The sequence below is a fragment of the Sphingobacterium spiritivorum genome, assembly GCF_016724845.1.
GTDB lineage: Bacteria > Bacteroidota > Bacteroidia > Sphingobacteriales > Sphingobacteriaceae > Sphingobacterium > Sphingobacterium spiritivorum_A.
This window is the reverse complement of sequence record NZ_CP068082.1, coordinates 1,038,086-1,095,756: the sequence shown is the minus strand read 5'-3', so window position 1 is coordinate 1,095,756 and position 57,671 is coordinate 1,038,086. Positions and strand designations below refer to the sequence as shown.

59 protein-coding genes (2 of these 59 running past the window's edge) are annotated in these 57,671 nt (G+C 39.3%); 29 read left to right on the top strand and 30 right to left on the bottom strand.

What is annotated here, in order from left to right:
• The 3 genes in view from I6J03_RS04610 to I6J03_RS04600 are tightly spaced (at most 11 nt apart) and all read right to left on the bottom strand, a layout consistent with a single transcriptional unit that may run on beyond the window.
• Positions 1-289, bottom strand: the 5' portion of a protein-coding gene (locus I6J03_RS04610) for an acyl-CoA thioesterase (protein WP_003012441.1). It extends 122 nt beyond the left edge of the window; the window shows 289 of its 411 coding nt (coding positions 1-289); it begins with the start codon at positions 287-289; its stop codon lies beyond the left edge, outside the window.
• 9 nt (positions 290-298) lie between these two features.
• Positions 299-1,342: an endolytic transglycosylase MltG gene (mltG, locus tag I6J03_RS04605; RefSeq protein WP_003012443.1), complete on the bottom strand. Its 1,044-nt coding sequence runs from the start codon at positions 1,340-1,342 to the stop codon at positions 299-301.
• 11 nt (positions 1,343-1,353) lie between these two features.
• A complete protein-coding gene (locus I6J03_RS04600) occupies positions 1,354-2,112 on the bottom strand; it encodes a PASTA domain-containing protein (protein WP_003012444.1) in 759 nt (252 codons plus the stop codon).
• Positions 2,113-2,274: 162 nt separating this feature from the next.
• Between I6J03_RS04600 and I6J03_RS04595 the strand changes: the two genes are divergently transcribed.
• Positions 2,275-3,279 carry a D-alanine--D-alanine ligase gene (locus tag I6J03_RS04595; protein WP_003012447.1) on the top strand — a complete coding sequence of 335 codons (1,005 nt, stop codon included), beginning with the start codon at positions 2,275-2,277 and terminating at the stop codon, positions 3,277-3,279.
• A 75-nt stretch (positions 3,280-3,354) separates the two neighbouring features.
• Here the strand turns inward: I6J03_RS04595 and I6J03_RS04590 are convergent, their stop codons facing one another.
• The 4 genes from I6J03_RS04590 to I6J03_RS04575 all read right to left on the bottom strand — a co-directional run bounded on the left by I6J03_RS04590 (position 3,355) and on the right by I6J03_RS04575 (position 7,392).
• Positions 3,355-4,605: a serine hydrolase gene (locus I6J03_RS04590; protein ID WP_003012451.1), complete on the bottom strand. Its 1,251-nt coding sequence runs from the start codon at positions 4,603-4,605 to the stop codon at positions 3,355-3,357.
• A gap of 63 nt (positions 4,606-4,668) precedes the next feature.
• A complete protein-coding gene (locus tag I6J03_RS04585) occupies positions 4,669-5,982 on the bottom strand; it encodes a cryptochrome/photolyase family protein (RefSeq protein ID WP_003012453.1) in 1,314 nt (437 codons plus the stop codon).
• A 5-nt stretch (positions 5,983-5,987) separates the two neighbouring features.
• On the bottom strand, positions 5,988-6,482 hold the full coding sequence (locus I6J03_RS04580; protein WP_003012456.1) for a dihydrofolate reductase: 495 nt from the start codon (positions 6,480-6,482) through the stop codon (positions 5,988-5,990).
• A gap of 88 nt (positions 6,483-6,570) precedes the next feature.
• On the bottom strand, positions 6,571-7,392 hold the full coding sequence (locus I6J03_RS04575) for a thymidylate synthase (RefSeq protein WP_003012459.1): 822 nt from the start codon (positions 7,390-7,392) through the stop codon (positions 6,571-6,573).
• Between the two features lie 110 nt (positions 7,393-7,502).
• On the opposite strand from I6J03_RS04575, the gene mtaB reads away from it, so the two are divergent.
• Positions 7,503-8,825 (top strand): tRNA (N(6)-L-threonylcarbamoyladenosine(37)-C(2))-methylthiotransferase MtaB, encoded by a 1,323-nt coding sequence (mtaB, locus tag I6J03_RS04570; RefSeq protein ID WP_198137148.1) that lies wholly within the window; start codon positions 7,503-7,505, stop codon positions 8,823-8,825.
• A 67-nt stretch (positions 8,826-8,892) separates the two neighbouring features.
• Here the strand turns inward: mtaB and I6J03_RS04565 are convergent, their stop codons facing one another.
• The gene (locus tag I6J03_RS04565; protein ID WP_003012465.1) at positions 8,893-9,798 is read right to left on the bottom strand and encodes an EamA family transporter; all 906 of its coding nucleotides are present in this window, start codon (positions 9,796-9,798) and stop codon (positions 8,893-8,895) included.
• Positions 9,799-9,903: 105 nt separating this feature from the next.
• On the opposite strand from I6J03_RS04565, the gene I6J03_RS04560 reads away from it, so the two are divergent.
• Positions 9,904-10,494: a C40 family peptidase gene (locus I6J03_RS04560; protein ID WP_003012468.1), complete on the top strand. Its 591-nt coding sequence runs from the start codon at positions 9,904-9,906 to the stop codon at positions 10,492-10,494.
• Positions 10,495-10,632: 138 nt separating this feature from the next.
• The gene (locus I6J03_RS04555; RefSeq protein ID WP_232279863.1) at positions 10,633-11,133 is read left to right on the top strand and encodes a hypothetical protein; all 501 of its coding nucleotides are present in this window, start codon (positions 10,633-10,635) and stop codon (positions 11,131-11,133) included.
• 259 nt (positions 11,134-11,392) lie between these two features.
• Here the strand turns inward: I6J03_RS04555 and I6J03_RS04550 are convergent, their stop codons facing one another.
• The 5 genes from I6J03_RS04550 to I6J03_RS04530 form a co-directional block, all read right to left on the bottom strand.
• Complete coding sequence (locus I6J03_RS04550; RefSeq protein WP_003012471.1) at positions 11,393-12,769, bottom strand: nucleoside permease; 1,377 nt, start codon at positions 12,767-12,769, stop codon at positions 11,393-11,395.
• 26 nt (positions 12,770-12,795) lie between these two features.
• Positions 12,796-13,425 (bottom strand): bifunctional nuclease family protein, encoded by a 630-nt coding sequence (locus I6J03_RS04545; RefSeq protein ID WP_003012474.1) that lies wholly within the window; start codon positions 13,423-13,425, stop codon positions 12,796-12,798.
• Between the two features lie 105 nt (positions 13,426-13,530).
• Entirely contained in the window at positions 13,531-14,505 is a 975-nt protein-coding gene (locus tag I6J03_RS04540) for an electron transfer flavoprotein subunit alpha/FixB family protein (protein ID WP_003012476.1), read from the bottom strand.
• Between the two features lie 24 nt (positions 14,506-14,529).
• Positions 14,530-15,267: an electron transfer flavoprotein subunit beta/FixA family protein gene (locus tag I6J03_RS04535; protein WP_003012478.1), complete on the bottom strand. Its 738-nt coding sequence runs from the start codon at positions 15,265-15,267 to the stop codon at positions 14,530-14,532.
• A gap of 313 nt (positions 15,268-15,580) precedes the next feature.
• On the bottom strand, positions 15,581-16,102 hold the full coding sequence (locus I6J03_RS04530) for a PEGA domain-containing protein (protein ID WP_003012480.1): 522 nt from the start codon (positions 16,100-16,102) through the stop codon (positions 15,581-15,583).
• A gap of 180 nt (positions 16,103-16,282) precedes the next feature.
• On the opposite strand from I6J03_RS04530, the gene I6J03_RS04525 reads away from it, so the two are divergent.
• Positions 16,283-16,618, top strand: a complete 336-nt coding sequence (locus I6J03_RS04525) for a hypothetical protein (protein WP_003012482.1) — start codon at positions 16,283-16,285, stop codon at positions 16,616-16,618.
• Between the two features lie 82 nt (positions 16,619-16,700).
• On the top strand, positions 16,701-17,144 hold the full coding sequence (locus I6J03_RS04520) for a copper resistance protein NlpE (protein WP_003012485.1): 444 nt from the start codon (positions 16,701-16,703) through the stop codon (positions 17,142-17,144).
• An 85-nt stretch (positions 17,145-17,229) separates the two neighbouring features.
• Here the strand turns inward: I6J03_RS04520 and I6J03_RS04515 are convergent, their stop codons facing one another.
• From I6J03_RS04515 to rsmI, 4 genes are read right to left on the bottom strand one after another with little or no spacing between them, the layout of a single operon-like run.
• Positions 17,230-18,372: a cysteine desulfurase family protein gene (locus I6J03_RS04515; protein ID WP_003012487.1), complete on the bottom strand. Its 1,143-nt coding sequence runs from the start codon at positions 18,370-18,372 to the stop codon at positions 17,230-17,232.
• 23 nt (positions 18,373-18,395) lie between these two features.
• Positions 18,396-20,018, bottom strand: coding sequence for an apolipoprotein N-acyltransferase (lnt, locus tag I6J03_RS04510; RefSeq protein WP_003012489.1), 1,623 nt, complete (start codon positions 20,016-20,018; stop codon positions 18,396-18,398).
• Between the two features lie 3 nt (positions 20,019-20,021).
• Complete coding sequence (locus I6J03_RS04505; protein WP_201694170.1) at positions 20,022-20,732, bottom strand: PH domain-containing protein; 711 nt, start codon at positions 20,730-20,732, stop codon at positions 20,022-20,024.
• Between the two features lie 37 nt (positions 20,733-20,769).
• The gene (gene rsmI / locus I6J03_RS04500; protein ID WP_232279864.1) at positions 20,770-21,435 is read right to left on the bottom strand and encodes a 16S rRNA (cytidine(1402)-2'-O)-methyltransferase; all 666 of its coding nucleotides are present in this window, start codon (positions 21,433-21,435) and stop codon (positions 20,770-20,772) included.
• A 177-nt stretch (positions 21,436-21,612) separates the two neighbouring features.
• On the opposite strand from rsmI, the gene serS reads away from it, so the two are divergent.
• Positions 21,613-22,884 (top strand): serine--tRNA ligase, encoded by a 1,272-nt coding sequence (serS, locus tag I6J03_RS04495; RefSeq protein WP_003012497.1) that lies wholly within the window; start codon positions 21,613-21,615, stop codon positions 22,882-22,884.
• Between the two features lie 55 nt (positions 22,885-22,939).
• Here the strand turns inward: serS and I6J03_RS04490 are convergent, their stop codons facing one another.
• The 3 genes from I6J03_RS04490 to I6J03_RS04480 all read right to left on the bottom strand — a co-directional run bounded on the left by I6J03_RS04490 (position 22,940) and on the right by I6J03_RS04480 (position 26,349).
• Entirely contained in the window at positions 22,940-23,644 is a 705-nt protein-coding gene (locus I6J03_RS04490; protein ID WP_003012500.1) for a class I SAM-dependent methyltransferase, read from the bottom strand.
• Positions 23,644-24,816 (bottom strand): nicotinate phosphoribosyltransferase, encoded by a 1,173-nt coding sequence (pncB, locus tag I6J03_RS04485; RefSeq protein ID WP_201694167.1) that lies wholly within the window; start codon positions 24,814-24,816, stop codon positions 23,644-23,646. Before pncB ends, I6J03_RS04490 begins: the two co-directional genes overlap by 1 nt.
• 159 nt (positions 24,817-24,975) lie before the next feature.
• Positions 24,976-26,349, bottom strand: a complete 1,374-nt coding sequence (locus I6J03_RS04480; protein WP_039990575.1) for a DUF6600 domain-containing protein — start codon at positions 26,347-26,349, stop codon at positions 24,976-24,978.
• Between the two features lie 263 nt (positions 26,350-26,612).
• Between I6J03_RS04480 and I6J03_RS04475 the strand changes: the two genes are divergently transcribed.
• The 6 genes from I6J03_RS04475 to I6J03_RS04450 all read left to right on the top strand — a co-directional run bounded on the left by I6J03_RS04475 (position 26,613) and on the right by I6J03_RS04450 (position 30,729).
• Positions 26,613-27,371 carry an MlaE family ABC transporter permease gene (locus I6J03_RS04475; protein ID WP_003002209.1) on the top strand — a complete coding sequence of 253 codons (759 nt, stop codon included), beginning with the start codon at positions 26,613-26,615 and terminating at the stop codon, positions 27,369-27,371.
• A 1-nt stretch (position 27,372) separates the two neighbouring features.
• The gene (locus I6J03_RS04470; RefSeq protein WP_003012505.1) at positions 27,373-28,149 is read left to right on the top strand and encodes an ABC transporter ATP-binding protein; all 777 of its coding nucleotides are present in this window, start codon (positions 27,373-27,375) and stop codon (positions 28,147-28,149) included.
• 5 nt (positions 28,150-28,154) lie between these two features.
• Positions 28,155-29,168: an MlaD family protein gene (locus I6J03_RS04465; protein WP_003012506.1), complete on the top strand. Its 1,014-nt coding sequence runs from the start codon at positions 28,155-28,157 to the stop codon at positions 29,166-29,168.
• Between the two features lie 177 nt (positions 29,169-29,345).
• Complete coding sequence (locus I6J03_RS04460; protein WP_039990582.1) at positions 29,346-30,032, top strand: RluA family pseudouridine synthase; 687 nt, start codon at positions 29,346-29,348, stop codon at positions 30,030-30,032.
• A 28-nt stretch (positions 30,033-30,060) separates the two neighbouring features.
• Positions 30,061-30,321: a hypothetical protein gene (locus tag I6J03_RS04455; protein ID WP_003012508.1), complete on the top strand. Its 261-nt coding sequence runs from the start codon at positions 30,061-30,063 to the stop codon at positions 30,319-30,321.
• 3 nt (positions 30,322-30,324) lie between these two features.
• Positions 30,325-30,729, top strand: coding sequence for a DUF983 domain-containing protein (locus tag I6J03_RS04450; RefSeq protein WP_039990577.1), 405 nt, complete (start codon positions 30,325-30,327; stop codon positions 30,727-30,729).
• 7 nt (positions 30,730-30,736) lie between these two features.
• Here the strand turns inward: I6J03_RS04450 and I6J03_RS04445 are convergent, their stop codons facing one another.
• Entirely contained in the window at positions 30,737-31,021 is a 285-nt protein-coding gene (locus I6J03_RS04445) for a DUF4286 family protein (protein WP_003012510.1), read from the bottom strand.
• A gap of 124 nt (positions 31,022-31,145) precedes the next feature.
• Here I6J03_RS04445 and I6J03_RS04440 point away from each other — a divergent pair, with 124 nt between their 5' ends.
• The 10 genes from I6J03_RS04440 to I6J03_RS04395 all read left to right on the top strand — a co-directional run bounded on the left by I6J03_RS04440 (position 31,146) and on the right by I6J03_RS04395 (position 40,465).
• The gene (locus I6J03_RS04440) at positions 31,146-33,035 is read left to right on the top strand and encodes a S9 family peptidase (RefSeq protein ID WP_003012511.1); all 1,890 of its coding nucleotides are present in this window, start codon (positions 31,146-31,148) and stop codon (positions 33,033-33,035) included.
• Positions 33,036-33,069: 34 nt separating this feature from the next.
• On the top strand, positions 33,070-34,731 hold the full coding sequence (locus I6J03_RS04435; protein ID WP_003012513.1) for a sensor histidine kinase: 1,662 nt from the start codon (positions 33,070-33,072) through the stop codon (positions 34,729-34,731).
• Between the two features lie 16 nt (positions 34,732-34,747).
• Complete coding sequence (locus I6J03_RS04430; RefSeq protein WP_039990583.1) at positions 34,748-35,452, top strand: response regulator transcription factor; 705 nt, start codon at positions 34,748-34,750, stop codon at positions 35,450-35,452.
• A gap of 126 nt (positions 35,453-35,578) precedes the next feature.
• Positions 35,579-36,052, top strand: coding sequence for a transcription elongation factor GreA (gene greA, locus I6J03_RS04425; RefSeq protein ID WP_003012515.1), 474 nt, complete (start codon positions 35,579-35,581; stop codon positions 36,050-36,052).
• A gap of 194 nt (positions 36,053-36,246) precedes the next feature.
• Complete coding sequence (locus I6J03_RS04420) at positions 36,247-36,429, top strand: winged helix-turn-helix transcriptional regulator (RefSeq protein WP_003012516.1); 183 nt, start codon at positions 36,247-36,249, stop codon at positions 36,427-36,429.
• Positions 36,430-36,656: 227 nt separating this feature from the next.
• Positions 36,657-37,070, top strand: coding sequence for an HIT family protein (locus tag I6J03_RS04415; RefSeq protein ID WP_003012517.1), 414 nt, complete (start codon positions 36,657-36,659; stop codon positions 37,068-37,070).
• 135 nt (positions 37,071-37,205) lie between these two features.
• Positions 37,206-37,859 (top strand): DedA family protein, encoded by a 654-nt coding sequence (locus I6J03_RS04410; protein WP_003012518.1) that lies wholly within the window; start codon positions 37,206-37,208, stop codon positions 37,857-37,859.
• Between the two features lie 7 nt (positions 37,860-37,866).
• Positions 37,867-38,409 carry an inorganic diphosphatase gene (locus I6J03_RS04405; RefSeq protein WP_003002176.1) on the top strand — a complete coding sequence of 181 codons (543 nt, stop codon included), beginning with the start codon at positions 37,867-37,869 and terminating at the stop codon, positions 38,407-38,409.
• Positions 38,410-38,417: 8 nt separating this feature from the next.
• Complete coding sequence (locus I6J03_RS04400; RefSeq protein ID WP_003012519.1) at positions 38,418-39,731, top strand: hemolysin family protein; 1,314 nt, start codon at positions 38,418-38,420, stop codon at positions 39,729-39,731.
• 20 nt (positions 39,732-39,751) lie between these two features.
• Positions 39,752-40,465 carry a 16S rRNA (uracil(1498)-N(3))-methyltransferase gene (locus I6J03_RS04395; RefSeq protein WP_003012521.1) on the top strand — a complete coding sequence of 238 codons (714 nt, stop codon included), beginning with the start codon at positions 39,752-39,754 and terminating at the stop codon, positions 40,463-40,465.
• 5 nt (positions 40,466-40,470) lie between these two features.
• Here I6J03_RS04395 and I6J03_RS04390 read toward each other — a convergent pair whose 3' ends face one another.
• The 3 genes from I6J03_RS04390 to I6J03_RS04380 are packed head-to-tail and all read right to left on the bottom strand — an operon-like array spanning position 40,471 to position 42,958.
• Complete coding sequence (locus I6J03_RS04390; protein ID WP_003002170.1) at positions 40,471-40,950, bottom strand: hypothetical protein; 480 nt, start codon at positions 40,948-40,950, stop codon at positions 40,471-40,473.
• A gap of 1 nt (position 40,951) precedes the next feature.
• Positions 40,952-42,271, bottom strand: coding sequence for an ABC transporter permease (locus tag I6J03_RS04385; protein ID WP_003012522.1), 1,320 nt, complete (start codon positions 42,269-42,271; stop codon positions 40,952-40,954).
• 48 nt (positions 42,272-42,319) lie between these two features.
• Positions 42,320-42,958, bottom strand: a complete 639-nt coding sequence (locus I6J03_RS04380) for an ABC transporter ATP-binding protein (RefSeq protein WP_232279865.1) — start codon at positions 42,956-42,958, stop codon at positions 42,320-42,322.
• Between the two features lie 324 nt (positions 42,959-43,282).
• On the opposite strand from I6J03_RS04380, the gene I6J03_RS04375 reads away from it, so the two are divergent.
• Together I6J03_RS04375 and I6J03_RS04370 are read left to right on the top strand one after the other, a co-directional pair.
• Entirely contained in the window at positions 43,283-46,024 is a 2,742-nt protein-coding gene (locus tag I6J03_RS04375; RefSeq protein ID WP_003012524.1) for a TonB-dependent receptor, read from the top strand.
• Between the two features lie 84 nt (positions 46,025-46,108).
• Positions 46,109-47,563, top strand: coding sequence for a hypothetical protein (locus tag I6J03_RS04370; protein WP_003012525.1), 1,455 nt, complete (start codon positions 46,109-46,111; stop codon positions 47,561-47,563).
• A gap of 66 nt (positions 47,564-47,629) precedes the next feature.
• Here I6J03_RS04370 and I6J03_RS04365 read toward each other — a convergent pair whose 3' ends face one another.
• The 3 genes from I6J03_RS04365 to I6J03_RS04355 form a co-directional block, all read right to left on the bottom strand.
• Positions 47,630-48,835, bottom strand: coding sequence for a hypothetical protein (locus tag I6J03_RS04365; RefSeq protein WP_157600613.1), 1,206 nt, complete (start codon positions 48,833-48,835; stop codon positions 47,630-47,632).
• A 157-nt stretch (positions 48,836-48,992) separates the two neighbouring features.
• Positions 48,993-49,496: a DinB family protein gene (locus tag I6J03_RS04360; protein ID WP_003012527.1), complete on the bottom strand. Its 504-nt coding sequence runs from the start codon at positions 49,494-49,496 to the stop codon at positions 48,993-48,995.
• Between the two features lie 159 nt (positions 49,497-49,655).
• Positions 49,656-50,084: a hypothetical protein gene (locus I6J03_RS04355; RefSeq protein ID WP_039990584.1), complete on the bottom strand. Its 429-nt coding sequence runs from the start codon at positions 50,082-50,084 to the stop codon at positions 49,656-49,658.
• Positions 50,085-50,356: 272 nt separating this feature from the next.
• Between I6J03_RS04355 and I6J03_RS04350 the strand changes: the two genes are divergently transcribed.
• From I6J03_RS04350 to rlmB, 4 genes are all read left to right on the top strand, one after another.
• Positions 50,357-51,076: an MIP family channel protein gene (locus tag I6J03_RS04350; protein ID WP_003012529.1), complete on the top strand. Its 720-nt coding sequence runs from the start codon at positions 50,357-50,359 to the stop codon at positions 51,074-51,076.
• Positions 51,077-51,189: 113 nt separating this feature from the next.
• Entirely contained in the window at positions 51,190-51,636 is a 447-nt protein-coding gene (locus I6J03_RS04345; protein WP_003012530.1) for a hypothetical protein, read from the top strand.
• 104 nt (positions 51,637-51,740) lie between these two features.
• Positions 51,741-53,531, top strand: coding sequence for a DNA polymerase III subunit gamma/tau (locus tag I6J03_RS04340; protein WP_201694165.1), 1,791 nt, complete (start codon positions 51,741-51,743; stop codon positions 53,529-53,531).
• 49 nt (positions 53,532-53,580) lie between these two features.
• Positions 53,581-54,360 (top strand): 23S rRNA (guanosine(2251)-2'-O)-methyltransferase RlmB, encoded by a 780-nt coding sequence (gene rlmB / locus I6J03_RS04335; RefSeq protein WP_003012533.1) that lies wholly within the window; start codon positions 53,581-53,583, stop codon positions 54,358-54,360.
• 39 nt (positions 54,361-54,399) lie between these two features.
• Here the strand turns inward: rlmB and I6J03_RS04330 are convergent, their stop codons facing one another.
• The 3 genes from I6J03_RS04330 to I6J03_RS04320 form a co-directional block, all read right to left on the bottom strand.
• On the bottom strand, positions 54,400-55,101 hold the full coding sequence (locus tag I6J03_RS04330; protein ID WP_003012534.1) for a class I SAM-dependent methyltransferase: 702 nt from the start codon (positions 55,099-55,101) through the stop codon (positions 54,400-54,402).
• Positions 55,102-55,266: 165 nt separating this feature from the next.
• A complete protein-coding gene (locus tag I6J03_RS04325; RefSeq protein WP_003012536.1) occupies positions 55,267-57,078 on the bottom strand; it encodes a DEAD/DEAH box helicase in 1,812 nt (603 codons plus the stop codon).
• 178 nt (positions 57,079-57,256) lie between these two features.
• Positions 57,257-57,671: the 3' end of an OmpA family protein gene (locus tag I6J03_RS04320; RefSeq protein WP_003012537.1), read on the bottom strand. 902 nt of this gene lie beyond the right edge of the window; 415 of the gene's 1,317 nt are visible here — the last part of the coding sequence; the start codon falls outside the window, past its right edge — the gene reads right to left on this strand; its stop codon occupies positions 57,257-57,259.

Here is a 57,671-nt window from a genome sequence, read left to right as displayed (position 1 = left end):
CGTTATACAATTCATGTTCAAATTTTAGACGAATACCGGGTTTGGTTCTTATTGTTGTCTTGATAGTGATCAATTCATCATAGCGTGCCGGTTTCATAAAGCGGCAGTTTAGTTCCAGCACAGGCAGCATGACGCCCATGTCTTCCAGCTCTTTGTAAGAGATGCCTGTGCTTCTCAGCATTTCTGTCCGTGCTACTTCATAGAATGCAGCATAATTACCGTAATACATGTATCCCATTTGATCTGTTTCTGCATATCGTACACGTAACTGGTTTTCAAATACAAACATTATTTCTGATTATTTCTTAATATTTCGGTCATTCAATGCCTGTTGATATTTACGGGCATATGCTAAGTGTTCTGTTTCAGTTTTGGAAAAATTGTGGTATCCTGAAAAATCCTCTTTTGCTACCATATAAATAAAATCATGATGCTCATAATTCAATACTGCATCAATAGAAGCAATGGTAGGCAGGCTGATTGGTCCCGGAGGCAATCCACGATTCAGATAAGTATTATATGGTGATACTACCCGAAGATGTTTGTTCAGTACCCTGCGGATAGTGAAGTCCTGATTCGCAAATATAACTGTAGGATCAGCCTGCAACAACATCCCTTTACGCAATCTGTTGATGTATAGTCCTGCGATTTTAGGCATTTCATTTCTGTGCAGTGCCTCACCTTTCACAATAGAAGCAAGTACGCTGACTTCCTGAGGAGTCAGTTCAAGGGCTTTAGCCTTTTCCAGGCGTTCTGCATTCCAGAATTTTTTATATTCATCATTGAAGCGGGCTATAATTTTTTCAGGAGCAGTATTCCAATAGATCTCGTATGTATTAGGAATAAACATCGTAAAAAAATTATCTTTCGTAAATCCATACTGTTCGGCTAATGTATCATTATTCAGCAACTGCATGAAAGTAGCCGAATCAGCTTCAAAATTTTTAGCTAATAAAGCCGCAAAGTTTTCTTTCAGGCGTACAGTTTCGAATCTGAATTTGACAGCATCCTGATAGCCACCACGCAGATTTCCGATCAGACGACGGTTATTCATGCCTGGTGTCAGTTTGTACCGGCCGGGTTTCACACTGTTTTTATAATCCATTTGTGCCGCCGCAAAATCAAAAAGCTCCGGATTATCAACGATTTTCTTCTCCTTAATTTCCTGTAAAACCTGCTCATACGTTGAATTGTCGCGGATATATAAATATTCCTGATTGGCAGTAACACTTGATCCAAAAAATGCACGGTAATATTTCCATCCGAAATAACCTCCTACTACTAAGATTAAGACAATTATAATTCCCAGCCATTTAGGCATTTTTCTGTTTTTCTTTTCCATGATTATATTTTCTATTGCTGAGAAAGTGAAAGGTTAATAGGAGTTCCTAAACTCACCAGACCTACAGTCGTGTCAGGAGTCTGACTGATAACACGTGCTGCTGTAGAATCACTTACTGTTCCCTGATATTGTACTACGCCGACATTCAGTCCTACACCTTGTAATGCAAATTTAGCCTCCGTTAAGGTCAGCCCTAACAGATTAGGAATATTTATCTCATCTTCTCCGCGACCGTCACCCAGTACAAGTTCGATACGTGAACCCTTAGGTACCATACGTCCGGGTTTTAACTTTTGCCCTGCAAATTTTACATCTAATACTACATCCTTCGCAATATCCGCGATATAAGTTGTATCCCCCAAACGGAACCCATGATTTTTCAGAATAGCAGAAGCTTCAATAAGCGTCTTGTCAATAATATTCGGGAAATCAACCTCTGGTGCGGTTTTAGAGATAATGGTCAGATAAATTGTACGCCCGCTTTTAACATGAAAATTGGGTTCAGGATCCTGCTCAATCACCAGACCCGGCTTGGCATCCATCTGATATACAGAATCAATCTGATAATCCAGTCCGGCATTGTCAAGGGCATCAATAGCCTGTTCGATTATCATTCCTTTGACTTTCGGCACCGGAATCGCTTCATTATGTTTTGTATAAATTCCTAATCCAAAGTAAATGCCCAGAAAAAGGACAACAAAAAAGGCAATTGCTAACAATAAATTCTTTCTGAAGGTATCAGTCCTTAAGTAGGTGAATATTTTTGACATTGTAATAATCTAAGACCCTATATTGAGTATAAACAAAAAAGTACATACAAACTTGAAGCCACGCTTTGGTTTTAAGTTAAGTATTATACCATAATTAAAACAAAATTATTCGTTTTTCCGTGCATAGCAAATTATATTTGCTAATAAGAATCACTAAATTTTATGAAAGCAAAAATAGCATTATTAACCGGAGGTTATACAGGAGAAGCAGAAGTTTCTTTTAAAAGTTCTGCATTTGTGTATAGTCAGCTGGATCACAATAAATATGATGTCTACCTGATTACAATTACAAAAGACCACTGGTTTCATGTCAATGAACAAGGCGTGAAATTTACGGTCAATCGTGAAAACTTTACACTTCCGCTTGACCATGAAACTATTCGGTTTGATCTTGCTTTTATTCTGATACATGGAACTCCTGGTGAAGACGGGCGTTTGCAGGGGTATTTTGATATGCTGGATATTCCTTATACTTCCTGTGATGCACTGACTTCTTCGCTGACAATGAATAAAGGATATACTAAAGCAGTACTTGCCGGTATTCCGGATTTGCATATGGCAAAATCTGTGCTGTTGTTTGAAGCACAGCGTGCTGAGGCTGTAGCAACTGTACAAGCTAATCTGTCCCTGCCGTATTTTGTAAAACCGAATGCCGGAGGAAGCAGTATAGGTATGACGAAGGTGAAAACCAATGAGGAATTGGCTGAAGCAATCGATAAAGCATTTGATGCAGAGAATACAGGCAAGCAGGTTATTGTGGAAGAATTTGTGACCGGACGGGAATTTTCACAAGGTATTTATAGAAATGTAGAAGGCTTATTGACTGTTCTCCCTGCAACCGAAGTGAAAACTACACGTGAGTTTTTCGACTATGAAGCAAAGTATACGCCCGGATTGACAGAGGAGATTACACCGGCAGATCTTACCGAAGAGCAACAGTCCAGAATAGCAGCCTTACTCAGAGAAGTGTACATCCGGTTAAATTGTAAAGGAATGGTTCGAATAGACTTTTTCCTGGAAAACGGAACAGATAAGTTCTATTTTATTGAAATTAATACCATCCCTGGGCAGACAGCTCAGAGTTTTATTCCACAACAGGTACGTGCTGCCGGAATGAAAGAAACCGATTTTTACGGGGAGCTGATAGAAGTTGCGTTAAAGAAATAGAGCTGTAATATTCAGGGCTATACCGCCATTTGGAAGACATACACGCTATGCATATTTTCCAAATGGCGGATTTTTTTAATGTTTTTTTCTGAAATCAAATTTTGTCAGATCAGGCTCTACTTTTTTAGGTCTTTTTAATTCTTCCTGATAAAGCAGTTGTCCCAGATTTTTTAAGAACGGATAAGTCAAGGTTTCATATTCATAAATCCCATCATTATAAATTCCGTCTTCATTAGACTGGACTACAGCTGCAAGCAGAAATTCGACCCCGTTTTTGAAATCTACGATATAAGCATTGTCAATATTGTATCCGTAGGAATCTCCGTATTTGTTAAAGATTCGTATGTCCGTATTTAAGACGGCTTGTTTGTCACGTCCATAGAATAAAAGTTTACTATATGTTGGCCAAAATTCATTTTCATCATACTTTGGATATTCAGATTCGAAAGGATAGCGGGACATATAATCATATACAAAATCATAGTCTGTCTTTGAGAGCTTAAATCTTTCTGAAGGTCCGTAAGCTTCGGGAAAAAGTAATTTTTTCATAATGAGCTGCTGATCTTCCAGTGCATATACATTCAGGCCCTCAAAGCTCCATGGCTGATACACAATTTCATCTTTATCATTCATATATCCTTTTCCCTGTATCGTGTTTTTCAGATTCATTGGATAATCATTGACATCATATCTTGCTTCCTGATGATATAATATCTTGTCCCCGTCATAGAATGTTACAGGGTTCGTATTTTTTGCCCAGATACCTTTATCGCCAATGGCAAGACGGTTGACTATCCGGCTATTTTGGGTTCCGTATTTCTTTAGTTTCTTATTTAATTCTTCGCGGCCAATAAACTCAAACAGTCTGTTTTGAGCATCGTTGTCACTGGTCAGCAGGATTTTGCGGACATACTGACCAACACTTGGCAGTCCGGTTTCCGAAGAAGAATCATGATCTACCCGGGTCTGCTTTTCAAATGCAGAATCTATTCTCAGAGGAGTGTCTTTTGTCAGTCCTTTAATGTTGAGTTCATTAATCTTTTCTAAAGCCAGGATTGCAGTCGGCAATTTAACAGTGCTCGCCGGATAGAAATACCAATGCGGATTGAGTCTGTAGCTGAACGATTTGAAGTGCGGAATATTATTTTTATCCCTGTCTATCTGTGTATAGATAATCTGTACTTCGTGATGTGTAGGATGGTTCAGAATCTCTCCGAATAAATCAGGATGGCTTCTGAGTAATTTTTCAAGATAAGTTGTATCTGTTTTTTGTGCAAAACTATGCATGGCAATTAGGTTCAGAACAATAAAAATGGTTTTTTTCATAATTTGCAGACAATTCTTAAGTGAAGTTAATTAAAAATTGCACAAAAACGCATATTTCTTTTGTTATGAATGCTCAAAACCGGCTTTGTATCGGGCTAATGCCCGATCTCTCGCCCATGCATGCTCTACAATGGGAGAAGGGTAACTGAAGTCCTGAAATTCAGGTACCCATTTTTTGATATAAACAAATTTAGGATCAAACTTTTTGGTTTGTATGGTCGGGTTAAAAATACGGAAGTAGGGTGCAGCATCCATGCCGCAACCAGCAGCCCATTGCCAGTTGCCGATATTTGCACTTTGATCATAGTCTAATAATTTCTGTGCAAAATAAGCCTCTCCCCATCTCCAATCAATCAGCAGATGCTTGCAGAGGAAACTGGCTGTCAGCATACGTACCCGATTGTGCATAAAACCAGTCGTGTTTAATTCACGCATTCCGGCATCCACCAGCGGATATCCGGTCTGTCCGTTACACCAGGCTTCAAAGTGAGCTAAATTATTTTCCCATCGGATGTGATCATACTTGCTGTAATACGCCTGGTTGACCGTATGTGGAAAATGCCATAGACACATCATGAAAAACTCCCGCCAGACAAGTTCATGTAGGTAGGTTTTATTCTGTGACGGGTAAGCCCGTTCTACTAATTTTCGTATACTGATCGTTCCGAAGCGCAGATGTACACCCAGATGAGAAGTTCCGTTTTCAAGGCTTGGTATATCTCTTGTGTCAGCATAATCAGCTATACCTGTAAAGAAAGTTTTTTCAGGAAATGGGATGGTAGACAGAGAAAAGCCAAGATCCTGTAAAGAAGGAAGCGTATAATCAGCCTGGCGAAGATTGTTAAGGAGATTTTCGGAATTGTAAGAAGGTAGAGGAAGTTTTTCCTCCAGCGTTGTAAGCCATTTGTTTTTATAAGGCGTATATACTGTATATGGCAATCCGTCGTTTTTGACGATTTCATCTTTTTCAAAGATAACCTGATCTTTGAACGTGAGAAAATCGACCTCATATTGCTGTAAAATTCCTTGGATAAGAAGATCTCTGGTAATCGCCGCCGGTTCGTAATCCGAATTTACATATACTGCTGCGGGTTTGTATTCTTCATATATCTCTTCCCATACTGTTGCCGGGTCACCATAGTACGTTTTGATACTACTGCCGTAAGGTTTCAGTTGTTCCTGTAGCAGTTGAAGTTGCTGGTAAATAAATGTTACTCTGGCATCGGCCGGATCATCCAGCCTGGTCAGTATCGTGGAATCAAATATAAAAACCGGCTGTACCGCTGCTTCTGAACTTAATGCACGGAATAAAGCGTGATTATCTTCCAGTCTCAGGTCACGTCGAAACCAAAATATGGATGTTGGTACCGCAGACATGGCTATTACTTACGGTTAAAGACCTGGAAGGTATAATCAAAGGCGTGTTTATCATCTGCAAAGTGCTTTTCTTCACTTTCCAGCATCCACTCTTCAGGATTTAACACAGGAAATACGGCATCACCTTCAATAGTTGTATGCACACGTGTCAACAATACTTTATGTGCAAATGGCAGAGTTTGTTCATAGATATTCGCTCCGCCGATCACAAATACTTCTCGCTCATCCCGGCAGTACAGGATCGCCTCCTGCAGACTATTAGCCGTATCTACATCCGGATGATGAAAATCCTGATTGCGAGAGATCACAATATTGCGACGGTCCGGAAGTGCTTTACCAATGGCTTCAAATGTTTTACGTCCCATAATGACACTGTGTTCGAGCGTATTTTTCTTGAAGTATTTAAAGTCATTCGGCAAATGCCATGGCATTTGATTGTCTTTACCAATGACATTGTTTTCGGCTGCGGCAACGATGAGTGTTATTTTCAAATGTGACATGTACGTATTGATGTAGTCGGTTGGAACTGTTTTTTCGTTTTGTATCTGACTGTTCTTAAATTCTTACTTCCAGTATTAGAGATTGTTACTAAACAGCTACTGGTGCCTTGATATGCGGGTGAGATTCGTAATCTACCAGCTCAAAATCTCCGAATTTGAAATCAAAAATATCACGAACATCCGGATTGATGATCATTTTCGGAAGTGGCTTCGGATCCCTGCTCAGTTGTAATTCAGTTTGCTCAAAGTGATTGCTGTAAATATGTGCATCGCCGAGTGTATGAATAAATTCTGCAGCTTCCATATCACAAACCTGCGCGACCATCATTGTCAACAAGGCATAAGATGCGATGTTAAAAGGTACACCCAGGAATATATCTGCACTCCGCTGGTAGAGCTGGCAGGACAACTGTGGTTTCATAATGCCGGCTTCAGGTTGGGCCGGAGCAACATAAAACTGAAAAAATGCATGACAAGGAGGCAAAGCCATATGTTCTATTTCAGCCACGTTCCATGCGGATACAATTATTCTGCGTGAGTCCGGAGTATTCTTTAGTTGCTTGATCACCTGAGCGATCTGATCAATGTGCTCTCCGGCCGGAGTCGGCCATGAACGCCATTGTGAACCATATACCGGGCCAAGATTGCCCTGCTCATCTGCCCATTCATCCCATATGCTCACACCATTTTCCTTTAAATACTGAATGTTGGTTTCTCCCTTCAAAAACCAGATCAGTTCGTGAATAATCGAACGCAGATGTAGTTTTTTTGTCGTAACCAAAGGGAATCCTTCTTTTAAATTGAATCGCATCTGATAGCCAAACACACTCTTGGTACCTGTACCCGTACGGTCAGTCTTGGTTACACCATTGGTATATACGTGCTTAAGGAGATCTAAATACTGTTTCATGATTTTTATTTAAAAGACATACGAAGATAAGGGATTTAGAACCATTAGAGTGTCACAATTTTTCAACAACTCACATTTTGCAAGTTTTTATGTATTTTTGCAAAATTATTATGAATAAAAAAGTAGCTTTTTATACCCTTGGATGTAAACTGAATTTTTCGGAGACCTCATCTATTGGGCGTATATTCAAAGATGCCGGCTATGAAACTACAGCTTTCAATAGCCAGGCAGATGTATATGTCATCAATACCTGCTCTGTTACAGATCATGCAGATAAGAAGTGTAGAAAAGTCGTCAAAGAGGCTCTGAAGTATTCTCCGAATGCTTATATCACTATTGTAGGATGCTATGCCCAATTGAAACCTCAGGAGATCGCTAATATACCAGGTGTGGATATGGTATTGGGTGCTGCTGAAAAATTCAATATCATAGAGCATATCAATGATCTCACCAAGCAGGAAAAGACAATTGTTCATAATGCACCGATAGATGAGACCAATCAGTTTGTGTCGGCCTATTCTATTGGTGACCGCACCCGGACATTTTTGAAAGTCCAGGATGGTTGTGATTACTCCTGTACATTTTGTACAATTCCATTGGCTCGCGGAGCCAGCAGATCCGGAAAGATTGAGGATATTGTGCGTCAGGCAGAAGAAATCGCAGCGTCAGGTGTAAAAGAAATCGTACTGACCGGTGTCAATATCGGGGATTTTGGTGTCCGTGACGGAGAACGTCAGGATCGGTTCCTGGATCTGGTAAAAGCACTGGATGAAGTAGAAGGAATAGACCGTATTCGTATTTCATCTATAGAACCCAATCTGTTGGCAAATGATATTATAGAATTTGTAGCACAATCCAAACGTTTTGTTCCGCATTTTCATATGCCGTTGCAATCTGGGAATAATAAAATCTTAGGAATGATGCGTCGCCGGTATAAACGTGAATTGTACGCCGAACGTGTCGAGAAAATAAAATCGCTGATGCCGGATTGTTGTATTGGAGTCGATGTGATTGTTGGTTTTCCCGGAGAGACACGTGAGGATTTTCTGGATACGTACAACTTTCTCAATGAGATGGATATTTCGTACCTGCATGTATTTACGTATTCTGAACGTGAAAACACGATTGCAGCGCAGATGGAGGGTGCTGTACCGGGCGCACAACGAAGTGATCGCAGCAAAATGTTGCATATCCTTTCCGAAAAAAAACGGCGGGCATTTTATGAAAATCAATTAAGTAAAATTGGAGACGTACTTTTTGAAAGTGATGAAAAAGAAGGATTCATGCATGGGTTCTCCAAAAACTATGTGAAAGTACGTACAGCTTACGATCCCCTTCTGGTTAACGAAGTGATTCAGGTCAGATTTACTTCGGTTGCCGAGACCGGAGAAGTAGAAATAGAAGAATTACCGGAAGTATTTATTCACGCCTAACAAGGAAACATAAACATATAAAACGAAAAAGACCGACAGGATTTCCAGTCGGTCTTTTTTAATATTGTCAGACTGTTTCTGTAGCCTTCTCTTTATTCAGATTCATCCATACTACAATCAATAGAATGATCACTACTCCGATCCATTGAAGCAAAGTGACGTGCTCAGTCAATACGAAGTAAGACATACACACAGCCACCGGGAGCTCTGCAGCACTTAATATACTGCTCAGCGAGACGCCGATCTTCGGTATCCCGTAAGCAAACAGGAGGGGTGGTAATACGGTCCCGAATATGGAGAGAATCAATCCGAAGTACCAAATCCCATCACCCAATTCTCCTGTAAACAAGGAAATGGGACGGAAAAGAATAAAGATCAATATACATGATCCCGTCACCATCAGGCCGCTTTTCTGAATAGGGGGATAATCATTTCCAACACGTCCGTTGACAATGAGGAAGGACGCATATCCTGTTGCGGCCAGCAATCCGTATCCAATTCCTGCCAGATCAAAAGATTCAATTCCTTTATCAAGCAGACCTGTAGCTAATAACGTACTGAGGAGAATGACAACTATTCCGATAGCCTGTTTTCGGGATGGTTTAGACCGGAAGATAATAAATTCTATTAATGCACCTATCCAGATATATTGCATCAGAAGTACGATTGCCAGTGAAGCAGGTACCAGAGATACACATTTATAATACAGGATACTGACCAGACCGGTAGAAAATCCGCTGATCAATATTGTCCATAATTTGGTCTTCTTCGGATACTTATCCAATCGTTCCTTATTAAATATTCGTACCCCAAAGTAAATAGCCCACAAAATCACCATTCCGAAAAGTACTTGCATACCGATTACCTCTGCCAGTGTGAAGTTTTGAGCATAAGCCTTTTTTACAAAGGTGGATAATATACCAAAACTACTTGCCCCTAAAAAAACTGCGATTGCACCCTTTAATTTTTCCATATTCTAAAATTCCTGCCAAATGTACGAATTAAGCAACATCGACGTTAATATATTGTCGTCATATGACGTTTTTTGTACATTTGTATAGCAACAACTTATCTTTTTATGAAGCGAATATCCTCTTACTTAGCTTTTTCAGTATGTCTTGTTTTCTTAGTCTTATCTTCTTGTTCCAGTAAAAAGAAAGTATTGGTAGGTGGTGGCTACAAAGGAGAAAATCGTACAAGCGGAGTATTATCAGATGCCAGTTCGGCAAGAGGCGTTGATCTGACAGGTTCTAATCTGGAGAATTATGCCAAATTGCTAAATGTAAGCGTCAGGGATCTCAATAACCGCTATCTCTACGGATTTATTAATGACTGGATGGGAAGTCCGCATCGTCTGGGAGGACAAACCAAAAGCGGAATCGATTGCTCAGGTTTTGTAGGAATCTTATATAAAGACGTATATGGTAAAATAATTCCCCGTACCTCAAGAGATATGGGAGCACTTGTAAACAGTAAGAGAGAAAGCCAGCTAAAAGAAGGGGATCTTGTCTTTTTCTCCTTCGGAGGAGGAGCAATAGATCATGTAGGTGTTTATCTCCACAATCATAAATTTGTTCATGTATCTACCCGAAAGGGAGTAATCATTTCAGATCTGACAGATTCATGGTATGCAAAATACTTTACCGGAGCAGGCACTATTAAATTATAACAGAAACAGTAAGCTCCGGTTTATAATGAAAAGAGTCAACTTATAGCAATAAAAGTTGACTCTTTCCTGTTTTGACGGCCAAAGTTTGATGATTCCTTATTATATTCTGTACTTTTGTCAAAATTTTAGAATTTAGAAATGAGTTTAAATAGTAGAAAGATCTTTATTGGACTATGTATAGTAGTTCCGTTTTTATTGTACTGTGTGTATTACTATTCTAATATGGTCAAGAATGCTCCATACAGATTTTCGGATTTCGAATCGATTGTCATTAAATATGGAGAACCCGATCATATGGTCAATGAATTCAATTCCAAAACCCACCATTATCAATATCTGGATAAGCGTGATTCATTGATCAATGACACATTAAAACTTCGTAAAGATGATTTATTGTATCTGCACCGCAAAGCAATGGAACTTGGATTCTGGAATCTGGATGACGATATGACAACCAGGAGAGCAAATGCAAGTGAAGGTAAAGAGATTCCGCGTTACTATGTGGAATACAATTATAAAGACAAGTCCAAAAAAGTCACGCTGGATGCCGATTATCCTGGCAATCCGAAGATGAAAGATGCTGCTAAGACTGTTGTTGATGAGATTCTGAAAATGATCGCAGAAGCACAGGCTAGATAAAACTAAAAATATACTCCATAAAAAAGGTCACTCTACCGTAGAGTGACCTTTTTTATGGAGTAATAAATGCGAAATAATAATCATTTAATTGGGTCTTAATCCTGACTTAATATCCGCTCTCTACATTTGTGTCAGAGTAATTTTTGTTTATATCCAATGTTAGGGTTAAAATTGTTAGAGATCTGTTGCGAAACACATTCATAACATAGTTTGTTTTAAGATGGAAAAAGGTAATCGCCAGATTACCTTTTTTTATGTCTTAATGATATGTTTTTTCTAATTGCTTCGGGTCATGCTTGTGTTTGAACAGCAAAGCAAATAATACAGCTATAACGAGTGTATATGCTGAAAAGGCCAGCCATATATGATGCCAGTCCTTAAGATGTAACGGTTTCTCGAATGCCCCTGTAGCGGATATAGCGACGCCTTTATCTTTTAAAAAGGCCACAAAATGTATATTGGTCACTTCGGATTGAAGAAAAGTAGCCAACTGACCGATATCCTGAAAAGACATAGTAAAGTAATGATCGATCACCCAACCCGAGATCAGACTGCCTAATACAGCTCCAAAACCATTTGTCATCATCATAAACAATCCCTGAGCCGAAGAACGGATTTTGGAATCGGTAGAAGTTTCGACAAACAGGGAACCCGAAATGTTGAAAAAATCAAAGGCCATACCATACACAATACAGGAAAGAATAATCATCCATAATCCATCCTGAGGATTGCCGTAGGCAAAAAGACAAAAGCGCAATACCCAGGCTACCATAGAAATCAGCATGACCTTCTTGATTCCGAATCGTTTTAAGAAAAACGGAATGGCCAGAATAAATAAAGTCTCCGAGATTTGAGAGATCGACATAATAATCGTAGAGTATTTTACGACTAATAATTCGGCATATTTCGGAAAAAACTTGAATTCATCGATATACACATCCCCATATGCATTGGTCAGTTGCAAAGCACCACCCAGAAACATCGAGAAGATAAAGAATAAAGCCATCTTATAATTTCCGAACAACTTGAATGCTTCCAGTCCAAATGTCTGCATCCAGGTAGCATTTTCTTTGATAAGTTTCTGAGGCGTGTTTTTAGGCAGTGTCAGTGCATATAATCCCAAGGATATAGCTGCAGTACCAGCGATATAAAACTGGATAGCAGTAGCTTTATTACCAGATAGGTTGACGATCCACATCGCTGCTATAAATCCGACTGTTCCCCAGACACGGATAGGAGGGAAGCTTTTCACAAGATCATAATTGTTCTTGATCAGTGCGGTGTAAGCGATCGAATTGGAAAGTGCCAGTGTAGGCATGTAACAACACATGGCTGCTAGCATGACATAAAAAAAGGAGCCCGGATTATCTACCTGTGGGAGGTAGAATAAAATAGCTCCATATAAAATGTGAAGTATACAGTATAGTCGCTCTGCATTCACCCATCGGTCTGCTATAATTCCGATCAGCGTAGGCATAAATAAAGAAGCGATTCCCATCGTTGCAAATATGGCTCCGAACTGTGTACCATCCCACTGTTTAGTGCCAAACCAAAAGTTTGCTATTGTTATTAACCATGCTCCCCACACAAAAAATTGTATGAAGTTCATAATGGTCAATCTAAATTTAATAGACATGTATGTTTGTTTCGTTAATTTTAAATCTAAGATGAAGATTTTCTGTAGGTGATTTCGTCACGGATTGCAGCTGCTGTCTCGTATTGCTCGTCTGCAATTGCTTTTTCCAGAGCAGCTTCTAACTGTTCATCAGAAAGTGAACTGTATGGTGATTTTTTCTGAGGTGTCGGGATCTCTTTACGTGGTTCCTGTGGAGCTTTGGCAGCTTCTACACTTTCAATATTTTCCAAAAATGCAAAATCATTACTTTCAATCACAATTCCGGCAGATGCCATAATAAATTCATAAGTAAAGATAGGGGCATCAAAACGTACAGCCAAGGCAATTGCATCAGAAGTACGGGCATCAATTTCAGAGATTTTTTCACCATCACTACAGATCAGTTTGGCGAAAAAAATACCGTCAATAAGATTGTAGATGATTACTTCCTGTAAAGTGATTTCGTAGGCATCGGCAAATGCTTTGAAAAGATCATGTGTAAGAGGACGACTGGGCGTCATTTTTTCAATTTCTACAGCTATAGCCTGTGCTTCAAAACCTCCAATGATAATAGGTAGTCTTCTATTGCCACCAACTTCTCCCAGCACAAGCGCATAGGCACCTGATTGCGTCTGACTATATGAAAGTCCTACGATATCTAAATTGATTTTCTTCATTCTTCCCTCTTACGATATTACAAAGATGTGAATATTAAAAGCAAAATAAAAGCGGCTACTACAATAATTTGAAATAGCCGCCTTTACGGGGTAACGAATTTACGATCAATTATTTTTATATGCTTTCAATGCTGCAGTCAATTTGGGTACAATATCAAAGGCATCACCCACAATTCCATAGTCTGCAACTTTGAAAAACGGAGCCTCCGGATCTTTGTTGATAACAACAATTGTTTTTGAAGAGCTCACACCTGCCAGATGCTGAATAGCACCGGATATTCCGATAGCGATATACAGATTCGGACTTACGACGATCCCTGTCTGTCCTACGTGTTCAGAATGAGGTCTCCATCCTGCATCCGATACCGGTTTGGAACATGCTGTTGCCGCACCCAATACATCTGCAAGTTCTTCAATTATAGCCCAGTTCTCAGGACCTTTTAGCCCACGTCCTGCAGAAACGACAATCTCGGCTTCCGGAAGTGAAACTTTATCGGTAGCCCGTACTATTTCTTTTACGATTGTACTCAGGTCAGTCGCTTGAAACTGAGGTGCAAAAGCTTCTATTGCAGCTGATCCGCCAACAGCCTTTGCTTCGTAAGCGTTTGGATTTACGGAAATTACTTTCACGGCAGAGCTTAGTTCAACAGTTGCAAATGCCTTATTAGAAAAAGCTGTTTTCTTAACAGATAAGCTATCACCGCTGATCTGAGGCAATTCGATTACTCCGTCTGCAAGACCAGCCTGCAGTTTGGTCGCAATACGCGGTGCAAGACCTTTACCGCTGAATGAATTGGACAGAACTACGATTTTGGATCCCTCTTTCTGAGCTGCTTCCGCAATGACAGAGGCATATGCTTGATTGACAAAGTTTTTAAGATCTCCATTTTGTACATTCAAAACTTTTGAAGCTCCGAACTGACCGAGTTTCTCCAGTTCAGAATTGCTGACATCACCGATCGATATAGCCGTAACAGTACTTCCTGTCTGGTCTGCAATGGCTTTTGCATAAGAAACAGCTTCAAATGCGGATTTCTTAAATTGACCTTCAATATTTTCTATATAAACTAATACAAACATAATTTTCAGTTTTAATAAAATGAATTAAATAACCTTTGCCTCATCATGCAAAAGACCCACCAATTTCTCTACTTCTCCGGCATCTACCATTTTTACTGTACCACGCGGAGCGGGAGATTCATATTTGGTGATATGAGACAATTGGGGTACTTCTACCGCAGGGATCACCTGCAAAGGTTTAGTCCGTGCACTCATGATTCCCCGCATATTCGGGATTTTGGGTTCAGCAACACCTTCAGCAGTACCCACAACCATAGGCAATGAAGTCGTCAATATTTCCTTCCCTCCTTCGATTTCACGTTCTACAGTAGCATTAGAACCATCAATATCTATTTTTTTGGCGATAGAAATAGAGGGTATATTCAATAATTCAGCTACAATAGCTCCTACCTGTGCTCCATTATAGTCGATAGACTCGCGTCCGGTAAGGATCAGATCAAAAGGATTGCTTTTGACATAATCAGCAATCTGATTTGCAACAAACCACGCATCACGTGGAACGCTGTCTACACGTACAGCATCATCTGCTCCTGTAGCCAATGCTTTGCGGATGGTAGCTTCTGTAGACGCTTCGCCAACATTAATTACCGTTACCGTGCCTTTCCCTCCTTCAGCCAGATCGATCGCTTTGGAAAGTGCAATCTCATCATAAGGATTTACAATAAATTGAACACCTGCTGTATTGAAGGCAGTTCCATCATTCGCAAATGTTATTTTTGATGTCGTATCCGGGACATTACTTATACAAACTAATATTCTCATAATTGTATGCGTTTTACACAAACCTAATATTTTTTGTAATAAAAGTAAAGTCTTTGAGGCGGAAATTTCCCATTTACAAAACTGTTTCTTTTGTCTTTTTTAACAAAATAATTGACCTGTTTGAATAATTTATTTTAATTAAACTATTTGTAATCAGTTACTTGGTTTTGTTTTTAATTTAATATTATACAGCTTGATATGATCGTCAGTGAAATGTCATTTTATATGCTAGCATAGTATTTTGAGTTTTTGATCCTTCAAAATTTTCTTTCATTTTAGGAATGATGAACAACCAAAATTTTATTTTTGCTACCTATTTGTTTTCGTCCAGAATTTTCTTTCTTTGCGCGTCGTATTCTTCCTGACTGATCAGTTTCTGATCAAACAGTTCTTTTAGTTCTTTAAGTCTGTCAGCTGTAGATTTGCTGTTAGCTTTATCGGAGGTAACAGCTTGTGGTGTATTTGCGCCGGCAGGGATAAGGTCGTAGGTGCGTTCGGGTTTGTATTTCATAGTCCATAGAAAAGGTACTAATACAAAGACACCTCCTATAATAGCACCGACATCTGCTTTTTCGTTTCTTGAGAAACTCGTGTTTAATGTTTCGTACCCTTCTTTTTCTAATTTAACATGGGTTGTGCTGCCAATGATCTTTGTATCCTCATATGCATATGGAGTGACTCCCACAGATTCGCCGTTTAAAAAGACTTTTGCACCGGAAGGATTGGATTGAATTAATGTTTTGCTTGCACAACTGGCAAATAGCATGGTGCTTGCTAATGAGAGTATTGCGGTTTTTTTTAAATTAATGGCAAAATTCTGCTGTTTTGTTTTCATAATTGTGTTAAAAATGTTTTGTTAAAATTATACACAATTATACAATGTTATTTTCGTTATCTCAAAATTAATAAAAATATGTATTTTAATAAGTTTAATAGATTTAAATATATTGTGAGCAATGATTAACTTTGGTTACATTATTACATAATATCAATTTATTACATAATATCAATCATCATGTCTTCTAAATTTGAACAACTTCAGGCATATTTAAAAGAAAGTCCCTTGGATCCGTTTCTGCATTATGCTCTTGCAAATGAATATCTCAAAACAGGAGAGGATTTGGAGGCTTTGAGCAGGTTTATAAAGCTTACAGAGCAGTTTCCGGATTATGTAGGTACTTATTATCATTTGGGTAAATTACTAGAGAAGCTTGATCGAAAGGATGATGCATTGCTGTATTACCAGAAAGGAATGGAAGTGGCCAAAGCAAAACGTAATATGCATGCACTGAATGAGCTAAAGGGAGCCTACCTTATGGCTATCGGAGAAGATGATGAAGATGACTATTAATGTTAAAATATGCTAAAAGTCAGCATCCCTGACTTTGTGGTATCAATTTTGTTTGCATAGTAACAGTTCCTTATGCACAAAAATGAAAACTAGAGTCTATATCCTTGCAACATTACTACTCTTTATTATTCTTGGTAGTTGTATCAACAACCGTCAGAATAAAACAGAGCGGTCAAATGATGCAGCATATAGCATTTCACCGGATGGAACTATCGAACAGAAGTCTGATCAGTTTACAGGAGAATATAAGGGCATATTACCTTGTGCAGATTGTGACGGAATCGAAACCATTTTGCATATTAATGCAGATAAATCCTATCAGCTCAGTACAAAATACCTTGGTAAAAGCGACGAAAATTTTGTGAAAAGCGGACGTTGGAAAATGCATGCCAATACCTTGACACTGGAAGGAATAGATTACAAATTCAGAATCCTGGAAGATCAGTTATCTCAGTTGGATCTCTCCGGAAATGATATTAAGGGCGATCTGGCAGATCAATACCGTCTTGCAAAATTTGAAGAATAAAAATATATAAAGCACTGTTGTTAAAAAGAAAATGCCGTTTGTCAATCTCTGATAAACGGCATTTGTTGTAAATAGTGTATGGTTTTTAAACTAAAACATCCTGATTGCAAAGTTCTTTGAGTTTACTTACCACAATGTCGACTTCTTCTTTTGTGTTATTTTTGGAAAATGAAAACCTTACTGATGGTCTTGTGCTGCTTGCATTGATAGCAGATAGTACATGTGAGCCTATATCAGATCCGGAACTGCATGCGCTGCCTCCCGAACATGAAATACCTTCGATATCCAAACTGAATAGTAACATATCAGCCATATTTGTACATGGGAAAGATACATTCAGTACAGTATAAAGAGATTTTTCGGAATCCGTCTCACCGTTAAAGCCTACATTAGGAATAGCCTTGATCAGCTCTTCTTTCATATAAGATTTAAGACCTTGTATATGTGCCTGATGTATTTCCATTTCATTATAGCACAATTCCAATGCTTTTGCCAGTCCTACTATTCCATAGACATTTTCGGTGCCGCCCCGCATATTACGCTCCTGAGCACCGCCATAAATCATCGGTTTAATCTTATTCTTTCCGTTGATGTACAGAAAGCCTACACCTTTGGGGCCATGAAACTTGTGTGCCGCTCCGGTTATAAAATCAATTTTCAACTGACTCAGATCATGTCTGTAATGTCCCATTGTCTGTACCGTATCCGCATGGTATACAGCATTGTACTGGTGACATATTTCGGCTACTTTTTGTATATCCGTTAAATTCCCCAATTCATTATTGGCATGCATCAGTGAGACAAAAGTACGCGGATTTGAAGCCAGAAGTTGTTCCAACTGTTCGAGATCCACATTTCCTTTGGCATCTACCTTAAGAATATTCAGTTGTATCTTACCTTCTTTCTGTAATTCTTCCAGTGTATGAAGTACGGCGTGATGTTCTAATGGTGAAGTAATAGCATGCGTTATCCCGAGATCTATTACCGATCTCACGATAGCCATGTTATCTGCTTCAGTACCTCCGGAAGTGAAAAATATTTCAGAAGGAGAAGTATGGAGTAGATTAGCCACAGTTTTTCTGGCTTTTTCAACTATCGTCTTTACTTGGCGACCATGTGCATGAATAGAAGATGGGTTTCCAAAGTTTTCCTGCATAGTCTCTACCATCACTTTAATGACCTCAGGGTCTAAAGGTGTGGTAGCAGCGTTATCAAAATAAATTTGCATAAGAACAAAGTTAGAAATAAGAATTAAATTTTTAAAGACGCTTTTTTTCCAGGGACGACCAACAGGACAATTCCAGCCAGGCTTAACAGTAAGGCGAGGATTACTAAAATGTCACCATTACCGGTATAAAATGTGATATTCTCATTGAGATTTATTTCCTGAGTAAGTGCTGCCGGAACCCACCATGAGGTTTGCTGGATAATATCTCCTCTCTGATTTATAAAAGCAGAGATTCCGGTGTTAGCCGCACGGGCTATCCACCTGCGGTTTTCAATAGCTCTTAACTTGGCATAATCCAGATGCTGATCTTTACCGGAAGTATTTTTCCACCAGCCGTCGTTAGTAACAATTGTGATAAACTGAGCACCCTGTTTTACGTACTGTCCTACATAGTCACCCCATATCGATTCATAACATATTACAGGTGCTGCACCAATTCCGCTGCCAGCATAAAAAACACTGGGTTCATCCTGCTTTCCATATCCTCCGGTTGTTCCGCCAAATTGAGCAAATAAAGGCTTTAAAAAGCTCAATGCTGACCCGAAAGGCATCTGTTCTACACCGGGAACCAGTTTGGATTTATGATAAAATTGTAATTTGGACGAGTTATCTATAAATACTGCTGCATTAAAATTGTCTATAAATTGAGTACCGTACGGACGTGCAGTAGCTGTACGCTGATCCGTATACATACGACTACTCTCTATTCCTGATAATACAGCACCGTTTTTATATTTGTCCAGGAAAGACGATATTTCTTCATAAGCCGGATATTGCCGGAAGTTATCTTCATCTATCCAGCCTCTCGCTGAAATGGCTGTTTCGGGCCAGACAAAGAATTCTGTATTAGGTTTCGCTACTGATTCAGAAAGTCTGATCAGGGTTTTCAGCTGTTCTTCAGGAGATATACTCCCGAATTTTTGATAAGGATCTATATTAGGTTGCGTCACTACTACCTGTGAAGGGTTAAGATGTTCTTCATACGTAAAGTATCGGATTAAAGATCCTCCGATTGGTATGAAGATTACAGCTATCAGCGCAATATTAGTCCATTTTGGTTTAGTAAGCGACTGTATGTTACGTTTATGTAATACAAGCAGAAACACCAGAATATTGACTGCCCATATCCAGACAGATCCGCCGTATACACCTGTCCATTCGTACCATTGTATAAGGGGATGAGTAGCTGCAAAGCCATTTCCCAGCGTCATCCACGGAAAAGCGAGATCCCACCATTGGTGAAGATATTCATAGCATATCCAAAAAGCGGTAAGTCCGATCAATGAACGTGAAGGAGACTGTTTTTTGCGGAGTCTGTAGTACAGCCCGAAAACTATGGTCATCAGCAAGGGCGCAAGTCCGAACGGAATAAGGGAAATGGGTAATGCGGCGTATGCCGGAAGCCCCGCACTCATGGCGTTATATACCCAGTAGATACTTGCTGTATTCCACAGAAAACCTGTGATGAAAGCAAGTCCTGCTATTTTTCGCCCCTTTTTTACTTCGCTGCTTCGGATTACATTTTCTATAGCCAGTAGTAATGGTACAAAAGCAATCAGTAGCAGGGGGCCTGTATAAGGTATGGGAGGCCATGCCAGCCAAAGTAAAAAGGCACTTAAAAGTGCCAGTAAATAGTTATTTTTCACTTATTACAATTGAGACAATAGTTCATTCTTTTTGTTTTCGTACTCCGCCTGTGTTATAAGCTGCTTATCAAACAACGATTTGAGTTTCTTCAGTTTTTGCGTGATTTCATCATCTTCCTCTACCGGTGCCTTTGGCTCCGGAGCAGGAGGAGTGTAAGCGGGTGCTACATAGTTGTTCACTACAGGTGCAGCCGGCTCAGCAGGAGCTTCTTCATAAAAAGATTTTGGCTCGGCAGGAGCAGGTGTTTCTTCTTTTTTTACTTCTATAACCGGTGCAACAGGTGTTGAGATCACAATTTTTTCTTTTTCAGACTGTGTTTCTTCCTTTTTGCTGTTTTCCAAAGCTCCTTTTATAAGCTGATAAAGCTTGCGGGCCTGAATTTTCGGGATATAATCGATACTCAGATTTTCACCTGTGAATGGAATAACAGTTACTTTAGATCCGAAGATCTCTTCTTTAAAAGCAATATCCTTGATGTCTTTCCAGCTGAAAATCTCAAAATTGGTCGCTAAACCAAGTTTAGTGAATTCGCACAGGAAGATACGTTTACTGCTCACCGCAATACTGTCCGGTAATATGGTCACTGCAGGTTTTTTCTGCAATGCAATGTAGTCGATCTGTTCACCGGCAGTGAGCATATCCTTTAACTTATCTACTAATTTCTCTACTACCTTGACGTCTTGTCCGTCTTGTATATATTTATCAATAATCATTTTCTAAATTATTTGAATGAATAACAAAATATGATAACTATTCTAATCCTGCAATACAAATTACGAATTCTCCCTTAATTGGATTGTTTTCGAAATGTAATTTTAACGATGCTAATGTTCCCCTAACATTTTCTTCATACATTTTGCTCAGTTCACGGGAAACAGAACCTTGTCTTTCTTCTCCAAAGACGGCAATAAATTCGTCTATAGATTTGAGCAAACGATGGGGTGACTCATAAAAAATCATTGTGCGTTTTTCATCCGCAAGATTTTTTAATCTTGTCTGCCTTCCTTTTTTTACGGGTAGGAAACCTTCAAAGCAAAACCTGTCATTTGGCAAGCCTGAATTTACCAGCGCAGGTACAAATGCCGTAGCTCCCGGCAGACATTGTACTTCAAGACCTTCTTTCAGGGCAGCTCTGACTAATAGAAAACCGGGATCTGAAATAGCAGGAGTGCCAGCATCAGAAATCAGGGCTATCTGCTGTCCTTCTTTAAGAAATCTGATAATCTCTGTTACAGCTTTATGTTCATTGTGCTGATGATGCGCAAAAACCTTTTTGTCGATACCAAAGTGTTTGAGCAAGGGAGCAGAGGTCCGCGTATCTTCAGCAAGAATCAGATCAGCTTCTTTCAATACACGAATAGCACGGAAAGTCATATCCTCAAGATTGCCAATAGGCGTGGGAACTAAATATAACATAGTCAAAGGTAAAGGTTTTTTGTGAAAAGACGTATGTCGCTGATGAGGGACTTTATATTTGGCCATTTGTAGGAGAAAAGTGAGGTAATGAAGACTGAATTCAAACCTTTTATGAATTCATTTTCTGTATATTCTTAGCTCTTCTTATCTTTGGTCATTATTAAATACATAAATAGTATGTTGCAATTAAATTATATCCGTGAAAACAGGGATAAGGTAATCGAAAGATTAGGGGTGAAAAACTTCAAGGAATTAGGTTTGGTTGACGAAATCATCTCTTTGGATGAGTTACGTCGCAAGACCCAGTCGGAGTCAGATTCCCTTTCAGCAGAAGCCAATGCTGCCGCAAAACAAATAGGAGATTTGATGCGTCAAGGTAAAAAAGAAGAAGCTGAAACTGTTAAATCGCAATCGTCCGGATATAAGGAGCAAGTAAAGCAACTGACTGAAAAGCTAAGTGAAGTAGAACAGGAACTGCATAATAAAATTGTACAATTGCCTAATCTGCCACATAGTTCAGTTCCGGCAGGAGTAGCTGCCGAAGATAACGAGGTAATTTATACGGCAGGGGATGTACCTAGTCTGGATGAAGATGCTTTGCCTCACTGGGAACTGGCTGCAAAATATGATATTATCGATTTCGAATTGGGAACGAAGGTCGCAGGAGCTGGATTTCCGGTGTATAAAGGAAAAGGTGCAAGGTTACAACGTGCGTTGATCAATTTCTTTCTTGATCAGGCTGCAGAAGTAGGATATAAAGAAGTGCAGGTCCCTATTGTAGTTAACGAAGCTTCCGGTTTCGGAACAGGGCAACTGCCTGACAAAGAGGGGCAGATGTACCATGTAGGTCAGGACGATCTGTATCTGATCCCGACGGCGGAAGTACCAGTGACGAATATGTACAGAGATGTTATCGTAAAAGCAGAAGATTTTCCTATCCGTCATTGTGCTTATACACCATGTTTCCGCAGAGAAGCAGGTTCCTACGGAGCACATGTACGCGGACTGAACAGACTGCATCAGTTTGATAAAGTGGAGGCTGTACAGATTGTACATCCTGATCAATCTTATGCCGTAATAGAAGAGATGTGTAAATATGTACAGGGACTTTTGGAAAAACTGGAATTGCCATACCGGGTACTGCGTCTTTGCGGTGGCGATATGAGTTTTACAGCTGCTTTGACATATGATCTTGAAGTGTACAGCACAGCACAAAAAAGATGGCTGGAAGTTTCTTCAGTCTCTAATTTTGAAACGTATCAGGCAAATCGTCTGAAAGTACGTTTCAAAAATGAAGAGGGTAAAATGCAATTAGCTCATACATTGAACGGATCAGCTCTTGCGCTTCCACGCATTGTGGCTTCCTTACTGGAAAATAATCAGACAGGTAAAGGAATTAAAGTTCCGGCAGCTCTGGTACCGTATACAGGTTTTGAGTATATCGATTAAATAAAAAAAGGGTGGGATAAAATTTTATCCCACCCTTTTTCTTTAACTCCGTTTCTTAGTTCTGACGAGGCTCCATTCGTACCAGATACTGATCCTGATCGTCTTCAAACAGGATCTGAACAACCCAGTTTTCTTCACGTGCCACTTTAATCAATGTTTGCTGATCCAAATAAAGCCATTTAAAAGGAGCACCTTTTACTCCCCGGTATTCATACTGATAATTGATCTCACCGAAATAATAATCAGGTTTTTTGATATGGTATTCCTCATATAAATATGAAATATCTGAAGAATCAAACAGGAGCTGGCCCCGATCATCCAATAAAGATTTGGCGTGTCGAAGTAATCTTCTGAATCCTTCCAGATCACCTGCTAATCCTATGCCGTTCATCAGAAATAATAACGTATTGTACTTCTGATCTTTGACGTTGAAAATATCATCATTTATAATCGTATCTATACCTCTTTGTTTCATAATATGAGATGCAGTCTCCGATATTTCCAAAGCTTCCACTTCAAATCCCTTTTGCTGAAGGTATAATGCGTGTACACCTGTGCCGGCTCCCACATCCAGTACTTTACCATCACATAATGAAAGTGCAATAAATTCCAGTTCTGTGAAATCTTCTTCTTCGCGGAAGAATATATCTACCGGCATTTCTTCTATATCTCCATAACTGCTATGCAACAAAAGGGGAGATGGGGTCTCACTTGTTGCAAAATAATCCTGAAGAGCCTCTCCGTATACATCTCTATTCATCAATCTTCTATCATTAGTATTTTTTTTGCCAGATATATAGATTCAGGATCACCGGTATGTTTCTTAGGTTCATCGGATAATTTGATGACCGGTGTCCATTCTCCTTCTTCCGGATAGGCTTCTGTCATCTTAAGTACAATATTCATTGCAGGCAGACCTGCATCATTGGTGAAGTTGGTACCTATACCAAAGGAATAGCCGATCTTACCTTTGCAGTATGCTGATATTTTTTCCACTTTGTCATAATCCAGGCCATCGGAAAATGTGATCGTCTTTGAAAGCGGATTGATTCCGTTTCTGACATAATGAGCTATTGTCTTGTCCGCAAACACTAAAGGATCACCGCTGTCATGTCTTACACCATCAAACAATTTGGTTAGTTTTTTATCAAACTGCTTGAAAAAAACATCCGTAGTATAGGTGTCTGCCAGAGCTATACCGAGATCTCCCCTATAGACGTCCGACCAGTGTTCTAATCCTAAATGATTCGCCATCTTATAGCCATATTTGGCGGCATGAAACATAAACCATTCGTGTGCATGTGTACCGATAGGTTTTATTTTATGTACCTGAGCAAGATGTACATTGCTGGAACCGATAAAAGTTCCCTGACCATATTTTTTTAGTGTTTCGACAACCAGATTGTGTACATAGTAGGAGTAACGTCTGCGTGTACCGAAGTCTGCAATTGTAATTCCCAGTTTATCGTATTTCAGAATCTTTTCTTTAGCAATAGAGATGACTTCTTCATCTTCCAGCCTTTGGGCTCCTGTGGCTTCATAGAACAATTCACAGATAAGTGACATGATGGGGACTTCCCAAAGAATGGTACGGTACCAATAGCCTTCGATCGTTACCGAAATATCCGTCCCCTGCTGCAGTACCGTTACTTCGTCCGGATCATAGCGGTAGCCTTCCAGAAAATCAAAATAGGTAGGATCAATATAGGGGCAGTTTTCAGCAAAAAATGACTTCTCTGATTTTGTAAGTTTTAGTTTGGCCATCTCATGTATAGCTTCAGTAAGTAACTTGTCAAAACCCGGAGGAAACTTATGCTGACCTCTGTTGATAAACTGATAACGAGCTCTTGCCTTTGGGAACAATTTGACCACTGCAAATTGCATGGTAAACTTATAGAAATCGTTGTCAAGTATAGATGTTAATTTCGCCATTCTGTATGCTTGCAATACTATATATTGTGTTAAAAGAGATTAAAAGTACAAAAAGTTACAACAAACTATTGTTTTTTGAACGTAATTAAATGCCAGCAAAAAAGGCATTGCATAAATGCAATACCTCTTTCTCACAAATTTATTTCAATTAAATATCTATTATCTACCTCTGCTGCTTCTGCTGCTTCCTGAGGATGCAGTCCCGCGTTCAGCACGATTCGGAGCAGGAGTGCTGACTCTTTGTTCGCTGGCTCTTGTGCTTGCCTGCTGATATTGCGGAGCTCTTTCTGCTGATCTGCTGCGTCCTCTGTTCTCCATTTGAGGTTGTGAATTTCCTCTTTCGATAGAAGGACGGTTCTGCGGAGCAGATTCTCTTCTTTGCATATTTTCATTCGACTGACCGCGTGAAGATCTCGGCTGTCTGTCTATGGACTGATTCTGTCTTTCAACACGATTTGGTTCTACAGTAGAAGCCTCACGTTGACGAGAGCGATCCTGTCTGTTTCCGGCCTGACGTTCGAAAGGTCGGGAAGTCTGGACATCATTGTTCCGTTGTACCTCTCTGCTTCTTTCGGTACGGTTTGTATTTCCGTTGTTATCATTGCTGCGTGATCTGGAATTGTTTCCGTTCTGCAATGTAGCATTTCCTTCTTTGTCAATATACAGCGTACGGCTGCCACGATCTGTACGATTAGAAGAGATATCCGTATTGCGGCTTCTGTCCCCTGCATTTCTGCTTCTGTCTACACCTGTATTACTTCTGTTAGACTCACGGCTGTCTCTGCTTACCTGACGATCGCTGCTACGGCTATTGCCTCTGTCCGGACGATAAATAGAGACCGAACGGCTGTCTGCACTGGATCTTCCCGGACGATCACTCGTTCTCATATTTCGTACTGTAATACTGCGTCCGCTTGAACGTTCCATGTCTCTGCGGGATGGTCCGCCATAATAGTGATTGTTATTGACCACATAGGTATTATGAACGATAGTTGTTCTGTTGTATACGCGTCCGTAATCATGTACATAATGATTATGGAAATGACGGTCAAAGATATAACGGGAAGGCAGGAATACCCATAAGTTACCAATACCAATATTGATGTTTACGTTTACAGAGGGCATCATTGGTGCCCATCCGTAGTATCCGTTGCCGGAGCGCCAGTCTACCCATGCCGGTCCCCATTCGTATCCGGGAATCCATCCCCATCCGCGGTAATTGGAATATACCCAACGACCATAGTGAAAGGGAGCCCAGCCCCAGGGATAATCCGAAACCCAAGTATTTCCGTATTCTGTCATTGCCCAGTATCCATTGCTGGAATAGGGTCTGAAATCACGACCTGCATCAGGATACCATACTTCACCGTATGTTGGATCATCATCCCAGTTACCATAAGGAGATAACTCATCGTAAAACAAATCCAGTGACACCCCACCTCTTACCTGAGCACTGGCTGCAGATATCGAAAAAAGGCTTATGAGACCAAATATGGTCATAATAAATAATGTTGATTTTTTTAGCCCTTTCATATTCTTCAATTTAAAAGATGAATCCTTTTGTTAATTTTATCAGTAGGACTGCGCACATTTGAATAGGTTTAAAATGGTGACTCTTTAATTTTTATTTCAGTATGATCAAACAAATTGGCCGACATTTTGTCATTGAAATATGTTAATTGAAATGTAGAGGTGTTTTTGGTCTTTTTTGATTAGAATGAAAAGTAGAAATTAGTACCTTTACAGCCTGTTTAAAGAGAGTATACATTGAATAGTACAAGCAATTTGTTGCGTAAATGAAAAATAAAGTAAGAAATTTACTTATAGAGTTTGCTAATATCCACCGTTTTTTGATGCGGTTTTTGAAGGAAGTAGTAAGTCCTCCGTTTGAGATAAAAGAGATTATCCGTCAATGCTATGAAATAGGCTGGCGCTCTTTACCTTTGATCAGTGTTACCGGTTTTATTGTTGGTTTTGTTTTTACAAAACAATCCAGACCTTCATTGGAAGAGTTCGGAGCAACATCCTGGTTGCCCTCATTGATTTCCATTGCCATTATCCGGGCACTGGCTCCATTGGTGACAGCACTTATTGCTTCCGGTAAAGTAGGGTCACAGATCGGTGCCGAGCTAAGTTCAATGAATGTGACAGAACAGATAGATGCCATGGAAGTATCCGGTACCAATCCGTTTAAATTTTTGATCGTGAGCCGTGTCTGGGCGACCACTATTGGCATACCTATTCTATGTTTCTATACTGCAGGTATAGGTCTTCTGGGAGGATATTTAAGTATTGCAAGTAAAGATGATGTCAGTTTTCTAAGCTTTTTTACGCAGGTATTTGAAGCAATCGCTTATAAAGATATTTTTGCGATGGTATTCAGAGCAGTTGTATTTGGTTTTACGATTGGTGCTGTCAGTAGTTATTGTGGGTATTTTTCATCAAAAGGAACCGAAGGTGTCGGAAAAGCAGCAAACAGTGCTGTAGTAGCTTCGATGTTCATCGTGTTTATTGAGGAGATATTGATTGTTCAAATTTTAGCTGCTTTTACGTAATATGGAAAAGAAGCACGATTATAATATTGATTACAATGATGTGGTCATTGATGTTAAGAATGTCAGTAAGTCATTCGGAACGCTTGATGTCCTGCGTGATGTAAACCTGCAGCTTTTCAATGGAGAGAATCTGGTTGTTTTGGGACGTTCGGGTACTGGTAAATCTGTTCTGATTAAGCTGATTTCAGGATTATTGGAACCAGATCAGGGAAGTATTCATGTGATGGGTGAATCTGTCACCGAACTGGGGGTAAAAGAATTGCAGCAACTTCGTTTGAAGATAGGCTTTTCTTTTCAGAACAGTGCTCTTTATGATAGTATGACCGTACGGGAGAATCTGGAATTTCCATTAGTACGAAATAAAAGAAACCTGACACGTGCAGAGATTAATGCTGAAGTAGAAGATGTACTGGAAGGTGTGGGCTTATCTCAGGCCATCAATCAGATGCCTTCTGAATTGTCCGGAGGACAGCGGAAGCGTATCGGTATTGCACGTACCCTGATTTTGAGACCGGATATAATGATGTATGATGAGCCTACTGCAGGTCTTGATCCCATCACCTGTCTGGAGATCAACAGCCTTATTAATGAGGTGCAGGAAAAATATAAAACTTCCTCTATTATTATTACACATGATTTGGCCTGTGCCAAGACCGTAGGAGATCGTATTGTGATGCTACTGGATGGCAGATTTGAAAGACAAGGAAGTTTTAATGAAATATTTGACACAGATGATAAACGTGTGAAAGCGTTTTATGATTACAATTTTATAGTTTAAAAAATATGAGCGCAGCAGACAATAAACGCACATTAGTAGTAGGTCTATTTGTTCTTATCGGCTTGATTATCCTCGTAGCCGGTATATTGACATTGGGAGGACAACAGAAGAAGTTTACTAAGACTTTGACTGTTACAACAGAATTTGAGGATGTGAAAGGGTTGAAAGTAGGTAATAACGTCTGGTTTTCGGGTGTAAAAGTCGGGATAGTAAAAGACATCTCCTTTGAAAGCATTAAATATGTAAAAGTGGTGATGAGTATCGAAGCTAAATCCAGCGAATTTATCCGTAAAGATGCAGTTGCCAAATTGGGATCTGATGGTCTGATCGGTAATTCGATCATTACCCTTGTCGGAGGTTCGCAGACTGCTCAGCCTATTGAGGACGGAGATATTCTGCACTCTGCAAAAGGAACTGATATGGAAGCCATGATGGCGACACTATCTGTGAATAATGATAATCTGGTTGAGATTACACGTAATTTTGCCGTGTTATCCCAGAATCTGGTGGATGGCAAAGGAATGGTAGGAGCGATGTTGACAGACTCTTCTATGGTGGTCTCGTTAAGCAAATCTTTAGACAATCTTAATAAACTGATGACCAATGCTAATCAGGCTTCAAACAACCTGGTGGCTGTAACGAATAAACTGAACAATAATCAGGGATTAATTCATCAGCTATCTACAGACACAGCTGTATTTGCGAGTCTGAGAGAATCAGCCGCACAGTTGCAGGGCGTAACCCAGACAGCAAGTGCGCTGATGAGCAATCTTAATGCTACATCTGCTCGTCTCAACGATAAAAATAATGTAGTAGGAGCCTTGACAAATGATCCTGAAGGTGCAGCAGAAATCAAACAGATTCTGCGTAATCTGAATTTGAGTACCGCTAAGCTGGATCAGAATATGGAAGCTATGCAGAGTAACTTTCTGTTGAGAGGGTTCTTTAAAAAACAACAGAAAGAACAAGAAAAGGCTAAAGCTGATAGCTTAAAGGCCTTGTCAGGAAGTTCAAAGTAAGCTTTTCTGTAGTTTAGAAAACAGAAAGATTATAAGTCCATCCCGAAGCCTGTCTTTTATACACAGACAAGCTTCGGGATTTTTATTTGATGTAGAAAAGCTATTTATGTACAGAAATATATTCAGTATGCTCTTTTTGGTTTATTTGAGCTATTTTTGTACTCGATTTATATGATTATGCAGATTACGGATAAAGATGTTATCTATGAGGACAACCACCTCATAGCAATTAATAAGCGTGCCGGTGATATTGTGCAGGTGGATGATTCGGGTGACAAATCTTTGGATATGATGGTCAAAGAATACCTGGAGCGTAAATATGAAAAACCAAATGCATTTATAGGAGTGATACATCGTCTGGACAGACCGGTTAGTGGATTGATTGTTTTTGCGAAGACCAGTAAGGGATTGGATCGTATGAACAAGTTGTTTCATGACCGCGATGTAGAAAAATCTTATCTGGCAGTGGTACGAAATAAACCTGAGCAAATGTCTGCTAAGCTACAGAACTGGTTAGTTCGGGACCGCAAGAAAATGATTACAAAAGCTTACAACAGAGAGATAAAAGGAAGCAGTTATGCTGAATTAGATTATGAGGTTATCGGCGAACTCGAAGGGTATTACCTGCTTCATGTGAAACCTAAGACAGGTCGTACACATCAGATCAGAGTACAATTATCAACGATGGGATGCCCTATTGTCGGAGATAATAAATATGGCTATCCACGCGGAAGTCTGCGCAGAAGTATCTGTTTACATTCCCGAAGTTTGTCTTTTGTTCATCCCGTCAAAGATGAACCCATGAAGCTTGTAGCTGGCCTGCCGGTAGATGGTTTCTGGGAAAAATTTAATGTATTACTGTAATCGGTTTAAAAATAATTAACTTTGTGATATGAAAATAGTTAAGCACTTTTTTGTTCTTATTTCCTGTGTGCTATTATGGATCGCAACTCCTGATTCTACAGCACAGGCACAATGCGCAATGTGTTCTCTCAATGCGGAGAATGGTACAAAAAACGGTAATACGCAAGGTAACGGATTGAATGATGGTGTATTATTCCTGTTGGGTGTGCCGCTTATTATAGTTGCAGGGGTGGGATTTCTGTGGTACAAGAAGTTCCGTAAACAGAATCACGAGAAAGTTTATTTTTAACGAATGGCTACATCAAAATTTTCTGCTCTTACACATTCTAAATGTCCGCGTTGTCGCGTGGGCAAAGTTTTTGAAGGTAAGGCTTACGGATTCCGTAAACAAAAGATGAATGAGTTTTGTCCGGTTTGCGGAGTCAAATTTGAGGTAGAACCGGGGTATTTCTATGCGGCAATGTATGTCAGCTATGCTTTTTCCGTTGCTCAGATAGTGAGTCTTGCTGTTGCTACCTATATTATCACCCGGAGTGAATCGGCCTGGTTGTATCTGGGGGTCTTATTCTTTACTACACTGATATTTGCCCCTTTCAATTTCAGATATTCCAGATTAGTACTGTTGCATTATATGACACCCAAGATTTCTTATAATCCACGGTATGAGGAAGAAGCTGCGGATGTCGAAAAACAATAATTCAGGATTATAGATATTTCATAATACTGTCGAATATAAAAGCTTTGCCGTGGTGGGACGTCGAGATGAATTCCTGAAACGGCGCCAGGTATTTCGCATTAAAGGTCTCAATATCCTGCTCTTTTTCCACTACCAGTTGAATGCAATGTGTTTGACCTTCATGTGGCGAATTTAATAACTTTAAGAATTTAGCCGGATATTCACTTTGACTCAGAATTCCTGTTTTTACCCAATCCATTATTTCGGCATGAACTGAATCTTCTGTGATGATGGAGATGTTATATAAATACATAATGCAAATGTACCAACAATTGTTGAGAGCGCTGATTGTGTATCCGTTTTTATGTAAAAATAAGGTTGCATATCCTTGAGTTGTCGTTTATAATTTGAATATTTGAAACAGGGACTTCTAATATATGGGTAAAATAGTTTTAAATGCAATTGCGTGTCTGTTATTGTTGATCGGGGTAGGTTGCACAAACAAAAGTGACAGCAACTTAATCCCTGTACAGGACTTTTTTGCCATACCTGAAAAAACTAATTTTAAAATCTCTCCCGACGGAAAACAGATTGCATATCTGGGTCTGGAGAATCATTGTAAAAATATCTTTATCCTTAATCTGGAGGATAAATCCAAATCAAAGCAGCTTACATATCAGGCTGATATGAATGTTCAGTATTTCTTCTGGGCAAATAAAGATAAAATCGTTTATTCCAACACACAGTCTCCCGAAGACAGTTTAAGACTATTCGCTATAGATGTGCATACAGAAGCAGCTGTTCCGCTTTTTAAGCCTTTAAAAAGAAGACTCAGATGGGTTAATCCAATTGTGTTAAAAGATAACAGTCTGCTGGCAGCGATTAATGAACGTGATTCATCAGTTTTTGATATTTACAGGGTATTTCTGGATGGCCGTCCAAAACAGTTGTTAGATAAAAATCCCGGTAACGTTATTTCCTGGTACGGTTCACCGGACGGGGAAGTTCGTCTGGCTTTGACAAGCGATAGTGTAGAAGAATCTATTCTGTACCGCCCTAATCAGAAAACTCCTTTTAAAGAGATTGTAACTAACGATTTTGAGACCAATATTCTTCCTTTAGGATTTGTCAAGGGATCTTCCTCAAGGATTTATGCGCTTTCCAATGTAGGTCGTGATAAGCTGACACTGGTAGAATATGATGCATCCAGCGGAACAGAAATAAAAGAAATATTCGGTCATCCCGATGTCGATCTCAATTCTACCGGGTATTCCAATGAACTGAATGAGATGGTATATGCCGGTTTTGCACTTAATAAAGAGACTCGTGTGTTTTTTAACGATAAGGTGAAGCAGGTAAATGACCGGATAAAGGCAAAAGTAGATCAGGCCGAGATTGAGTTTATAGACCGGGATTCTTCATTGAATCATTTTATCTTTAAAAGCTATACCGATCAGAATCCGGGAGCGATCTATTATTATAATGCTGCAGAGGATAAATTAATGAAACTGGCAGATCTGAATCCTAAGATTGCCAACCGCCAGATGTCAGCGATGGAACCTATGACCTATCAGACACGGGACGGATTGACCATTCAGGGATATATTACTTATCCATTGCATAAAGACAGAAAAAACCTTCCGGTCGTCGTCATTCCACATGATGGTCCTAACGGGCGTGTTGACTGGGGTTTTCAGCCTGAAGTACAATTTCTGGCGAGTAGGGGTTATGTGGTATTCCAGATGAATTATCGGGGTTCTGTAGGATATGGCAAGAAATTCTGGGTTTCAGGTTTCAAAGAGTGGGGTGGCAAGATCCAGAATGATATTACAGATGGTGTGATGCTGCTTATTCATGAGGGTATTGCAGATCGTAATAAGATCGCTATTATGGGGAATGGATTTGGAGGCTATTCGGCATTATACGCAGCCTGTTTTAACTCTTCCCTGTATGCCTGTGCAGTTTCTAATTCGGGATATACTAACTTGTTTACCTATTTTAAACAGGTACCTCCTTATTTCAAACCTTATGTACAGTTCTATTATCAGGTTGTAGGCAACCCGGAGACCGAATCAGATCTATTTAAGGCTATTTCACCGGTATTTCATTCGGATAAAGTAAAAATACCTATTTTTATGGTTCAGGGCGGACGAGATAAGTTCAGTTCTGTAAATGACGCAAATCAATTCGTGCAACGTCTTAAAAATAATAATGTACCAGTGCAGTATATTGTTAAAGATGACGAGGGAAGACGGTTTAAAAATGAAGAAAACATTGTTTCTTATTACCAGGAACTGGAAGTCTTTCTGAACAAATATTTAAAATAATCCTAAATCTTAGTATGCACAAAGTTTATATCGCATGAGTACTTCAACAAAGTATACATACCGTAAAAATATTGGTTTACTTATTGCCTTTGTGGTATTTGTAACCATACTTTATGTGGTGTCTGTATTCTTTGCGCGAACGATGATCTCCAATTTTGTGGATAGCGAGTTTGCTAACCGTAAGGTAGAAGTATATGATAAATCTTTAGTGCCTTTTAATGACTTCTTTCAAAACAGAATTCCTGAAATTTCGTATTACCAGGGTTTTCTGGATACAAATGAAGCACGGGGTATGATCGACAATATTTTGCGGAAATATCCTTTTGTCAGAGAAACGATGTTTTATGATATCGCCATCACCAATGATGAAGAAGAAGGATATGAGATCAAATACAATAATCTCCTTATACAGTCAAGGTCTGTATTTTCGTACTCCCTGAATGAAAATCATCACCTGATCTCAAAGCGTCTGGAGGATAACAACCTCAAAAATTATTCAGACGACTTTAATAATATGACTGTCAAGCTGGTTAGTTTTCTGGACCGGGTAAATGATTCTACGAAGCTTACTGACAATTTGATCTTTAAGATCTTTTATGATATGACTCCCGGCAAGATAGCTTATATGAATATTCCTCGTATCGGCGACCTGGTTTCGTACCGCGAATTATTAAGAGGAGCTATTAAGCAACCTGTATCCTATGATCAGGATCTTTTTGTATTCTATATAGATCCGCGAAAGATCAAGATCACTAACGTCTATCCGAATCTGTATGAGCATATAGAAGTTGTTCCTCTGGTGAGTGTCAATCTGACCGGGGAGAAGCCCTATCTGTATACAGAAGTGTCGCTGCCGGGGGCACTTTCAGACTATAAGATAACCTTCAGTACTTCCGAATCTTTTATCAAGAAAGAGACGAACCGGCGTTTTGCCCCCGTGGTACTGGGGATTTCTTTGCTCTATATCATCCTGTTGCTGATCGCATATCTTATCTACCGGAATGTAATGATCAATAGCAGACTTTACCGCCTGCAGTATGATTTTATCAATAACCTGACCCACGAGTTTAAGACACCTGTCAGTGTTATCAAAATCGCAGGTAACAATATAAAAAGTGCGGAGAAGATCAGTGATGAAGAGCGGACTATGTATGGCAAGATTCTGGATCAGGAAGCAGACAAGCTCAATAGTCTGATGAATAAATTATTGTCATTTACACAAATTGAAAATAAATCAATAAAATTTAAAAGAGAACGGGTAGATTTAGAAGAATTATGCGAAACCTTATTTTCGGCTACTAAAATAAGCTATCCGGATCTTAAACTATCTTACCGGGTTGCAGTCAAAAATGATATGATAACTGATCCGGTGTTGTTATCAAGTGTTTTTCAAAATCTGATAGATAATGCATATAAATATTCTAATCCTTCAAATAAAGTTTTAGATGTTGATATACAACAAAATAAAAAGAATTTTGTTATCATATTCAGAGACGAAGGTATAGGGATTAATAAACAAGAGTACCAGAATATATTTAAAAAATTTTATAGAGTAAAAAATCAATATAATCAACAGGGAAGTATAGGTCTTGGGTTGGCATTTTGCAAGGAGATTACTGAATTTATGGGAGGTGATATCCGTGTAGACAGCCAACTTGGTAAGGGGACTACCTTTACTCTGACGTTCCCGGTCTAAAATAATGATAAAAGATATGCAAAAGGATATTACAATTGCTGTAGTAGAAGATGATGAGAATCTACGTTTCTTGGTAAGTCATCGGTTACAGTCTGAGAATTACAAAGTAATACAGTCCGGAAATGGACTGGATGCCGAAAAAATGATTTTAGATCAAAGACCTGATATTGTTTTATTAGATTGGATGCTTCCCGGTAAAGAGGGCAACATCGTTTGTGAGGATGTACGTAAGGCAGGGTTTGAGAACATCATTATCATGATGACTGCCAAATCGCAGGATATCGATAAAATCGATGCCTACAGTTTTGGAGTGACAGATTATATTACCAAACCATTCAATATGGATGTATTGGTGGCGATGATCGAAAATAAGGTACGCTTCTTTGTTCCGAAGAGCGGAGCGGAGGTTTACCACTTTGGAAGTACAGAGCACCATCCGAATGTACACTCTTTAGTAAGAGATGGCAAGAAGATCGAGTTGACAATTCTGGAAAACAGGATTCTGTTGCATTTTCTTCAAAATGTGGGTAAAGAAATTACCCGTGAAGAGCTTATGGAGGTGGTATGGGGATATAGTTCCAATGTCAATACCAGAACTCTGGACATGCATGTGGTGAGACTTCGTAAGAAGATCGAAAAGAACCCTGATAAGCCACATTACCTACAGACAGTGAGAGGATTGGGCTACAAATTTATAGACGAAGACGAGTCAAATATATAATCAGATAGTTTTTGTTTATTTCAAAACAATTGCTATCTTCGTAAATATAGCAAGACCATGTTGTCCGAACAGGACAGGATGGTCTTGTCTTTTTATGTTTTGAAAAGTTAAAAAAGTTAAATAATTATGGCAGAAGTAACTTATTACAACCAAGAGGGATTAGATAAACTCAAAGAAGAGTTGCATCATCTAAAGACAGAGGGAAGAGCTAATATCGCAAAGGCTATTGCTGAGGCTAGAGACAAAGGTGATTTGTCAGAGAATGCTGAGTACGATGCGGCAAAGGAAGCTCAAGGTTTGCATGAAGCAAAAATTGCTAAACTGGAGGATGTTCTTTCCAGTGCACGGCTTATTGATGAGTCCAAATTGGATACATCAAAAGTACTTGCTTTATCCATTGTACGTATCAAAAACAAAAAAAACGGTTCGGAAATGACATATCAGCTTGTTTCTGAAACAGAAGCTGATCTTAAATCAGGTAAAATATCGGTTAAATCTCCAATTGCCCAGGGTCTGCTTGGTAAATCAAAAGGAGATACAGCAACTATTGAAGTGCCGGCTGGTAAAATCGAATTTGAGATCATGGAGATTTCGAGATAATAGTATTGTAGGTTATAGGCGGTTTTGCCATAACCGCAAATAATTTCAAATAAACATATAAAAAAGCGGTCACAAATATTTGTGACCGCTTTTTTATATGTTAACTTCCAGCGATTTATCATATTTCTTCAGATTGCTGATAAAAGCCGGAATGTCTGTTATCACCTGATGACTGTGCTGTATTCCTGCCGGAAATGGTGGGGCAGGATAAAAATAGATTTAGTCTTCTCCTGGAAGCAATGCCGGGCATCAGTAAGAAGGTATTGACCGAGCAGTTGAGAGAGCTTGAAGAAGACGGCCTGCTAAAGCGGGAAGTGTTGGTTGCAAAGGCGCCCATGCTTGTCTATTATTCTCTTTCTGAAAAGGGAAAATCTTAACGGGAGTTAATTGATGCTATTATAGCATGTACTGCAGAATAAGCATAGCAAAAGTGTTCCGGACCTGAAATGATAGACGTAGTGAAATAGGCGAATACAGATATATGGAAAAAAAGCAGCCTGAGTTATGCTCTTTTCAGTCTTTTCAATCACATATTTTTGAAGTGTCTCCATACATTTGCGCCCGTTTTTTATATATTTGCTGTTGCACTTTAATAAATTAGAACATGTCAACTCTATTTTCGAAGATTGTTGCAGGTGAAATCCCCGCACACAAGGTTGCGGAGAGTATTGATTACCTGGCTTTTTTGGATATTCAACCTTTGACCCGAGGTCATGTATTGGTGATTCCAAAACGCGAAACCGATTACATCTTTGATATTTCTGATGATGAGTATATGGGTCTGTGGATCTTTGCGAAGATCGTTGCACAGGGTATAAAAAAAGTTTTTCCTTGCCGTAAAGTTGGAATTGCCGTTGTAGGTCTGGAAGTAAACCACGCACACATTCACCTGATTCCGCTTAATGCTGTTCACGATATGAATTTTGAAAAACCAAAACTGAGTCTGCCTGATGAGGAACTGGCAAAAATAGCAGAAGATATAAGAGAAGCAATTGCTAGTGTTACAAACAGTAACTAACGGTAGTTTTTATTCATCAAACATGTATACTATATAACCATGGCATCCATTTCGTTTTTCGAACACATTGAATATGTCATCGTTTACCTGTGATTGTTTTTCGGGTAAGGGTTAGCGGTATACTAAATTAGATATATGCAAGAGTTTTTGTTGTCATTTCAACAATTAATGGACGCTGAACATTTACTGAGTTCAGGAGGTTTCTACTTAGTTGTATTGATTGTTTTTGCCGAGACAGGATTGTTCTTTGGTTTCTTCCTCCCGGGGGATTATTTGTTGTTTTTAGCAGGTCTTTTCTGTGCTTTGAATAAAGTAGATGTCAGCATTGAAACCATGTATTTTGGAATTTTGCTGGCAGGTATAGCCGGTAATTTTGCAGGATATTGGTTTGGTTATCGAACGGGACCTATGCTCTTTAAACGTAAGGACTCGTGGATTTTCAAGCGGAAGTACATTATAATGGCAGAAGAGTTTTACCAAAAATATGGCGGAACCGCTTTAATTATTGGAAGGTTTGTTCCGATTATTCGTACATTTGCACCCATATTTGCGGGTGTAGTTAAACTCGATTTTAAGAAATTTGTTATTTATAATGTATTGGGGGCCTTTTTATGGGTTACCTTATTGACATTATCCGGATATTTTCTGGGTGTCAAATTTCCCGGAATCATTAACTACGTCGAATATATTATCGTAGGGATGATTGCTATTGCTTTCCTTCCTATTGTGATTGCAGTCCTGAAACGGACGATAAAAAACAGAAAAAATAAAACAACAAATAAACAGTAATAATTAAATGAGTACACAAAACCCTTGGCATCAGGTCTCCCCTGGAAGTAATATGCCGGAATCAGTCAATGCAATTATTGAGATCTCTAACGGATCAAAAGGAAAATATGAGCTTGATAAAGAAAGTGGTCTGCTAATTTTGGATCGTGTAATGAGTTCAGCGGTTACCTATCCTGCTAACTACGGCTTTATTCCTCAGACCTATTGTGATGATAAGGATCCTTTGGATATCTTGGTCATCTGTTCAGTAGATATTATGCCAATGAGTCTTGTTGAAGCTAAGATTATTGGTGTGATGAACATGGTCGATGGAGGTGAACAGGATGACAAAATCATCGCTGTAGCCAAAAATGATCCTGTGATGAATTACATTAATAATATTGAAGAACTGCCTCCTCACACGATGAAGGAAATTGTACAGTTCTTTGAAACATACAAGGCTTTGGAAAACAAACAAGTAGTGGTAGAGGGTGTACAGGGTCGTGAGAAAGCACAGGAAATCTTGTTGGAAAGTCTTGAATTGTACAAGCAAACATTTGTTAACAAATAACTTAAATAATGGCTCTCGATGTTTTTTGGACACTCTTGTTAGTACTTGCTAATGGTTTTTTTGTGGCTGCCGAATTTGCCATTGTAAAAGTTCGGGCTTCTCAAATAGAACTACAAGCCAAATCAGGAAGTAAAGTAGCAAAAGTTGCTAAAAATATTACAGAGCATTTAGATGGATACCTGGCTGCAACCCAGCTGGGTATTACACTTGCCTCTCTTGCCTTAGGTTGGATCGGAGAACGTGTGATGACTGACATCGTGGGTAACTTCTTCCAGTTTGTAGGTGTAGATATTTCTGCCGGTTGGGCTAAAACGGGTGGGCACGTACTGGCATTTGCCATTATTACTATTCTCCATGTTGTCCTTGGGGAATTGGCGCCTAAGTCTATTGCCATTCAAAAACCGGTGGCTACGACGATGAGATTAGCAATTCCTCTTCGTATTTTCTATTATCTGTTCATTCCTTTTATATGGGTATTGAACGGTTTTGCCAATTTCCTGTTAAAGCTGATTGGTATACAGCCCCATTCAAGCGAATCTCATCACTCTTCTGAAGAACTTCAGTATCTGCTGGATAAAGGGAAGGAAAGTGGTGCATTGGATTTTTCTGAACATGAGCTTATCAAAAACGTGTTCGATTTTAATGAACGGATTGTGAAGAATATTATGGTTCCCCGTACCAAGATCGTAGCGATAGATAAGGATGCAACAGCAGACGAATTTATTAACACAGTCACAGAAGAAGGATACTCCCGTATTCCGATTTATGATGATAATATTGATCAGATCGTAGGTATAGTGCATACAAAAGATATTCTTCCGATCATTGTGAAAGGAAAGGAGGTGGTATTGAAAAATATCATGCGTAAACCTTACTTCATTCCTGAAACGAAAAAAATCAATGACCTGATGGCTGAATTTCAGCTAAAGCGTATTCAGATTGCGATCGTACTGGACGAGTTCGGTGGTACTGCAGGTATGGTTACACTTGAAGATATTGTAGAAGAACTGGTCGGTGAGATTCAGGATGAGTATGATGAGGAAACTCCGGTTGTAGAGCGTATTTCGGAAACGGAATATATGATCGATGCCGGTGCGAGTGTGCATGATGTGAATGAGTATTTACCTCTGGAACTGCCTGAAAGTTCCGATTATGATACTATGGCTGGTCTGGTAAGTGATCTGTTCGATAAAATCCCTGAAGTAGGGGAGTACAAAGAATTGTACGGGTACACTTTTACCATTATGAAAAAGACGCAGCAGAATATTGAATTTGTCAAACTGGAACTGATCGAGACGCCTCATGATGAGGATGGAGAATAAATATCCCTTTTTTAGTTAATATGCATCTGTTTTATACACCGGAAATAGAACCCCATTTCGCTAATTTTATACTGACCGAAGAGGAAAGTAAGCATGCTGTACGGGTCCTCAGACTGGCAAACAGAGATCAGGTGCACCTCATAGATGGCAGAGGAGGATTCTATCGTGCGGAGATTATAGATGCCCATCCTAAACGAACGGCTCTACAGATCATAGAAATTCAGGAGGCCTTCCAAAAGCCTTCTTATCATCTTCATATGGCTGTAGCGCCAACAAAAAATATAGAACGCTTTGAATGGTTTCTGGAAAAGGCTACGGAGGTGGGCGTACAGGAAATCACACCTGTTATCAGTGAGCATTCAGAGAGAAAAGAGGTTAAACCGGATCGTCTGAATAAAGTGATCGTAGCTGCGATGAAGCAATCGTATAAGGCCTATATGCCTAAGCTTAATCCTGCAATAACGTTAACTAATTTTTTGAAACAACAGGAGCAGGTATCAGCACAAAAGGCAATTGCACATTGTGTAGATAGCGAAAAAAAATACCTCGGTCAGGTTTTTACTCCTCAACAGGATTATGTAATACTGATCGGTCCGGAAGGGGATTTTTCCACAGAGGAGATCAGTAAGACTATTTCTTCGGGTTTTGTGCCCATCTCACTGGGAGAAGCACGTTTACGTACTGAAACAGCTGCATTGACCTCCTGTGTGGAAGTTGCATTGTTAAACCGTTAAAGCTGTTATTTGATCAAAACAGCATCGATGATCTGAATTTCCGCATTTCCCTTTAGCGGTTCAGGATTAAATTTCATTTTTCCTTTTATCTTGATAGGTTCATCTGTGAATTTGACAGACTCTCCCTTCATGAATATTTCTACCATCGGAGGAATTCCGTTGGATCCGCAAAACTGGCACTGCATAACAGGGAGAACTGATAACATAAACGTTTTATGATTACGTCCGCTGTTTAATGGAACCAGATATCCAGGTAAGGTTACGATTTTATTCTCCAGCGCTTTCAGTGCCGGCGGATAGGTCGGTGTATAGATCTTTTTACTTCCTTCATAAGTAACTTTATACATCATTTTGTCTATTGCCTCCCAGGTGCTGTTCATCATAGGAGTATGATCCGGAACATTCGGATCTCTGTTTCCGATCTGCGCAAGGGTATAGGTCGATAAAGTCAGTAAGAATATAAGGGATAAGAGCTGCTTTCTCATTTTAATTATTTGATAACGTATTTGAAATTGTCGTATTATAAGCTTTGATAGATGGTATAAGGGCGGACAGCACACCAATAATGCAGGCTATCAGCAGAATCCACCATTCATCCGCATTGATGCTGAAGACTTCGATCAGACCGGCACTCTGACTTGTCTGTGTACTGATATAGAATAAAGCTATATGTCCTAATAGCATTCCCACCAATCCTCCAAGCAAGGTGATGATAAGTCCTTCTAATAAGACCATGGCGAATAAGCGAGTTTTAGAGGCTCCCAATGTCCGCATAACAGCCAGATCATACTTACGCTGTTTTAAAGCGTTATATAGACTGAGGAATACACTGAGACCTGCCATCAGCATAATAATGTATGCCAGAATGGTGAGAGAGTCTATTCCTACACCCAATAGTGAAAATAAACGCGCACTTTCTATTGCCGGTGATGCGGCCTGCATAGCTGTACTTTGATTGATCAGTTTGGGCAGCATTGCGATAGCTGCGGGCGACTGATACTGAATAAGCATGGCTGTGATTTCCTCACCCTGATCTTTGATCAGATCCTGACCGATATTTTTAACATATTCCTCTTGGGGATGGTCGTGAGATTCATCTTCTTCTGTCTCACCATGGTGATGAAGGTGTGCTTCTACCTGTTCTTCCAGATCTTCTTCAGCATGATGATGATCCGAAGCATGTCCGTGTGCCAGACCGTGTACGTCCCAAACACTTTCCAGACTGCACAGAATAAGGTTGTCTGTGATATTATCATTTTTCTTCAATATACCTACCACTACAAATGGATGGTCGTGATGATCGTCTCCGGATGCGGACAGTCCATGTGAACTGTTTATCTTACTCCCTATTTTTAACTGGTGCTTTTGAGCGACAGCATGACCTATGACTACTTCAAATGGTTTATAAAAATATTTACCTTCTGCAACGGTTGTCTCATATAACTTCAGAAAATCAGTATTTGTACCGACAATGTGATGTCCTTTGTAATTGTCTCCGAGAGACAGGGGAACAGCAAGTTTGACAAATGGGTTTTCCTTCAGCTGATTAGCTTCTGCCAGTGAAATATTACCTGTCGGGTTATCCACATGATATACTGCACTGAGTATGAGTTGAAGCGGACTGCCCTTTGCACCTACAACCAGATCAATATTTTTGCTGTTGCTGTCCAGTTGTTTCTCAAAACTATCTCCTGTCACATAAAGTACGCATAGTATGGCTGCTCCGAAAGCAGTCAATATTATACTCAAAATGGTGGAACCAAGTTGTTTACTGATATTTTTCCAAACGATTTTTAATATATTCATGGGTGTCGTAGTCAAAGTTAATAAATCAAATACCAATCGTATAACTCATTAAAGATTATACGTATGAAGGAATCTGTCTTTTATACGTTTGTCGTGTGTCGCGATCAGTAATGTCGACCCGTATTGGTCGGCAATACCTAATAGTAATTCCATTACTCGAGCTGTATTTGTATCATCCAATGCTGCAGTCGGCTCATCAGCAATAAGCAGTGAAGGTGTATTTATCAATGCACGTGCTATCGCAGCCCGCTGAAGTTGTCCGCGGCTGAGCTGATTGGGGTAAGACTTTGTTCTGTCGCTTAGCTGCAATTGTTCGAGCATAGTGAGTATAGCCTTTTCATTGACAGGTAATTTGGCCAGACTCTGTGCTATTTTGATATTTTCCAACAAAGTGAGGTTTTTGAGTAAATGTGCTTCCTGAAAAATAAAACCTATATGTTGAGCCCGGAAAGCATCCAGTGCGGATCCCTTAAGATCGTATAGAGACTGCCCGTTCAACACGACAGATCCCGTAGATGGAAGTGAGAGACCACCTAATAATTGAAGCAGTGTGGTTTTTCCGCTTCCGGAATCTCCCAATAACAAGGTGTGTTGACCTTTATTGATCTCTACCTCCGGAAATGTCAAGGCTGTACCATTTTTATATCGGAAAGATAAGTCTTTAGCTGTCAGAATGTGGTGAACCATAGGGCTAAGAAATTTAATAATGCAATTTAATTGCATAAAAATACCGTAAATCCATTAATAAAGCGAATCCTTCATTATATTATTACATTCTATGTTGGGAATATGTTAAGGGAATGATGCTTAACATAATGCTTAAAATGGTGTTGTAATGGGATGTGATTTAGTGAATTATCGGGATTTCAATGTGGGTATTAATAATTTTTTAACATCCAATTGATGTAATAGTAATCCGTTGTTAACACAATGCTAATACTACCATAATAGTTTTGCGGAAACAAAAAACTCAAAGAATTGAAATCGCAATTAAAACTCCAGGGCTTAACCATGACATTACTTCTGTTGATGTTTACAGCCAACGCTTTTGCTCAAAGTGGAAAAGTAACAGGAAAAGTCATCAACAGTAAAACAAGCGAATCCATTGTCGGTGTGACTGTAAAAGTATTAGGAACGTCCAGAGGTGGAAGTTCTGATGTTTCGGGTATTTACAATATTCCGGCATTGCCTGTAGGTAAGTATACATTAGAATTTTCTTATGTCGGATATGCTACTAAGCAAATTACAGAAGTGGAAATCAAAGATAAGGATGTTACGAATCTGGATGTGCTGATGGACAATTCGGAAGGAACAGTACTGGATCAGGTCGTGATCACAGGATCTTTTAAAAAGGAATCTGTCAGTGCCTTGTATGCACAACAAAAGAATAGCGCTCTTATATCGGATGGTATTTCCAGTGAACAGATTAAACGGTCTCCGGATAAAAATACATCTGAAGCATTGCGTCGTGTGAGCGGTACTACTATCCAGGATAACAAATTTGTTGTTATTCGTGGTTTGAGTGATCGTTACAATGTCGCTATGTTAGATGGTTCTGTCCTTCCAAGTACCGAAGCAAACAGAAGAGCTTTTTCATTTGATATCATTCCCTCAAACTTAATTGATAAGATTACAATTTCAAAAACAGCTACTCCTGACTTACCTGCAGATTTTGCGGGTGGAGCTGTTCAGGTATCTACTATTGATATTCCTACAAAGGATTTTATATCATTCGGTCTTGGATACGGATATAATACAGCTTCTACATTCAAGGATTTCTTAGGAACAAAAAGAAATTTTGCGAATTATATGGGTTTTGATGACGGTTCCAGTAAACTGGCTACTAATTTTCCATCAAGAGAGACGGTTAATGCAGGGCTGTCGGAGAAATGGAACAGATTAGTGTTGAAATCATTGCCAAATGATTTTGCGATCAATAATACATCTGCGCTTCCTTCTCAAAGCTACCAGTTTGGTATAGGAAAAGTAAAGCAATTCGAAAACAACAATAGATTCGGCGCTTTATTTTCTTTAAGTTACCGCAACTCACAGAATATATTTGCTGATATCAAGAGAGACTGGTATGAGTATGATTACAATGATAACCAGTACAGATTCAGTTCCAATCTGGGCGGTTTATTAAACCTGGGGTATTCATTCGGAAGAAGTAAGATTACATTTAAGAATCTTTACAACAGAGCTTACGATAATATTTACACTGAAAGAACAGGTGTTAATAACAGTTCTTCTTCAGATAACCGTTTCTTCGCTTATGACCTTCTTCAGAAATCTTTGTTCAAGAGTACACTTGAGGGAGAACACGCTTTAACAGAGCGTAATGACAAGTTGAAATGGACAATTTCCTGGAGTAATATTCTGAATCAGCAACCTAATCAGATGAAGATCAACTATGGTAAAAATCTTAATGACCTGGATGATCCTACAGTGCCTTATCTGGCGAATATCACTACTATCGGTAAAGAAAATACAAGACTTTTCTCTGATTTGAATGAAAACATTTATTCTGGAGAAGTAGGGTACTCCAGACCGATGAAATTTCTGGATGCGCCTTCGACATTGAAAGTCGGTGCCGGAACGCAATACAGAAAACGTAATTTTGACGCCCGTTTTATAGGTTTCGAGTTGAATGCTAATCAGATGGATGTGGAACTACAGAATCAAATCCGTCAGTTGTCTCCTGACAAAATATTTAATGAAGAATTTATTAACAAAAATTACTTCAAATACAGTGAGATTTCAGGAAGCGGTGACAAGTATGATGCAAATTCACTGACTGCTTTTGGATATGCAATGCTTGATCAGAAATTTGCGGATAAGTTCCGTTTTGTATACGGACTTCGTGTAGAGAATTACAATGTACAGTTAAACACGGTGTCTAAAGTTGTTGACGATACACAGATCGACTTTTTACCTTCCCTTAACTTTACATACAATATTGACGACAGAACGAATCTTCGTGCTTCCTACTACCGTACAATAGCACGTCCTGAATTTCGTGAATTAGCGCCGTTCTCTTTCTATGATTATGAGCAGTTAGGTATGATCTCCGGTAATACAAACTTAAAGCGTAGCTCTATCAATAATGCTGATTTGCGATTTGAAATGTATCCTACTGCAGGTGAGATCTTCTCTTTCTCTGTTTTTTATAAACAATTTACGGATGCCATTGAGCCTTATCGTTATGATGTGAATTCAACTCCTGATATCACATTCTTCAATACGCCTAAAGCTGAATTGTATGGATTTGAACTGGAAGCACGCAAGAAATTAAATTTTATCAGTGAAGAAAGATTTTTTGAGAATACAACAGGTTATATCAACTTCTCTTATGTACACTCAAAAGTTGAAAATCCTACAGATCAAAACTACATCGACAAAACCCGCCCTATGGTAGGACAGTCTCCATATGTGATCAATGCAGGTTTGCAACATTCCGCAATGGACAATAAACTAAACTTTAATATTCTGTATAACCGTATCGGAAAGAGAATCGCACAGGCGAGCGGAATTCGTTTTGCAAGTACCTGGGAGGCTCCGCGCGATGTGCTGGATTTGCAGATCGGATATAAGATCATTAACAATAAGGCTGAGATTAAGTTCAATGCAAGTGATATTATTAATAGTTCTGTTCACGCATATTACGATAATAAAGCATTGGGTACGCCTAATGAGACGAACTATAAATATAAACCAGGTTCAAACTATTCGCTGTCATTCAATTATTCTTTCTAAATCATAATGATTTATTAACACGCTGTTAATGACAGTTTTATTTTAAAAGCATTACTTAGTAATCATAAATTAACAAACAAAATAATGAAAAAGAGATTCTTATTATTCTCCTTATCAGCTTTACTATTGGCTGGAGCATGTAAAAAAACAACAATTTCAGACAATGGTCCCGATACTGAAAAACCAGGTACCAATAATGGTAATGTAGTAGAGATTTCAGGAGAAATCACTTCTAATACAACCTGGACTGCCGATAAGATTTATTTGTTAAAAGGCTTTGTGTATGTTTCTAACGGAGCAACATTAACTATCGAGCCTGGAACTATTATTAAAGGTGATAAAGCTACTAAAGCTACATTAATTGTAACCAGAGGAAGTAAAATCAATGCGACAGGTACTGCTGATAAGCCTATTGTCTTTACTTCAGCATTAGGTGCCGGAGCCAGAAGTCATGGTGACTGGGGTGGTATCATCCTGTTGGGTAAAGCTCCTGTAAATATGGGAACTGATGTGAAGATCGAAGGTGGTCTGGAAGCTCCAAAAGGGAAAGATGAAAAAAATTACATCTTCTATGGTGGTACAGATGCAGCCGATAATTCAGGTGTCCTGAAATATGTACGTATTGAGTTCGGCGGAATTGCATATTCTGTAGATAATGAGATCAACGGTCTGACAATGGGTGGAGTTGGTAGTGGTACTACACTTGACTATATTCAGGTTTACAGATCAGGAGATGACGCTTTTGAGTGGTTTGGCGGTACAGTTAATGCGAAACACTTACTGGCAATCGGTACATGGGATGACGATTTCGATACAGATTTCGGTTATTCCGGAAATATTCAGTTCGCTTTAGCTCAACGTGTTGCTACTGTAGCGGATCAGTCAGGATCTAACGGATTTGAATCTGATAACAACGGTGACGGTACAGACGCTACTCCAAAAACATCAGCTGTATTTTCTAACGTGACGATCCTGGGACCTCTTCAGACTGCCAGCGGATCTGCAAATGCAAGTTACCAGCACGGTAATCAGGTTCGTAGAAATTCATCTATCAGCTTATTTAACTCCGTAGTATCTGGTTTCCCGATCGGATTATATGTGGATGATACAAAAGTGACCACAGCTAATTCAACATCTAATAATTTCCTTACAGGTGCAGCAGTATATAATAACAATCTGTTTATCGGATCTAAGACTGATGCTTTGAAAATTAGTTCTACTACGAACTCTACTGCTTTAAGTACATTGCTGAAAAGTAATAATACATTTGATAATACGATTTTTGCAACAACAGCAATGTACAAGGCTCCATATAACTACGGAACTGATTTTGGTAAAACTCCTGCAAATCCGGACTTTACATTGGCAACAGGTTCTGTCCTTGCTTCAGGTGCAGTATTTACACATGCTAAAGTTTCAGGAAGCTATTTCGAAAAAGTTGCTTATAAAGGTGCTTTCGGAACAGAAGACTGGACTAAGGGATGGGCTCATTATGATCCTCAGACATTACCTTACACTACTCCGGGAGCAGTAAAATAATTAAGATCACAGTATATAATAGCAAAGGGGATGTTTTTAGCATCCCCTTTCTTGTTTTATGTATGTTTAACGCTTGGGATCATAGTGGTAAACGATCTCAAACCGTTGATTCTTTAAATTATCAGCCAGTTGGCCGATCGCCAGATTTTGTTTTTGAGGCGTAGGCTCACATATAGAGTAATACTTGCCATTGTACAGGATAGCTTCGCCAATGGGTTTGTCAAATTGTACAGCCATTGTAATGTGAGTAGGATACAATAGCGTAATCATGGGCAGGTCATATATTTCTTTGACCAGATAGAAGAATAATGCGGCTCTGTCATCACAGTCACTGTATTTATTTAGCAGTGTTTGTTCAGGAGATAACCTCTTTTCCTTACCAAAGTTCTCTTCATCATTTTCATATAAAAATGCATATCGGGTAAACTGCATAAGATAGTCTACTCCTTTTTTTTGATTCATTCCTTTGAGATTCTCTTTGAGTACAGGAATCAGTGATTCATAAGTTTCCTTGCTCAACGGAATGTTAAAATACGTTTCGAAATCCACCCCAGGATAGTTGGCGAAGATATCACTGACATCTGTATTGAGCTTAACTTTGAAGTGGTATGCTTTGCTTTTATATTTAAATGCCAACTGTTTTTCTACATAACGTTCCGGTCTGAAATCCGGCACACGTGTCACTTTATAGCTGAAATCTTTTTTACCTTCCGGTACAGTAATCTCTACAGGCTTATAAGCTCCGTTACCGTTGAACATCTTGCCGTAGTCATGATAGTTGAGACACATATATTTCTTTTTGTCTATCGTGAAAAACGGAATGTCTGAAATATCCTCATCATTACGGATATAAAAAATAATCTGATCCTTATAAATCGCCAGTCGGGCATCATAACCGGATTTAGTCATTAAAAACCATTTATATAGCGTATATCTGGCATAGTTATCCGATTTGGCACTCAGACTCTGCGCGGTCTTACGTACTAGCTGATAATAAAGCCAGTCATTGAGATCATATTGTTCTTTGTATTTTAATAAAGCATCTATCAACGGTTGATAATTTCCTGCGGACAAACTGTCGTAGAAGGTCTTAATCGTTGTATTGGATAAACTGTCTGAAAAATGAATGTTAATCGTTGGATCAGCATTGTAACTAAAGGTGCTTTCATAGAAATCAAAACTTCTGTTCTGTGCAAAGGCGGATTGAACACTAAAAGAAATACATAGTGCCATGCTGAACAAAAATCTGATATGTCCGAAAATGCTCCTCATCTTATTAACACTTTGGTAACAATGTGTTAATATAAATTTAATACTAAATTTTAGAATAAAGATGATTTTTATGTCATAATTACAAAATCAGGGATAAATACGCTTTTTGATAATAATGCGCTTTTATCGGATTGACAAACAGTGTATTAGAAAGGAGCTAATTAGTGAGTTTGTCTTTTATGTTTTCGATCTGTATAAGATGTCTTTGCGTGTGAAAGCCTATAAAACTGAGCCACTCATAGCGTGTTAAATAATCCACCTGCGGGAATGCCATATCCGTACATATTAAAGTGAGGTCCGTAGACTCTATGTTTTTCAATAAGTTTGATTTATTGATCTCCATTTGCTCTAAAAGTTCGTCTTTAGTATAGCTGTTTTTACGGGGAAGAAGAGAAGGGTCTGCTTTAAATTTGAGTTCCATATTCAGAAACATCTCTTTTAATACAGATACATACTGATCAAATGGTCGTTCCGATACCTGAGTATGTTCATCCGGGATACCGCTGCTACATATAATGATATGGTCTGCCGTCTGTCCTATAGTCCAGCTGTCTTCAAAAGGAGTGGTGTTTATCTGATTCGCATCTGTTGTCAGCAGCGAGTGGTTGAATTGTTCAAAAATATGAACGATATTTTTGGTAACCTGATCATTTAAGTTCATAATACTTGATTTAGTGCAGGCTAAAGTTCGGGAATAGTCTTAAGATATGACTTGCCATAAGACAATAAATAAAGCAGGAAATTTTTCCTGAAAAAGAAAAAGCCTGCGCATTTCACGCAGGCCCTATAGTAAAAAATCTAAAAAGTAGTCGTCTTGTATTTATGGAAAGGTGGATACCACTTTGCTGACTTTCCAGCTATCTGTGCTGCGGTTTAGGGTGATATAATCTACTCTTGTGAAAGTATCAAATTTCATAATAACCTTCGCTACACAATGGTTGCCGCTTTCATCCAGAATCTGATAAGATGTCTTGCAGTTGTATTTTAGTCCTTTCGTAGATTTCAGGAATTCACTGTATTGTTTTTTATTGTATGTAATATCCGGAGAGGATGCACTGTAATACTGAAAGTCTTTGGCTAATAGTTCTTCGTTCAGTGTTGCCTGTCCCAGAGCAGAGGCTTCCAGAAATGTCCTGACAATCGCCATTGAATTCATGTTTTTTAACGGGTCCGGATTTTCGTTTGCAAAAGAGCTGAATGATGTAATCAGGAATAATGCTGTTGCGATGGTTTTGATAATTGTTTTCATATGATTAATATTTTTAGTTGTCATTGTTAATTGTTTGATTCAAAGGTAGGTGTCATTACTGCTTTGTAAAACAGACATTAGATCAATGTGGTAAATAACTCGGTGAAGTTGGTGGTTTTGTCGGCGAAAAAAGGTAGAGGATTCAGAGAAATTATTCCCCTTCAGAAGCGGACTTGTGGACAAAAGGTTACAAGGCCTGAAAATCATAAATAATCGTGTGTTTTAGGATTAATTTTTGCTGTGAACCAGTGTGTTAACCAACATTAAAATTTATGGAAATTAAAACCTCAACAAAATTTGTAGCCGAATTAATCGGTACATTCGGCTTAGTGCTATTTGGATGTGGGGCTGCAGCAGTAGCAGGCGCCAGCACCATAGCGGGATTGTCAGGACTGGGACTTTTGGGTATTGCATTTGCATTTGGTCTTTCAGTAGTCGTATTTGCATATGCAATCGGGGGAATCAGCGGCTGTCATATTAATCCGGCTGTCACAATAGGTGTATTAGTGGCGGGTAAGATTTCTGCGAAAGATGCCGTAGTCTATATCATTGCTCAGCTGATAGGAGCATTATTAGGCGCATTTGTCCTGCAGCAGATCTTAAGCGGACAGTTAGCCGGATTCTCTGCCGGAGAATGGGCTTATGGTTCTAACGGATGGGGGAAAGGCTATCAGAATGAGTATGGAACAACAGCGGCTTTTCTAACAGAAGCTGTATTGACCTTTTTATTCTTATTCGTTATTCTGGCCACAACCTCTAAAGTTGGAAACAGTACGATGGCCGGACTGGCAATAGGTCTTACTCTGGTCTTAATTCATTTGGTGGCTATTCCGATCACCGGTACATCAGTGAATCCTGCGAGAAGTTTCGGGCCTGCTATTTTAGCCGGTGGAGCAGCCTTACAGCAACTCTGGTTATTTATTCTGGCACCTGCTACAGGTGCAATAGTTGCAGCTGTGGTATGGAGAGCATTATATAGCGAACCTAAATAAGATATTATTTGATTTAGGAGTAGCCCTGTCGCATAAGACAGGGCTATTTTTTTTGGAATCTTTTGTAGCTTTCTTTTGGTTATCACGTTATCTGTTAAGATATTCACTAAATTATGAAAACAGTAAAATTTGCTTTTTTAGCCCTAATCGGTTTGACATTAATGGCTTGTAAAAAAGATTCAAACAATAGTTCTGAAAATAATGGGATTACAGGCCGCTGGAAATTAGTTGAAGTGTATGCCGATCCGGGGGACGGATCCGGAAAATACAGAGCGGTAGACAGTAAAAAAAAGCTTACTTTTAAAGCTGATGGTACTGTAGAAGTGCGGAATGGTGATCTTTGCACGGTCTCTATAGATTCAGATAATAATGCAACCTCCACTTATAAGATATTGAATAGCCCGGAGACCTCAGGAAACAAAAAACGACTTGTGATCTTTTCATGTGCTGTTATGGAAAATGCACCTGGTGAATCTTCATTTGAAATAAAAGGAGATGTACTCACTATTTCTTATTTGTGCTTTGAAGGCTGCGGAGAACGCTATAAACGTATAGAATAAGACGTAGATGTTTTGAGAATTGGCCAAACCTGAATTGTTGAACACAAAATTCGGATTACTTTTTTAGTATTGCGGTAAACTTGCAAAATGCGTATCTTCGTGCAATGGATAATTTTATTGTTTCTGCTCGGAAATATCGCCCGGTCACCTTTGATTCGGTAGTCGGTCAGCAACACATCACAGGTACCTTAAAGAATGCTATTCACAACAATCAGTTGGCTCAGGCATTTTTGTTTTGTGGTCCCCGGGGTGTAGGAAAGACGACTTGTGCACGTATTTTGGCAAAGACAATAAACTGTGAGCATATTACCAGTGAAGTAGAAGCCTGTGGTGTATGTGATAGCTGTAAATCTTTCCAGAACGGAAATTCTTTCAGTATCCATGAGTTGGATGCCGCATCCAACAATTCAGTAGATGATATCCGTAATCTGATTGATCAGGTTCGTATCCCGCCTCAGTCCGGAAAATATAAAATCTACATTATTGATGAGGTGCACATGTTATCTCAACAGGCATTCAATGCTTTTCTGAAAACATTGGAAGAACCACCTTCTTATGCAATTTTTATCCTTGCAACTACTGAGAAGCATAAGATTCTTCCGACTATCTTGTCCCGGTGTCAGATTTTTGATTTCAACAGGATTCGTGTAGAAGATATGGCGCAGCATCTGGCAGGGATTGCCGAGAAAGAAGCTGTGACGTATGATCTGGATGGTCTTCATATTATTGCCCAAAAGGCTGATGGGGGACTTAGAGATGCACTTTCTATGTTTGATCAGATCGTAAGTTTTTCGAATAAGCAGATTTCTTACCAATCTGTAATCGATAATCTGAATATATTAGACTACGATTATTATTTCAAGCTGACTGATGCTATCCTGCAGGAAGAAGCTGCGGAGTCTTTGCTTATTTTTGATCAGGTACTCAACAGAGGATTTGACGGTAATCACTTTATCGGCGGACTATCCTCGCATCTGCGTAATCTGCTGGTCACAAAGGAACCGGCTACATTAAAACTACTGGATGTAAGTGATACTATTAAGAAACGGTATCTTGAGCAGTCGCAGAAAGTTTCATCTGGACTATTGTTATCTGCATTGAATATCTCCAATCAGTGTGAGATAAATTATAAAACCAGTAAGAATCAACGTCTGCAGGTCGAACTGGCTCTGCTCAAAATGTGCCATATAGCGACTGCTATTCAAATGAGCCAAAACGGTGTGCTTTCAGGATCTGCTGAAGTAAAAAAAAAACGACTTGATTCAACGGTAACTGCTCCGGTTTCAGAACCGGTAAGCACAACTGTTACTGCTGTCACTCCAGTATCTGCACCTGCTCCTGCAGAAGTGAAAGCTGCTGCGGCACCTTCCAAACCGGTAGAAAGCCACCCTCCAAAACTTGCGGATTCCGGAAAAAAAGGATGGGGAGCTGTTAAAGTCGGAGTGTCGATCCCTAATCTGAATACTATTTTTGAAGAAAAACAAGTAGAAGAAAATGAAGGCCCTTCTTTGGTTAAAGGTGAAGCATACAGGGAAGTTACCTTAAATGAGTTTCTACAAAAATGGAATGAATTTGCAGAACGTTTAAAGGCAGAAAATAAAATCAACCTGTATACGCTAATGACATCGGCACCTCCAAAGCTTCAATCCGGTAATCTGATCGAAGTAGAAGTGGAGAATGCAATCCAGATGGATGTGCTGACTTCAGCTAAAATCGATATGCTTAATTTTTTACGGGTGGAGCTGCAGAATTTTTCACTCGATGTAAAAGGAGTTATGATTGAGCATCAGGTGTCCCGTAAACCTTACACTTCACAGGAAAAATACCAGGCTATGGTTGCCAAAAACCCGAATCTGGAAACACTGCGTCAAACGTTTAATCTCGGATTGAGTTAGGCTGCAGAATCTACATACATTATTTAAAACAGAAATATTACTTCATCATATGCAAAATTTTCAAAGACACGACAGAAATGAAAAACGGGAATCCAATCAAATGGTTTTCGGTATTCGTGCAGTTATAGAAGCCATTGATAGCGGCAAAGAGATCGAGTCTTTGTTTGTGCAGCGGGGTTTAGGTGGAAGTTTATTTTTAGAATTGAAAGCTCTGATCAAGGAACATGAGATTGGTTTCCAACAGGTGCCGATTGAAAAACTGAATCGTATCACCCGTAAAAATCATCAGGGTGTAATCGCTGTTATTTCACCGATCACTTACCAAAAAATAGAAGACCTTATCCCCGAAATATATGAAAAGGGAGAGACTCCGCTTATATTGATGTTGGATGGAGTAACGGATGTACGCAATCTGGGTGCTATTGCGCGGACTGCAGAGTGTTCAGGAGTACATGCGATCATCGTGCCCAAAAAAGGATCTGCAGAGATCAATCCGGATGCTATCAAGACTTCAGCAGGTGCTTTATACAAAATTCCGGTCTGTCGTCATGATAACCTTGGGAAAGTTGGTAAGTTTTTGATTGACTCCGGTATACAATTGGTTGTCAGTACTGAAAAAACAGAAGAAAGTATCTATAGTGTGGATTATACTGCTCCGACATGTATTATTATGGGAGCCGAAGACGTAGGTGTCTCTGACGATCTGATACGTATTTCAGATCATTTGGCGAAGATTCCGATGTTTGGTGAGATAGGATCATTAAATGTGTCTGTATCTGCAGGTGTAGTTCTGTATGAAGCTATTCGTCAGCGTCAGATAACGAAATAAATAAAAACGGGGTCTTTGCTATAGAGACCCCGTTTTTATTTACAGATTAAAAAAATCAAAAAAGTATTTTGGATTTTTCAAGTTGATCAGCTGTTCTCTGTTTTGATCAAAGAAATCAAAATCTCCCTTCTCAATATCTGTGATAGTAAAGGAATGTGAAACTTCCTGTTTACCTCTTGTTACAATCCCCAATCCGTAATCCATATCTAATGTGAATACATTCAGATCAGGTCGCGTCACGGTCAGATCGGCTACTGTCTTCCATACATCTCCGTTCCATTGTCCCTGCCAGCCCGGCAAATCCCAGTTTTTGACCTTATCTGTCACTTCACTAAAGTGCTCACGGATAGCATATCCTGCAGCAGCATTGAGCGGATTACAATCGTGCATGATGATGACGCCACCTTCATTCAGATAGTTAAGGCTATTCTCCACGTCCTTTTTTGCCTGCTGATAGGTATGCAGACCGTCTACCAGAACGACATCTACACCATGTTTTAATACGTTCTGAGCTTTAGTTTCAAAGAACTGATCACTCGGCATTTCATATGTTTCAAATTTATAAATACCCAATAAACGTTTGGCTTTCATTGATCTTCGAAATAGAAACTCAGGATCAACACCAATTTTACGGTTACAGTTTACCTTTGATATAACGGCTCCGGTCTGTACGCCAATTTCTAAATATGTCTTTGCATTATGTTTTTGAATGATCTTGTTGATTACATCAAGTCTATACATGGTTGTGGTTCTAATTCGAATTCAATTTATAAAATAAACTTGAAAAAGTACCTGCTTAGTATATTTTTTCTGCTGATTGGTAAAATATTTTTCCGGGAGAGCTGAGGGCAAATAAAAAAGGCTGAGTAACATACTCAGCCTTAGAAAATGGAATAACTATTCTAGTTAATATTTGCTTTTGGATTCTTTGCGTTTTCCGGAAAAATCACGGAAGCCACCGCCATTTCCTCCATCACGACGATCACGTCTTTCACCACCGCTTCTGCGCTCGCCACCACGATATCCGCCTTCACGTCTTCCACCGCGGTCTCCACCACGACTTCTTCCGCCGCCACGGCTTTCGCTTCTGCCTTCGCCTGAAACTTCGATGCGTACATTACGTCCGTTGAAATCTACATTCTGGAATCCGGAGAATACTTTCTCTACTTCTTCGTCCTGTACTTCAAAGAAAGTGAACACACCTTTAAGATCTATTTTACCGATAGATTTACCGGAGATCTTAGCGTTGTTACAGATAAATCCTAACATGTCTCCACGCGTGAATTCGTCTACTGAACCTAAGTTCATGAAAAGGCGTGTATATCCTTTAGAACCACCGCGTGAGCGATCTTCACGTCTGTCTCCGCGTTCACCGCGTTCGTTGTCACGTGCTTCTATGTTTAGATCCGGAGCATTTTTATAATAATCCAGGAATCTGTTGAATTCTAATGATGCAAATCTTTTGATGATGTCTTCTTTTGATAGTGCCTCCAGGTTTTCCATAATAGTCGGAAGGAAAGGAGTGATCTGATCATCATTGACTTCTACATTTTCAATTTTGCTTACGATGGAGAACAATTGTTTTTCACAAACTTCTGCACCTTGAGGTACCTGCTTTCTTTCGAAAGGTTTACCAATGATTTTCTCAATGTGACGAATTTTGCTTAATTCTTTCACATTTACCAATGAAAGGGAGATACCAGTTTTACCTGCACGGGCTGTACGGCCTGAACGGTGTGTATAATTCTCCACTTCATCCGGTAAGGAGAAGTTGATTACGTGTGTTACGTCATTTACGTCAATACCACGTGCAGCTACGTCTGTTGCGATCAACAATTGTAAACTACGGTCACGGTAACGTTTCATGACTTTATCACGTTGTTGTTGTGAAAGGTCACCATGCAACGAATCTGCATTATAACCATCTTTGATCAAGGCTTCAGCAATTTCTTGCGTTTCGATCTTAGTACGGCAGAATACAATACCGAAGATTTCAGGGTTGGAATCAACGATACGTTTGAATGCAGCATACTTATCTTTTGCTCTTATCAGGTAATAGTGGTGCTCAATATTGGCATTACCAGTATTTTTGGTGCCAACAGTCAATTCCACAGGATCTGTCATATAATTCTGAGCTATACGACGTACCTCTCTAGGCATTGTTGCAGAAAACAACCAGGTTTTTTTCTCTTCCGGAGTTTCTGACAATATATTGTTGATGTCTTCCTGAAAGCCCATGTTAAGCATTTCATCCGCTTCATCTAATACAACATATTTTACATTGGAGAAATCAATGGCATTACGGCCAATGATATCAAGCATACGACCAGGAGTCGCTACTACGATTTGTACACCACGACGGATCTGACGTAGTTGGTCAGAGATATTTGCACCTCCGTATACCGCTACTACATGTACATCATCGATGTATTTCGCAAATTTTTCTAAATCTTTCGCAATTTGCAAACAAAGTTCACGAGTTGGACATAATACCAACGCTTGAGGATGTTTTTGAGAAAAGTCTAATTGTTCTAATAATGGAAGACCAAATGCCGCGGTCTTTCCTGTGCCAGTTTGGGCTAATCCGACAAAATCGTCGTTACCAGTCAGTAAAACAGGAATGGCTTTTTCCTGAATAGGAGAAGGTTTTTCGAAACCTAACTCAGAGATGGCATTAACAACTTCATGACGGATTCCCAGTTCTAAAAATGGGTTCATGAAATAATTTATACAATAGGCTCAATTGCCTAAGGCGGTGCAAAGATAGAAATAATAATTGATAAAAACAATTACTATTAAATGTTAATTATTTTAAAATGAAGTACTTAAAAACCAAATAGGCCCTGTGCTGCTGCACAGGGCCTATAATGTGTCTTATATGGACTTAAATCGTCTATTAATATAATGTAAATTCTACACGACGGTTTTGCTGACGACCCTCTGCTGTAGCGTTGGTAGCGATAGGTTGGTTTGGACCATAACCTGTTGCTTCGATACGTGAAGGGTTAGCACCTTTGCTTGTTAAGTATGCTTTTACAGCTTCTGCACGCTCTTTAGATAATCTAAGGTTTGTTTGCATAGATCCTGTATTATCTGTGTGACCAGCTAATTTCAGACTGAAGTTTTTCTCGATTAATAAGGAAGCTACACGGTCAAGGCTTGGGTAAGAAGTAGGACGAATAGTAGATTTACCTAAATCAAATTCCAGATCTTTAATGGCTTCATCGACTACTTTCTTATCTGCTTCAGTAACCACGATTTTTTCTACCACTTTAGTTTCAGCAACCGGAAGAGGACATCCTGCTCCGTCT

Coding starts and splice junctions, on each gene's coding strand:
- I6J03_RS04355 (WP_039990584.1), bottom strand. CDS start 50,084: ATGAAAACAATTATCAAAACCATCGCAACAGCATTATTCCTGATTACA.
- I6J03_RS04415 (WP_003012517.1), top strand. CDS start 36,657: ATGTCAACTCTATTTTCGAAGATTGTTGCAGGTGAAATCCCCGCACAC.
- I6J03_RS04390 (WP_003002170.1), bottom strand. CDS start 40,950: ATGAGAAAGCAGCTCTTATCCCTTATATTCTTACTGACTTTATCGACC.
- I6J03_RS04410 (WP_003012518.1), top strand. CDS start 37,206: ATGCAAGAGTTTTTGTTGTCATTTCAACAATTAATGGACGCTGAACAT.
- I6J03_RS04370 (WP_003012525.1), top strand. CDS start 46,109: ATGAAAAAGAGATTCTTATTATTCTCCTTATCAGCTTTACTATTGGCT.
- I6J03_RS04345 (WP_003012530.1), top strand. CDS start 51,190: ATGAAAACAGTAAAATTTGCTTTTTTAGCCCTAATCGGTTTGACATTA.
- I6J03_RS04560 (WP_003012468.1), top strand. CDS start 9,904: ATGAAGCGAATATCCTCTTACTTAGCTTTTTCAGTATGTCTTGTTTTC.
- I6J03_RS04470 (WP_003012505.1), top strand. CDS start 27,373: ATGGAAAAGAAGCACGATTATAATATTGATTACAATGATGTGGTCATT.
- I6J03_RS04530 (WP_003012480.1), bottom strand. CDS start 16,102: ATGAAAACAAAACAGCAGAATTTTGCCATTAATTTAAAAAAAACCGCA.
- greA (WP_003012515.1), top strand. CDS start 35,579: ATGGCAGAAGTAACTTATTACAACCAAGAGGGATTAGATAAACTCAAA.
- I6J03_RS04350 (WP_003012529.1), top strand. CDS start 50,357: ATGGAAATTAAAACCTCAACAAAATTTGTAGCCGAATTAATCGGTACA.
- I6J03_RS04325 (WP_003012536.1), bottom strand. CDS start 57,078: ATGAACCCATTTTTAGAACTGGGAATCCGTCATGAAGTTGTTAATGCC.
- I6J03_RS04540 (WP_003012476.1), bottom strand. CDS start 14,505: ATGTTTGTATTAGTTTATATAGAAAATATTGAAGGTCAATTTAAGAAA.
- I6J03_RS04440 (WP_003012511.1), top strand. CDS start 31,146: ATGGGTAAAATAGTTTTAAATGCAATTGCGTGTCTGTTATTGTTGATC.
- rsmI (WP_232279864.1), bottom strand. CDS start 21,435: ATGTTATATTTAGTTCCCACGCCTATTGGCAATCTTGAGGATATGACT.
- I6J03_RS04550 (WP_003012471.1), bottom strand. CDS start 12,769: ATGTCTATTAAATTTAGATTGACCATTATGAACTTCATACAATTTTTT.
- I6J03_RS04520 (WP_003012485.1), top strand. CDS start 16,701: ATGAAAACTAGAGTCTATATCCTTGCAACATTACTACTCTTTATTATT.
- I6J03_RS04565 (WP_003012465.1), bottom strand. CDS start 9,798: ATGGAAAAATTAAAGGGTGCAATCGCAGTTTTTTTAGGGGCAAGTAGT.
- I6J03_RS04450 (WP_039990577.1), top strand. CDS start 30,325: ATGGCTACATCAAAATTTTCTGCTCTTACACATTCTAAATGTCCGCGT.
- I6J03_RS04515 (WP_003012487.1), bottom strand. CDS start 18,372: ATGCAAATTTATTTTGATAACGCTGCTACCACACCTTTAGACCCTGAG.
- I6J03_RS04340 (WP_201694165.1), top strand. CDS start 51,741: ATGGATAATTTTATTGTTTCTGCTCGGAAATATCGCCCGGTCACCTTT.
- I6J03_RS04430 (WP_039990583.1), top strand. CDS start 34,748: ATGCAAAAGGATATTACAATTGCTGTAGTAGAAGATGATGAGAATCTA.
- I6J03_RS04445 (WP_003012510.1), bottom strand. CDS start 31,021: ATGTATTTATATAACATCTCCATCATCACAGAAGATTCAGTTCATGCC.
- I6J03_RS04505 (WP_201694170.1), bottom strand. CDS start 20,732: ATGATTATTGATAAATATATACAAGACGGACAAGACGTCAAGGTAGTA.
- I6J03_RS04375 (WP_003012524.1), top strand. CDS start 43,283: ATGACATTACTTCTGTTGATGTTTACAGCCAACGCTTTTGCTCAAAGT.
- I6J03_RS04480 (WP_039990575.1), bottom strand. CDS start 26,349: ATGAAAGGGCTAAAAAAATCAACATTATTTATTATGACCATATTTGGT.
- I6J03_RS04420 (WP_003012516.1), top strand. CDS start 36,247: ATGGTGGGGCAGGATAAAAATAGATTTAGTCTTCTCCTGGAAGCAATG.
- I6J03_RS04490 (WP_003012500.1), bottom strand. CDS start 23,644: ATGAATAGAGATGTATACGGAGAGGCTCTTCAGGATTATTTTGCAACA.
- I6J03_RS04400 (WP_003012519.1), top strand. CDS start 38,418: ATGGCTCTCGATGTTTTTTGGACACTCTTGTTAGTACTTGCTAATGGT.
- I6J03_RS04475 (WP_003002209.1), top strand. CDS start 26,613: ATGAAAAATAAAGTAAGAAATTTACTTATAGAGTTTGCTAATATCCAC.
- I6J03_RS04555 (WP_232279863.1), top strand. CDS start 10,633: ATGAGTTTAAATAGTAGAAAGATCTTTATTGGACTATGTATAGTAGTT.
- mltG (WP_003012443.1), bottom strand. CDS start 1,342: ATGGAAAAGAAAAACAGAAAAATGCCTAAATGGCTGGGAATTATAATT.
- I6J03_RS04575 (WP_003012459.1), bottom strand. CDS start 7,392: ATGAAACAGTATTTAGATCTCCTTAAGCACGTATATACCAATGGTGTA.
- mtaB (WP_198137148.1), top strand. CDS start 7,503: ATGAATAAAAAAGTAGCTTTTTATACCCTTGGATGTAAACTGAATTTT.
- I6J03_RS04535 (WP_003012478.1), bottom strand. CDS start 15,267: ATGAGAATATTAGTTTGTATAAGTAATGTCCCGGATACGACATCAAAA.
- I6J03_RS04380 (WP_232279865.1), bottom strand. CDS start 42,958: ATGGTTCACCACATTCTGACAGCTAAAGACTTATCTTTCCGATATAAA.
- I6J03_RS04590 (WP_003012451.1), bottom strand. CDS start 4,605: ATGAAAAAAACCATTTTTATTGTTCTGAACCTAATTGCCATGCATAGT.
- I6J03_RS04525 (WP_003012482.1), top strand. CDS start 16,283: ATGTCTTCTAAATTTGAACAACTTCAGGCATATTTAAAAGAAAGTCCC.
- rlmB (WP_003012533.1), top strand. CDS start 53,581: ATGCAAAATTTTCAAAGACACGACAGAAATGAAAAACGGGAATCCAAT.
- I6J03_RS04585 (WP_003012453.1), bottom strand. CDS start 5,982: ATGTCTGCGGTACCAACATCCATATTTTGGTTTCGACGTGACCTGAGA.
- I6J03_RS04455 (WP_003012508.1), top strand. CDS start 30,061: ATGAAAATAGTTAAGCACTTTTTTGTTCTTATTTCCTGTGTGCTATTA.
- I6J03_RS04405 (WP_003002176.1), top strand. CDS start 37,867: ATGAGTACACAAAACCCTTGGCATCAGGTCTCCCCTGGAAGTAATATG.
- I6J03_RS04460 (WP_039990582.1), top strand. CDS start 29,346: ATGCAGATTACGGATAAAGATGTTATCTATGAGGACAACCACCTCATA.
- I6J03_RS04435 (WP_003012513.1), top strand. CDS start 33,070: ATGAGTACTTCAACAAAGTATACATACCGTAAAAATATTGGTTTACTT.
- I6J03_RS04465 (WP_003012506.1), top strand. CDS start 28,155: ATGAGCGCAGCAGACAATAAACGCACATTAGTAGTAGGTCTATTTGTT.
- serS (WP_003012497.1), top strand. CDS start 21,613: ATGTTGCAATTAAATTATATCCGTGAAAACAGGGATAAGGTAATCGAA.
- I6J03_RS04360 (WP_003012527.1), bottom strand. CDS start 49,496: ATGAACTTAAATGATCAGGTTACCAAAAATATCGTTCATATTTTTGAA.
- I6J03_RS04545 (WP_003012474.1), bottom strand. CDS start 13,425: ATGAAGAAAATCAATTTAGATATCGTAGGACTTTCATATAGTCAGACG.
- I6J03_RS04330 (WP_003012534.1), bottom strand. CDS start 55,101: ATGTATAGACTTGATGTAATCAACAAGATCATTCAAAAACATAATGCA.
- I6J03_RS04395 (WP_003012521.1), top strand. CDS start 39,752: ATGCATCTGTTTTATACACCGGAAATAGAACCCCATTTCGCTAATTTT.
- I6J03_RS04600 (WP_003012444.1), bottom strand. CDS start 2,112: ATGTCAAAAATATTCACCTACTTAAGGACTGATACCTTCAGAAAGAAT.
- I6J03_RS04595 (WP_003012447.1), top strand. CDS start 2,275: ATGAAAGCAAAAATAGCATTATTAACCGGAGGTTATACAGGAGAAGCA.
- I6J03_RS04365 (WP_157600613.1), bottom strand. CDS start 48,835: ATGAGGAGCATTTTCGGACATATCAGATTTTTGTTCAGCATGGCACTA.
- I6J03_RS04580 (WP_003012456.1), bottom strand. CDS start 6,482: ATGTCACATTTGAAAATAACACTCATCGTTGCCGCAGCCGAAAACAAT.
- pncB (WP_201694167.1), bottom strand. CDS start 24,816: ATGGCGAAATTAACATCTATACTTGACAACGATTTCTATAAGTTTACC.
- I6J03_RS04385 (WP_003012522.1), bottom strand. CDS start 42,271: ATGAATATATTAAAAATCGTTTGGAAAAATATCAGTAAACAACTTGGT.